Origin of the sequence: Amycolatopsis alba DSM 44262, assembly GCF_000384215.1 — a bacterium.
GTDB lineage: Bacteria > Actinomycetota > Actinomycetes > Mycobacteriales > Pseudonocardiaceae > Amycolatopsis > Amycolatopsis alba.
Genome location: NZ_KB913032.1, coordinates 9235336 through 9291791, shown reverse-complemented (window position 1 = coordinate 9291791; position 56456 = coordinate 9235336). Strand labels below are relative to the sequence as shown.

Genomic DNA, 56456 nt, shown 5'->3' with positions numbered 1-56456 from the left:
TCGTCAACAACTGGACCGTGCCGTCCAAAGGGTACGGCGTCCCCGGTTCGCCGGACCCCCTCGTCATCACCGGTTCGACGGCGTTGCGGAAAGCCGACATCGAACGTTTCGAGGTCCACAAGCAGGACGGCACGGTGCTGGCCGTCGTGCGCCGATAGCGCTTTCTCGATCTTTTTTTGAACCGCTCGCGGTTCGGAACCGTATCTACCGTTAGCCGGACCGGAATTCGGAAAGGCGCGGAAGCAAGCACTGTCGACTGTGGACGATGAGCACCGGCGAACAGGAGGAAGATACTCCGGCCCGGCGGGTCCCCCCTACACCTCACCCACCCGCCGGGCCGGCCCTACCCGAACAGATCGACACAACTGAAGAACGCTCCGCAAGCGTCCACCCGCCCTGTCGGCGGCTTCCCGAGTGAAGCCCGCCGGCAGGGCTCTTTTCGGTAGGTTGGCGGCATGGGTGAGCAAAAGGACCGCATGCTGAGCGGCGAGCTGTACCGGGACAACGACCCCGAACTGGTCGCGGACCGCAGGCGCGCACAGGCCCTTGTGGACCGCTTCAACGGCACAGGCGCCGAGGAGACCGGTGAGCGGGACACGGTTTTGCGCGAGCTGCTGGGAAACCTCGGTGAAGGTTCCTGGATCATGCCGCGGTTCCAGTGCGACTACGGCTATCTGATCGAGATCGGTGCCAACAGTTTCCTCAACTACGACGCGATCCTCCTCGACTGCGCCCCGATCAAGATCGGCTCGGACTGCTCGATCGGCCCGCGCTGTCAGCTGCTGACCGCGCTGCATCCCATGGAGGACCACGAGCTGCGGCGGCAGCGCTGGGAGTCGGCCGCGCCGATCACCATCGGGGACAACGTCTGGTTCGGCGGCGGCGTCATCGTCTGTGCCGGGGTGACCATCGGGGACGACACCGTGGTGGGCGCGGGCAGCGTCGTCACCCGCGATCTGCCGTCGAAGGTGTTCGCCGCGGGCAATCCGGCCCGCGTCATCCGGGAACTCTAGCGGTCCACCGGCGTGATCTTGGTGCGCCTGCTGTGCTCGAACACCATGGAGGTGCGCACGTCGGCGACCTCCGCGCGTTCGGTCAGCTTGTCGATCACGAAGGCGTAGAGGGCGTCGTTGTCGGGGACCGCGACATGCAGGATGAAGTCCTCGGTCCCGGTGGTCACGTAGAGCCCGACGAGGTCGGGCAGCGCGTTGACCCAGTTCCGGAAGCCTTCGATGTTCCGCCGCGAGGGCGGGCGCACCCGCACCGCGATGAGCGCCTGCACCCCGCGGCCGATCGACGGCAGATCCACGTCCAGCAGCGCGCCGCGGATCACGCCGCGTTCCCGCAGGGCGCGGGTGCGGTCCAGCGCGGTGGTCGGCGAAACCCCCACCGCGGCGGCCACCTCACGGTTGGTCTTCCGTGCGTCCGACTGCAATTGCGCCAGGATCGCCTTATCAAGTTCGTCCAACCGTGCCATCTCAGACCTCTTGCCGTATTAAGTACGAACACAGTGGACTCTACTCGTATGTCCTCTTAGCTTGGCGTTGTTCATCCGTTGATGTGAGCAGGAGACCAGCTGAATGTCCGAGTACGGTACGGCCATCGGGTTCGCGCCCGACGAGATCGACTTCACCGCGTCCACCCGATCGGCCAGGCTGAAGTGGGTCATCGTGGTCAACAGCGAGCTGCCGCCGGGGCGCGCGGTCAACGCGGCGGTCTGCACCGCCGTCGCCACCACGAAGGCCGTGACCGGTCTTCTCGGTGACGAGGCTGTCGACGCCGGCGGCGAGCACTACACGGGCTTGCCGTGGGTCGGTTGCTCGATCCTGTCGGCCGACGCCGGGAAGCTGCGGGCCATCCGCGCCAAGGCCGCCGCCTCGCCGGGATGCCATGTCGCCGACATGCCCGCGGTCGCCCAGCAGATCCGGGTCTACACCGATTTCCTCGCGACGATGAAGGAGATCCCGACCGGGGAGATGGACTTCTGCGCGATCGGCATCGTCGGGCCGCGCAACCGGATCGACAAGCTGGTCGGGAAACTGCCCCTGATGGCGTGACCCTCAGCCTTCGAGGAGGTCCCGCAGCGCTTCGGTGAACTGGGCCGGGTTCCGCTGCGGCGCCAGATGCGCCCCCGGTACCTCCGTGAACGGCAATCCCAGCTCCAGCGCGAGGATCTTCGCGGGCTGGTAGTGGTAGTGCCCGCGGCTGCCGACGCCTGCGACGGGAAAGATCTCGGTACTGGCCCTCCGAAGCGCCCGCAGATCGGGAAGGTAGTCGAGAATCTCGGCCAGCTCGCGGGCGAACAGCCGCTTCCACTCCTCCTCGTTCGGCAGCCGGATCGCGCGCAGTTCGGGCAGCGCGGCGCCGGCGATCCCGTCGGTGAACCGCTTGAACGCCCCCATCAGGTCACCCGCCTGCGCGAGCCGGACCTGTGCGTTGGCCTCGTCGAGCCAGCCGAGCGCGTCCGGGAGCAGCTGGATGGCGGGCGGTTCGTGCGCGACCAGGACACTCGCCGCGTCCGGGTAGCGGGCGACGAGGTCGAGGCCGATCAGGGCGCCCGCGCTGGTCCCGAACACGCTCGCGGGCCCGCCGCCGACGTGCTGGAGGACGGCGTGGGCGTCGTCGGCCTGCTTCGGCACGCTGACCGGGCCGGTGCTGGTGTCGGTACTGCGGAAGTGCCCGCGCCGGTCGTAGGTGACGACGGTGTAGTCGACGGCGAGCAGCTTCGTCATCGCCCGGAAGGTGTCCGCCGAGCCCAGCCCACCGGCGATCAGGAGCAGAAGCGGCCCTTCGCCGGTACTGCGGACGTACAGCTCGCCGTCCTCGACCGGACAACGACTCTCCGAGATCATGGCCGAAGTCAAGCACAGCTCGCCCGGTCCCTCACTCGGAGGCCAGCCGCCGCAGGATCCCGGTGGCGTCGGCCACGATCGTCTCGATCAGCTCGCCGACCGCGGGCAGGTCGTCCAGCAGGCCGACGACCTGCCCGGACGCCAGCACCCCGGCGCTCCGATCGCCCTCGACCAGCCCGGCGCGCAGCAGCATCGGCGTGTTGGCGGCCATCAGCACCTGCGACCACGTCCGGTCGCCGCTCCGTCGCATCCGCAGCCCCTCGGTGGCCAGCGAGCGCCACGACAGTCCGCTCAGCTTCCGGAACTTCGCGGCGTTGCGGACCGACCTGGCGAGCCCGCTCACCGGACCGGCGGACTCGAGCGCGTCGACGAGCTCCGTCCGCAGGACGCGATGCGGCATCCCGTCCACCTTGCGGGTGACGACGGTGCCGTTGAGGTCGCGGGCGAGGTAGGCCTGCTTGATCTCCTCGGGGACGGTGCTTTCCTTCGTCAGGAGGAATCGGGTGCCCATCGCGACACCGGCCGCCCCGTAGGCGAGCGCGGCGGCCAGCCCCCGGCCGTCGAAGAAGCCGCCCGCCGCGACCACCGGGATGTCGACGGCGTCCAGCACCGACGGCAGCAGCAGTGTCGTCGCGACCCCGCCGGTGTGCCCGCCGCCCTCGCCGCCCTGCACGATGACGGCGTCGGCACCCCAGCCCGCGACCTTCTCCGCGTGCCTGGCCGCGCCGACCGAGGGGACGACGAGGACGCCGTTGTCCTTCAGCCGCGCGATCATGTCCTTCTTCGGCGCGAGCGCGAAGGAAGCGACCTTGACTTCCTCGGCGATGAGCAGCTCGACCCGGCGCGCGGCGTCTTCGGCGTCCGCGCGGAGATTGACCCCGAACGGCCGCGACGTGCGGCTCTTGACCTCCTTGATCGCCGCCGCCAGCTCGTCGTAGGTCATCGTCGCGGACGCGAGGATGCCGAGACCGCCCGCTTCCGCCGTCGCCGACACCAGCCGCGGCCCGGCGACCCAGCCCATGCCGGTCTGCACGACCGGATACCGGATGCCCGCCAGTTCGGTCAGCGCGGTCCTCACGACGGGACTTCCTTGTCCCGCAAGGACTTTGGATCCAGGCTGGTCCGGATCAGGAGTAGTTCGGATTCGGTCGGCAGCCGGGATTCCGTGACGCCGTCGGTGATCAGCGGGAACGACGTCGCCTCGACGACCTCGTCCACGGAAACCCCCGGATGCACGGAAAGCAGCCGCGGCGCGTGGTCTTCGCCGCCGAAGTCCAGGACACCGAGGTTGGTGACGACACGGTGGACGTCGTGATGCCGCAGGCCGGCCTCGCGCGCCCTGGCGTAGCCGACGCCGGACACGATGTCGACCTGCTCGACGAAGACCCGCTTGCCGTGCCGCGGCACCCAGTAGCTCGTGCGGTGGTTGGCCGTGTTGCCCGGCCCGCCGCGCACTCCGAGAAGTTGTTTCTTGGGGCGGGAATGCCCGCCGATCGCCGAGATGTTCTGGTTGCCCTCACCGTCGATCTGGTTGGCGCCCATCACCACGTGGCGTTTCCCGCGCGGCACCACGGTGTCGAGGACCTTGCGGAACGGCTGCCAGCCTTCGATGACGGCGTCGGAGGTCATCAGGTACGCCTCGCCGTCGGACAGCACGAGGTCCGGTTCGAAGGTCAGCCTGGCGAGCCGGGCGCCCAGCGACGGGATGAAACCCATGGGGCTGACCACGATCTCGCCGTCACCGCGGAACAACTCGGCGCAGGCGACGACCGCCACTTCGGCACGACTGATGTCACTCACGCTGACTCCCCGAATTCGGCGACGGCCTTCTGGTACTGCGCTTCGTCCCCGGACAGGAACCTGTCGACGAATCCAGGCCACGCGTCGAGATCCTTGGCGGACTCGGCGTAGTGCCGCTGAAAACGTTCGTCGCGCCCGTAGTCCGGGACGGCGGTGGTGAAATGCGCGCCGTTCGGCGTTTCGGCGACCCCGGTGACGAGCATCCGGCTCAGCAGCAGGCTCTGCACCGGCCCCGCTTCGGCGAGTTCCGCCGTCTCCACGATCTTTTCCGTTGACACGTAACACTTGTCGGCGGCGAGCGCGAACAGTTCGTCGAAGTACGGATCCGGGCCGAGGTACTGCGCGTTGCCCCGCGCGTCGGCGCGGTTGAGGTGGACGAAGGCCGCGTCGAGCTTGAGCGCGGGCACCGCCAGCAACTCCTCGGCGTCGTCATACGGCGATCGGACGATCCGCAGCGACGAGTTCAGGTCCATGACGCCCGAGCCGAGGCCCGCGCGCGTCGGCAGGAACGGAAGTCGTTGCGCGGCGGCGGAAAGGCCGGTCCCGAAAACGCCTTCGTCGTACTCCGTGACGGTGATCGACCCGGATTCCCGCGCACGGGAGAACCACGGGTCGAACGGGATCGTGTCCAGGGTGACGAAGCCGAAGACGAGGTGCTTGATCTTGCCCGCCGACGCCAGCAGCCCGACGTCCGGACCGCCGTAGGAGACCACGGTGAGATCCTTGACCGGCGAGCGCAGGATCGCGCGCACCAGCGCCATGGGCTTGCGCCGGGAGCCCCAGCCGCCGATCCCGATGGTCATGCCGTCCCTGAGTTCGCCGACTATCTCGTCCGGCGTCATCCGCTTGTCGGCCATCACTTCCCCTTACCGTCCAGGAACTCCTGGCGCGCGCCGTCCGAGACGCCCGCCAGGTTGAGTTCGAAGGTGAATCCCTGTTCGAAGCGGTAGCTGCGGTGCACGGGCTGGACGTCGATGCCGTTGATGGCCTGTTTCGCGGCGCGGATCACGCGGGTGTCCTTGGCCGCGATCTGCCGGGCGACGCCGAGCGCGGTCTCGTCGAGTTCGTCCCGCGGGACCACGGCGTAGACCGAACCGTGGTGGTGCAGCTGAGCCGCGGTGATCGTCGAAGCCGTGTAGTACAGGGCCCGCATCAGATGCTGGGGGACCAGCCGCGCGAGATGGGTCGCCGCGCCCAGTGCGCCGCGATCGACCTCGGGCAGCCCGAAGGTCGCGTCCTCGCTGGCGACCACGACGTCCGCGTTGCCGACCAGGCCGACCCCACCACCGAGGCAGAAGCCCTGCACCGCGGCGATCACCGGGACCGCGCAGTCGTAAACGGCGGAGAACGCCGCCGCGCAGCCCTCGTTCGCGCCGATCAGCGCGCCGTACCCCGGATCGCGCTGGATCTCCTTGATGTCGACCCCGGCGTTGAACCCCCGGCCCTCCGCGCGCAGCACCACGACATGCGTCGCGGGATCCCGCCCGGCGTCGGTGACGGCGGACGCGAGGGCGAACCATCCCTTCACGCTCAGCGCGTTCACCGGGGGCGCGTCGACCGTGACCACGGCGATGCCGGGCTCCGGTGAGTGGGTGGAAACGGTCATCGGGCACCCTCCACAGCTACCAAACCTAGCACTTGCTTGGTACGTTAGCAGGACGTCCGGCTCGGGTACAGCGACCGTGAAGGAGGACCGGCATGACACTCGAACTCCGGCTCGACGGTGCCGTGGTGCTGGTGACCGGTGGGGTACGCGGCGTCGGGGCCGGTGTCACCAGGGCGTTTCTGCGCGCCGGCGCCGAAGTCGTCACCTGCGCCCGCACCGAACCCGAGCGTCCCGTGTGCGCCGAAGGCAGGGCGTCGACGTTCATCTCCTGCGACGTCCGCGACGCCGGAGAGGTCGACGCGCTCTTCGAGGAGATCGTCCGGCGGCACGGCAGGCTCGACGTCGTGGTGAACAACGCGGGCGGCGCGCCGTACGCCGAGGTGGCGGACGCGTCGCCGCGGTTCCACGAAAAGATCGTCGCGCTGAACCTGCTGGCCCCGCTGACCGTCGCCCGCGCGGCGAACGCGCTCATGCAGCGTCAGGACGGTGGCGGGGTCATCGTGAACATCAGCAGTGTCAGCGCGACGAGACCGTCGCCGGGGACGGCGTCCTACGGCGCGGCGAAAGCGGGCCTGGACAACCTGACCGCGACGCTCGCCGTCGAGTGGGCGCCGAAGGTGCGGGTCAACGCGCTCGATGTCGGCATGGTGCGGACCGAACACTCGCATCTGCACTACGGCGACGAGGCGGGGATCGCGGCCGTGGGCGCGACAGTCCCGTTAGGACGGTTGGCCGAACCGGACGAGATCGGCTCCTGCGCGGTGTTCCTGGCGTCTCCTCTGGCCTCCTATGTCAGTGGTGCCTGCCTGACCGTGCACGGCGGGGGAGAGCTGCCTGCTTTCCTCGCCGCCTCCAATTCCCAGCCAAAAGAACGAAAGGAGCCGGTGTGAGCGGGATCGCCGACGGCCGGATCGTGGTGGTGACCGGTGCCGGTCGAGGCATCGGGCGGGCGCACGCGCTCGCGTTCGCGGCCGAGGGCGCGCGGGTGGTGGTGAACGACCTCGGCGCCGGGATCGACGGCAGCGGCGGATCGGCGGGCCCGGCGCAGGACGTCGTCGACGAGATCGAGGCGCTCGGCGGCAAGGCGGTGGCGAACACCGACGACATCGCGTCCTGGGACGGCGCCGCGGCGCTGGTGCGGACCGCCGTCGAAACCTTCGGCGGGCTGGACGTCCTGGTGAACAACGCCGGATTCCTGCGCGACCGGATGCTGGTCAACCTCGGCGAGGACGAATGGGACGCCGTCATCCGCGTCCACCTGAAGGGACACTTCGCGCCGACACGGCACGCCGCCGAATACTGGCGAACCGAGGCGAAGGCGGGCCGGAAGCGGGCCGCACGGGTGATCAACACGAGCTCCGGCGCTGGCCTGCTCGGCAGCGTCGGGCAGGGGAACTACGCGGCCGCGAAGTCCGGGATCCTCGGGCTCACGCTGGTCGCGGCGACCGAATTCGCGCGCTACGGCGTCACCGTGAACGCGATCGCCCCGGCCGCCCGCACCCGGATGACCGAAGAGGCGTTCGCCGACGACATGGCCGCCCCGGAGGCCGGTTTCGACGCCATGGCCCCGGAAAACGTGTCGCCGCTGGTGGTGTGGCTCGGCAGCGAGGAGTCGTCCGGGGTGACCGGGCGGGTGTTCGAGGTCGACGGCGGGCGCGTGTCGATCGCGCAGGGCTGGCGGCACGGCGCGGTGCGGGACAAAGGTTCCCGGTGGGCCCCCGCCGAACTCGGCCCGGTGGTGGCCGACTTGCTGGCGGAGGCCCCGGTACCTGAAAGTGTTTACGGGGCTTAGGTTTTACGACTAGCCTCGAGGGCTCAGGCGTCCCGCGTCAGGTCCAGGATCTCGGCCCACGGCTGGAACCCGCCCGACTTGTAGGTCGTCACAGCGGCGACGTTGGAGCTGGGCGTGTTCACGATCGCGCTCGACGAGCCGAGCTCCTGGAGCGCGGCCTCCGCGGCGACGGTGATCGCCCGGCCGTAGCCGTGGCCACGCTGGTCCCGGTGCACGCCCATCGGTTCGAGCAACCCCGGCTTGCCGGGACCGGCCGACCACACGGCCACCGCCGCGACGGCGGCACCTCGGTCGTCATAGCCGAGCAGGCACCGGGCATCGGCGTAAGCCGCCCCGGTCGCCATCGTCCGCCACTTCTCGGCGGTGAACGTCGAGCCGGTGAACGACGCCCCGATGACTTCGGCCCACACGGCCGCCAGATCTGCGCCGACCGCCTCGATCCGCAGGTCCGGGGCCTTCACCGGCTCGGCGAGGTCGAGGCTCAACGGCGTCCACGGCTCCTCGTCGTCGATACGCCAGCCATGTCCAGGCAGCACGTCTCGGAGCAGCGCGTCCATCGGAGCCTCGACGGAGACACTCCCCTCGGGCAGGACACCGCGGTCCGGCGTGGCCACGTCTTCGGCCACTCGCCGCGCCAGTTCCTCGTCCCGGCGGACGTCCGGCGCGGTCGTGAACCGCAGGAGGTCGGCTCCGTCCAGGAACCCGACGGCGAGGATCCGGCCGTCCCGGCGCCAGATCCGGACGGCCGCGGCCGTCTCCTCCGCTCCCTTGCGCCAGAACCAGCCGAGGTCACCGGGATGCAGTTGCCACGCCACTCCGTCGGACTGCCAGTCCCGCAGCGCGGCCACAGCCTCGCGCAGCCCATCGATTCCCGGCTTCTCCACGATGATCGCCATGCCCGTGATCACACACCACCCGGCGCGGAGTCGCATCCGGTTTTCGGCGAGACCAGGATGGGGGACGTGACGTCACTTCAGCGCCGCCTCTGGGAGGCGGTCGAGCCACTGCACGCCGTCGTCTACTTCGCGCCGGAAACGGCGGCCGCGGCGAAGGCGGTGGGCCTGCCGAGCTGGTGGATGGGGTATTTCGCCGGACGGGTCGCGCCGCTCGGGCCGCTGCCGGAACCACCGGTGACCGCGATGCTCTTCGGATTCGCCCCGCGGATGGTCGCGCGATCCCTGCCCGATGCGTGGAAATACGCCCAGCCCGCCGTCGTGCTCCAGAGCCGGATGGAGGCCGTCGAGGCGGCTCTGAAGCGGATCCTGCCCGAGGAAGCACCTTTCGGCGAGCTGGCCGACCTGCTCGAACAGGCCGTCACCGGTTGCGATCACGCGGCCAGGCCCCTCGCCGCCGCCTGGTCCACGGTCACCCGGCCCGCCTCGCCGATCGGCCGGATCTGGCTCGCGGCGACGGTGCTGCGCGAGCATCGCGGGGACGGGCACGTCCTCTCCGCCGTCGCCGCCGGGCTGCGCGGGCTCGACACGACGCTGACCCACATCGGCAGCGGGGCGGTGACGCGCGAGGTCGTCCAGATCAACCGCGGCTGGTCCGACGATGACTGGGACGAGAGCGTCGCACGGCTGACCGAACGGGGCATCCTCGACGGCGACCTGACCCTCACCGACGCGGGAATCGTTCTGCGCCAACGGATCGAGGACGACACCGATCGTCTCGCCACCGGCCCCCTCGAAGCACTCGGCGAGGACGGCGTCGCCGAGATCCGGCGGATCGCCGTCTCGGTGAGCCGCCGGATCTTCGACGCCGGGGCGATCCCGCTGCCGAATCCGATGGGTGCACCACGCCCCTGACAGCCCTGACCCCTCCAAACTGTCGGACCCCGGTGGGACGCTGTCTCCATGGCGACGTGGCGGCAGTTCAGTGAAGAGGCACCCGCGCTGGCGGGGAAGATCAAGGAGCGGTTCACCGCGGCGAAGTCGCATGTGCTGGCGACGGTCCGGCGGGACGGCTCGCCCCGTGTCAGTGGCAGTGAGGTCGATTTCCGTGAACAGGACCTGCTGATCGGTTCGATGATCAACGCGATGAAGGCGAAAGACCTGCAACGTGACGGCAGATTCGCGATCCACGCCGCCTCGGCGATCGACGAGGGCGGCGCGGACGCGAAGGTGTCGGGAAAGGCCGTCGAGATCACAGATCCGGCGGAGATCGCCCGCCTGCAGGGCGACGACGGGGAGGCTCACGTCTTCCGGCTCGACCTCACCGAGGTGGTGCTGACCTGGGTCGAGGGCAACACGATCTATTTCGACTTCTGGAAGGAGGGGCAGGGGAGCAAACGGCTCGCGAGACCGGACAACGGTCCGGTGGTCGAGGTCGCCTTGGGTGGGTGAGTGGCGATTCGGGTTCTTGAGCCGAAGGTGTCTGGCCGGGCTGCCGGCGAGGACTGTTCGGGTGATCGCTACCCACTGCCGGGCGGGTGGCCCTGTCGGGAAGCGTTGTGAAAGCCACTTTCGCAACGCTGAAGGTTGCGAAAGTGGCTTTCATGACACCGGGTCCGCGTCGGTACAGGTGGTCGTCCCAACGGCCACCTCGTGCCCATGTCGCGAAAGCCACTTTCGAGACGTCAGACGTCCCGAAAGTGGCTTTCACAACACCTCAGCCACCCGACCCACCCACGCCACCTCTCGGTTACCCGGCCCCTCAAGCGATCCGTTCGATGATGGTGCCGGTGGAAAGCGCGCCGCCGGCGCACATCGTCACCAGCGCGGTGCTCGCGTCGCGGCGTTCCAGTTCGTGCAGCGCCGTGGTCAGCAGGCGGGCGCCGGTGCTGCCGACGGGATGCCCGAGCGCGATCGCGCCACCGTTCACGTTGACCTTGTCCTCGTCGGGCCGGTGCACCCGTTGCCACGACAGCACGACCGAAGCGAACGCCTCGTTGACTTCGAACAGGTCGAGGTCGCCGATCGTCATGCCCGCCTTGGCCAGGACACGTTCGGTCGCCTGCACGGGGCCGTCGAGGTGGTAGTACGGCTCCGCGCCGACCAAGGCCTGCGAGACGATCCGCGCCCGCGGCTTGAGGCCCAGTGCCTTGGCCCGGTCCGAGTCCATCAGGAGGAGCGCGGCCGCGCCGTCGGAGATCTGCGAGGACGTCCCCGCGGTGTGCACGCCGCCTTCGAGGACGGGCTTGAGCTTGGCGAGGCCTTCGACGGTCGTCTCGCGCAGGCCCTGGTCGCGGGTCACCAGTCGCGTCTCGCCGGTCGGCTTGCCGTCCTCGCCGAGGACGGGAGCCTTCACCGCGACGACCTCGCGGTCGAAGTGCCCCGCCGCCCACGCGGCGGCGGCCTTGGCCTGCGACGCCGTCCCGAACCGGTCGACGTCGTCGCGGGTGATCCCGCGGCGTTCGGCGATCCGTTCGGCCGCGCCGTACTGGTTCGGCATGTCGATCGACCACGATTCCGGCCGTGGCGTGCCGATGCTCTCACCGCGGTTCGCGCCGAGCGGGACCCGGCTCATCGCCTCGACGCCGCAGGAGATGCCCGCGTCGATCGCGCCTGCCGCGATGAGCCCGGCGATCAGGTGCGTCGCCTGCTGCGCGGAGCCGCATTGGGCGTCGATTGTGGTCGCGCCCGTGGTCTCGGGGAGCCCGGCGTGCAGCCACGCCGTCCGCGTGACGTTGCCCGCCTGCTCACCAGCCTGGGTCACGGCGCCGCCGATCGCCTGTTCGACCAGCGCGGGAGCCAGCCCCGCGCGTTCGAGCAGGGCGCGCTGCGCCGCGCCGAGGATCTCGGCGGCGTGCAGGCCTGCCAAGTGGCCCTTGCGCTTGCCGACAGGGGTGCGGACCGCCTCGACGATCACCGGACTACCCACGTTCGCCTCCTGGGAAACACTGTTCACTGCCTGAAAAAGTAGAACACGTTCTTGATTTGGGCAAGTAGCCCCAGGAGCGACCTCATTTTGATCACTGGTCGCGGTTGCCGCTTCTTGCTGGGATTCCCTGATCCGACTCGGTTCAGTTAACAGGTTTCACTAAAACTCTTCACGTGACGGACGCCATATGCTTCAATCTGGCCTAGAACGTGTTTCATTGGCGAACCGCGTAGGAGGTAGCCCGTGGCCGCTCCCCTGATCCCCGCCGGTTTCGATTTCACCGATCCGGATCTTTACGCCACCAGACTGCCTCTGGCGGAGTTCGCGGAACTCCGCCGTACGGCACCGGTCTGGTGGAACCCGCAGCCGCACAACACCGCGGGCTTCCGCGATGACGGTTACTGGGTGGTCAGCCGGCTCGAGGATGTCAAGGCGGTGTCGAGGGACAGCGAGCTGTTCTCCTCGCGGGAGAAGACCGCGATCATCCGGTTCGACGAGCACATGACCGACGACAGCCTCGAAGCCAACCGGCTGGTCCTGCTCAACATGGACGCCCCGCAGCACACGAAGCTGCGGCGGATCGTTTCGAAGGGCTTCACGCCGAGGTCGATCGCGAAGCTCGAAGACACCCTGCGCGACCGCGCGGAGCGGATCGTCAGCGAGGCCAAGAAAAAGGGCTCCGGCGACTTCGTTGTCGACGTCGCGTGCGAACTTCCCTTGCAGGCCATCGCCGAACTGCTCGGCATCCCGCAGGAAGACCGGCTGAAGATCTTCGACTGGTCCAACCAGATGGTCTCCTACGACGACCCCGAGTACGAGGTCGAGCCGCTCGCCGCGTCCGCGGAGATCGTCGGCTACGCCTGGAACATGGCCGAAGAACGGCGCAAGTGCCCGATGGACGACATCGTCACGAAGCTGGTGCAGGCCGACGTCGACGGCGAATCGCTGGCGTCCGACGAGTTCGGGTTCTTCGTCATCCTGCTCGCCGTCGCGGGCAACGAGACGACGCGCAACGCGATCACCCACGGCATGAAGGCCTTCCTGGACCACCCCGACCAGTGGGAGCTGTACAAGAAGGAGCGGCCGAAGACCGCGCCGGACGAGATCGTCCGCTGGGCCACCCCGGTGGTCGCCTTCCAGCGCACCGCGACCAGGGACACCGAACTCGGCGGGCAGCAGATCCGCAAGGGCGACCGGGTCGGGATGTTCTACAGCTCCGCGAACTTCGACCCGGATCACTTCGACCAGCCGGAGAAGTTCGACATCCTCCGCGAGGACAACCCGCACGTCGGCTTCGGCGGCACGGGCTCGCACTACTGCATCGGCGCCAACCTCGCGCGGCTGGAGATCGACCTGATCTTCAACGCCATCGCCGACGTCATGCCGAACATCAGCGAGGTCTCCGCGCCGGACCGGCTCCGGTCGAGCTGGCTCAACGGGATCAAGCACTACCAGGTCAACTACGGCTGATTGATCACGAACAGCGTGGGGCACCATGGGGCCATGGGTCCCCACGTGCAGGTCGACGTCGAAATGTCCTTCCGGGTCACGAAACCCGGCCCCGCCGCGTTCGTGGTCGCGTTCGCAGGCGGGGCCGGCCAGGAGGAGTTCGCCTATCCCGCGCCGCCGCGCCAGGTGGCGTTCGAACACCGGACCCGCGCCCAGGTCCTCGACCTTCCGGAAGGCGAGCACGTCGTGCGGTACCGGGCCGAGCGCGCGCTCGGGCCCGTCGAAGGCGAGCCGGTCACCCTCGACGATCTGATCCGCTACACCCGGCCCAGCCGGTACTGCCCCTCGGACCGGATGGGCGGGCTCGCGCTGTCGCGATTCGGTCACCTGCCCGGTGCGCGCAGCCAGGTCGAGGCGATCGTCCGGCATGTGCGCGAGCACCTGTCCTATGTGGTCGGTGCCGGTTCCCCGGCCGACGACGCCGTGGACACCTACCTCGCCGGGGAAGGGGTTTGCCGCGATTACGCGCACGTCTGCATCGCGCTGTGCCGGGTGATCGACATCCCCGCCCGGTTCGCCGCGGTCTACGCGCCCGGACTGTCCCCAATGGACTTCCACGCCGTGTTCGAGGCCGCGATCGACGGCCGCTGGTACGTGTTCGACGCGACTGGTCTCGCGCCGAGGCAGAGCCTGTGCCGGATCGCGACCGGGCGGGACGCCGCCGACACCGCGTTCCTCTCCACCCTCGGCTGTGAACTGGACTTTCTCGGCAACACCGTGCTGGCGACGGCGGGCCCGTCGCTGCCGGAGGACGACGGATCGGAGCTGATCGCGCTCGCGTGATCGCGTGTTGCCCCCGAGCCGTGACCTGCCTGAGGTAGACATTGGCGTGTGAGGGAGAAGGAAGCACCGACGAAATGGAAGCGGCTGCGCGCCCGCTACCGCTGGCTGGACCACGTGGCGCGGGCGGTGAACCGCTATATCGAGTACGGCGGGTACCACTACGTCGCGTCGATCACCTACTTCAGCCTGTTCTCCTTGGTGCCCATTCTCATGGTCGCGGTGTCGGTGGCGGGCTTCGTGCTGGCGAGCCAGCCGCAGCTGATCGAATCGATGCTGAACGCGATCACCGGCACGCTGCCCGGCGGCCTTGGCGACAAAGCGGGTGACCTGCTCACCGGATTCGTCGAGCAGCGCACCAGCGTCGGGCTCATCGGTCTGATCATCGGGTTGTATTCCGGCTGGAACTGGATGAACGCGTTGCGGGACGCGCTCACCGCGCTGTGGGGCCAGAACCGGTCGGATCTCCCGTTGCTGCGCACGATCGCCGCGGACCTGCTCGCGCTGCTCGGCCTCGCGAGCGCGCTGCTGGTCTCCTTCGCGATCACCATCTCCGGGTCCGCGCTCGGCCGCTATCTGCTGGGCCTGGCGGGGGTGGACGACACCGCCTGGGGGCACAACGTGCTGTCGGCGATCTCGATCCCGCTGGCCCTGCTGGCGAACTGGCTCGTGTTCCTCTGGGTGCTCACCCGGCTGCCGCGGAAACCGGTCGGGGTCCGCAGCGCGATGCGCGGCGCGGTCGCGCTCGCCGTGGGTTTCGAACTGCTGAAGCAGGCCGGTGGGATCTACCTGCGGTTGATCGGGAACTCGCCGACCGGGGTCGCGTTCGGTTCCATCATCGGCCTGATCTTCTTCATCTCACTGGTGGCGCGGATGCTGGTGTTCGTCACGGCATGGACGGCGACGGCGCGCGACGCCCCGCCGGATCCGGTCAAGCCGCCGCCTCCCGTGGTGGTCCGGCCGGTCGTGGAGCAGCCCGACCGGCACGGTCTCAAGCCGGTGCTGGTCGGCGCGGTGACCGGAGTGGTCGCGACGCTGGCCGCGCAACGCCTCCGGCCCCGCCGCCGTCCCTAGCTCGGCTTGGCCGAACCCACCACCCACATCGAGAAGAACTGCGAACCGCCGCCGTAGGCGTGCCCGAGCGCGATCCGCGCGCCGTCGACCTGGTAGTCCCCGGCCCGGCCCATCACCTGCTTGGCCGCTTCGGAGAACCGGAGCATCCCGGACGCGCCGATCGGGTTCGACGACAGCACGCCGCCCGACGGGTTGACCGGAAGCCGTCCGCCGAGCGCGGTCTCACCCGCCTCGGTGAGTTTCCAGCCCTGGCCCTCGTCGGTGAAGCCCAGGTTCTCCAGCCACATCGGCTCGAACCACGAGAACGGCACGTAGATCTCGGCTGCGTCCACTTCGGACAGTGGGTCGGTGATGCCCGCGTCGCGCCACAACGCGGCGGCCGCGTCGCGTCCCGCCTGCGGGTTGACCTGGTCGCGGCCGGCGAACGTGGTCGGCTCGGTGCGCATCGCGGTCGCGTGGATCCACGCCGCGCCACCGTCGACGGCGTCGCCCGCCGCCTCGTCGCCGATCACCATCGCGCACGCGCCGTCCGAGGAAGGGCACGTTTCGTCGTAGCGGATCGGGTCCCACAGCATCTGCGACGCCTGCACCGACTCCACCGTGATGTCGGACTGCCGCAGATGCGCGTACGGGTTGAGGGCGCCGTTGCGCCGGTCCTTGGCCGCGACGATCGCGCCGATGTGATCGGGCGCGCCGGACCGCCGGATGTAGGAGCGCACGTGCGGCGCGAAATAGCCACCCGCGCCCGCGCCCACCGGCATCTGGAACGGCGGCAGGATCGACAGGCCCCACATCGCGTTCGACTCGGACTGCTTCTCGAAGGCCACCGTGAGGACGCGTTTGTGCACCCCGGACTGGACCAGCGAAGCCGCCACGAGCGCCGTCGATCCGCCGACCGAACCCGCGGTGTGCACGCGCAGCAACGGTTTCCCGTTCGCGCCGAGCGAGTCGGCGAGGAACAGTTCGGGCATCATCACGCCCTCGAACAGGTCCGGCGCCTTGCCGAGGACGACGGCGTCGATGTCGTCCCAGCCGGTCTGCGCGTCGAGCATCGCCCGGTCGATGGCCTCCCGGAGCAGGCCCGGCATGGACACGTCGGTGCGTTTGGCCTTGTGGTGGGTCTGGCCGGTTCCCAGTACGGCCGCGAGGTGCTTCACGAGAGGACCTCCAAGGTCGCGACCAGGTTCTGCTGGAGGACGGGGCCGCTGGTCGCGTGGGCGAGGGTCTTGCGCGCGCTGCCGTCGAGGATGCGGTTCGCCGCCTCGCCGATCCGCGCCAGCCCCGCCGAGAACATCGGATTGCCGGTCAGGACCCCGCCGGAGGGGTTGATCCGCACCTGGTCGCCGAGGCCCAGCGCGTCGCGCAGGATCAGTTCCTGATGTGTGAACGGGGCGTGCAGTTCGGCGACCTCGACGCCGTCGAGGTCCAGTGCGCGGCCGGCGGCCACCGTGGACGGTGACCGGGTGAGATCCCGCACGCCGAGCGCGGGGGAGTCGACCCGGTGCTCGATCCCGGTGATCACGGCGGGACTGTCGACGAGGTCCGCCGCCCGCTCGGCCGAGGCGAGCACGAGGACGGCGGCGCCGTCGGTGACGGGCGCGATGTCGTGGGCCCGCAAGGGATCCGCGAAGTACGGCGCGTCGAGGAGCTCGGCGACCTCGACCGTTCCGGAGAACTGGGCGGCGGGATTCCCGGCGGCGTCGGCACGGCTGCGCGCGGCGACCTCGGCGAGGTCCTTTTCCGACCACAGCCCCGCTTCGAGCCCCAGCCTCGCCTGGATCCCGGCGACGCTCACCGAATCCGGCCACAGCGGCGCGACGACGTACGGGTCCATCTGCAGGGCCAGCACGCGCCGCAGCTGCCCGGCGGAGGACTTGCCGAAGCCGTAGACGAGCGCGGTCTCGACCTCGCCCATCCGTATCTTGAGCCAGGCCTCGTAGAGCGCCCAGGCGGCGTCCATCTCGACGTGCGACTCGTGGATCGGCGGGAAGGCGCCGATGGCGTCGACCGCGGCGATGAACGAGAACGCGCGGCCGGCGAGGTAGTCCGAGGAACCCGAGCACCAGAACCCGATGTCCTCTTTGGACAGACCGGTTCGCTCGAAGACCTCGGCGAAGATCGGCACCAGCATTTCCACGCCGTTGGTGGTGCCCGGAGTACTGCGGACGTTGGGGGCCTGCGCGAAGCCCACGACTGCTACATCTGGCACGGTGTCCTCACAGATGGTGGGCGAAGGATTCGTACGGCGCGTCGGGCTCGCCGGTCGGTTCGAAATGGCCGATGTTCTCCAGCGACGTCCACCATTCGTCCCGCGGCCTCCAGGCGGCGCGCACGCGCATGCCCATCCGGACGTCGGCGGCGTCGCAGCCGAGGACGAGGTGCAGGAACGCGATGTCCGCGCCGTCGAGCAGGATGTACGCGGCCACGTACGGCGGTTTGATCTTCTGGCCGAGGAACGGCACGTTCACGATGCAGAACGTGGTGACGATGCCGGTGTCGGGCAGCTCGACCTCGTCGGTGGTCGGCACGCCGTCGGTCGGGCAGGCGCCGCGCGGCGGGATGTAGACCTTCTCGCACGACGGGCAGCGCTGGCCGATCAGCTTCCCCTCGGCGAGCCCGCGCAGGTACCGGCTTTCCTCCGGTGACGCGGAATGCTCGTAGCGCAGGTGGATCGGCGTGATCACCACGCTGACGGGCGCGTCCTCCTCGCGTTTCGCGATCGGGGGAGGCGCCTCGGTGGGTTCGGTGTCGGGGCCGTCGGCGGGGACGAAGTAGGCGATGTCCCGGATGTGACCGACGGTCTCCTCCGCCCACCGGATGCGCACGCGCTGTCCGGTGTGGACCTTCGAAGGGTCGCCGGCGTCGACGGCGTGCAGGATCGAGGTGTCGGCGCCGTCGAGTTTGACCAGCGCCCACGTGAACGGCCGCGACAACGGCTGGCCGTCGACCGGTTCGGCGATCCAGGACCAGGAGACGATCTCGCCCTCGGAGGCCACCGGGACGAATTCCGACAGCGCCTCGGCGGTCACGGGATCGTATTCCAGCGGTGGCACGTGGACGCGGCCGTCGCTGCCCCGGACGCCTTCGACACGGCGCTCGCGCAGGGCGTTGACGAACCGGCCGAGTACCGGGCCGACCGAACGCGTGTAGTCGAAGCCCACGTTGAGCGGGGCCGACAGCGGGAGTTCAGGTGCGCTCACCGCTTGAGTGAAACACGTTCTCGATTTGACGGCAAGATCGGTCATCTGGGCCCGCCTGGTGGTTGCCCTTGAGTGGAACGCGTTCTAGATTCGCGGGTATGTCGACTGCCACCGGGACCCTTGGGGTCTGGAACATCGCCGCGCAGGAACCGGAGCGGGTCGCGCTCGTCGATCCGGACGGCCGCTCGATCGGCTACGGGGACCTCGCCGCGAAAGCGAACGCGTACGCCCGAGGACTGCGGGCCCTCGGGCTGGAGGCCGGGGACGTGGTCGTCGTCCTGCAGCCCAACGGCGACGAACTCGTGGCGGCCTACTTCGCCGCCATCCAGACCGGTCTGTACATCGTCGTCGTCAACTGGCACCTGGTCGGACCGGAGGTCGCCTACATCCTGTCCGACAGCGGCGCCAAGGCGTTCCTCGCGCACGAACGGTTCGCCGACGTCGCGATCGCCGCCGCCGACGAGGCCGGGATCCCCGAACGCGGGCGGTTCGCCGTCGGTGACGTCGAGGGGTTCCGCCGGATCGAGGAACTCGGTTCCGGTGAGGGCGACGGCCGTCCGGAGGGGCGCACGGCGGGCTCGCCGATGCTCTACACCTCGGGGACCACGGGGCGGCCCAAGGGCGTCCGCCGTCCGCTGACCGGCGCCGACCCCGACGCGGTTCCGGCCGCGTCCACGTGGTTCTTCGGCGTCTTCGGGCTGGCGCCGCACGACGATCACGTGCACCTGTGCGGGTCGCCGCTCTATCACACGGCCGTGCTCAACTTCGTCGCGATTTCCCTGCAACTGGGGCATACGGCGGTGCTGATGGACCGCTGGGACGCCGAGGACATGCTGAGGCTGATCGACCGGCACCGCGTCACGCACAGCCACATGGTCCCGACGCAGTTCCGGCGGCTGCTCGGGCTGCCGGACGACGTCCGCGCGGCCTACGACATGAGCTCCCTGCGCGTGATGATCCACGGCGCCGCGCCGTGCCCGCTGGAGGTCAAACGCCGGATGCTGGACTGGTGGGGCCCGGTCGTCACCGAGTACTACGCGGCCACCGAAGGCGGCGGCACGGCGATCTCGGGGGAGGACTGGCTGAAGAAACCGGGTTCGGTGGGGCTGCCGTGGCCGGGTTCGACGATCAAGATCCTCGACGACGAGGGCGCGGAACTGCCCGCAGGCGAGACCGGCACGGTGTACATGAAGATGGGCGACTCGAAGTTCGAGTACCACAAGGACCGGGTCAAGACGGACAAAGCGCGGGTCGGGGACCTGTTCACCCTCGGCGACGTCGGGCATCTCGACGAGGACGGCTACCTCTTCCTGCACGACCGCAAGGCGGATCTGATCATCTCGGGCGGGGTCAACGTCTACCCGGCGGAGATCGAGGGTGAGCTGGTGATGCACCCGAAGATCGCCGACATCGCGGTGTTCGGCGTCCCCCACGAGGACTGGGGCGAGGCGATCAAGGCCGTGGTCCAGCCCGCGGACGGGGTCGAGCCCTCCGACGAGCTGACCGCGGAGATCCTCGAGTACGCGGCGTCCAGGCTGGCGAAGTTCAAGCTCCCGCGTTCCGTCGACTACTTGCCCGAACTCCCGCGCGACCCGAACGGGAAGCTCTACAAGCGCAAGCTCCGCGACCCCTACTGGGAGGGCCACCGCGTCCCGTAACCCGGAATTCGCGTGATCAGACCCGTGACTCGCGTGCTTGAACCCGGAACACGTGAGTTCCGGGTTCAAGCACGCGAGTCACGGCCTCAAGCACGCGAGTTCGGGGTCAGTGGCCCCGGAAGACGGGCTTGCGCTTCTCGGCGAAGGCGCGAGGGCCCTCCTTCGCGTCTTCGCTCGCGAAGACCTCGATGCCGTACTGGGCATCGAGCTTGAAGGCTTCTTCCTCGTGCATGCTTTCGGTGTCGCGCATCGTCTTGAGGATCGCGCGGACGGCGAGGGGCCCGTTCGCGGCGATCAGGCCTGCCAGTTCCAGCGCCTTGTCCAGCGCCGTCCCGTCCGGGACGACGTGCCCGATCAGGCCGATCTCCAGCGCCTCGGCCGCCTTGATGTGCCGTCCGGTCAGCAGCAGGTCGGCGGCGACGGTGTACGGGATCTGGCGGGGGAGCCGCACGGCCGAACCGCCCATCGGGAAGAGGCTCCACCGGGCCTCGGACACCCCGAACTTCGCGCTCTCGCCCGCGACGCGGATGTCCGTGCCTTGCAGGATCTCCGTCCCGCCCGCGATCGCCGGGCCTTCGACGGCCGCGATCAACGGCTTCGTCAGCCGCCGCCCCTTCAGCAGGCCCTCGATCTTGCTCGGATCGAACGTGCCCTTCTCGAACGAGTCGGACGGTGAGTTCTTCGACATCGACTTCAGGTCCGCGCCCGCGCAGAACGCGCCGCCCGCGCCGGTGAGCACGCAGCACCGGATGTCGTCGTCCTCGTCGACCCGGTTCCACGCCTCGACCATGATCCCGAGCATCTCGCCGCTGAGCGCGTTGCGGGCCTCGGGCCGGTTCATCGTGACCACGAGGGTGTGTTCGATCTTTTCCACCAGCGCGTGCGGTTCGCCCACCAGAGCCTCCGTCGAAAGAGCGGCCATTGCCCGGAACGATAACATGTTCTAATTTGGGGGCGTGGCACTCAACATCGCGGATCTACTCGAGCACGCCGTCGACGCCGTGCCGGAGCGCATCGCGGTCGTCTGCGGCGATCGGCGGGTCACCTTCGCCGAACTGGAAGAGCGCGCCAACCGGCTGGCGCACCACCTCTCCGCACACGGCGTGGGACCTGGCTCCCACATCGGTGTCTATTCCCGGAACTCGATCGAGGCCCTGGAATCGATGATCGCCGCGTACAAGCTGCGCGCGATCGCGGTCAACGTCAACTACCGGTACGTCCACGGCGAACTGCGGTACCTGTTCGACAACGCCGACCTCGTGGCGCTGGTCCACGAACGCGCGTATGCGGACAAGGTGGCCGCCGTCCTCCCGGAGGCGCCGAAACTGAAACACGTTGTCGTTGTCGAAGACGGAAGCGACGGCGACTACTCGTCTTATGGCGGCGTGGACTACGAAGCCGCGCTCGCCGAAGGCTCGCCCGAGCGTGACTTCGCCGAGCGCAGCGCCGACGATCTCTACATCCTCTACACCGGCGGGACCACCGGGTACCCCAAGGGCGTCCTGTGGCGCCACGAGGACATCTGGCGCGCGCTCGGCGGCGGCATCAACTTCGTCACCGGCGAGTACGTCCCGGACGAATGGGCGCTCGCCGAACAGGGCAAGTCCGGCAGCCTGGTCCGGCTCCCCGCCGCGCCGCTGATCCACGGCGCCGCGCAGTGGGCCGCGTTCGGCGCGCTGTTCACCGGCAGCCCGGTGGTGTTCGTGCCGCGGTTCGACGCGCACGAGGTCTGGAAAGCCGTACAGGACAACAAGGTCCAGGTGCTCACCATCGTCGGCGACGCGATGGCGCGGCCGCTGATCGACGCCTACCGCGAGGGCGACTACGACGCGTCGTCGATCGTCGCGGTGTCGAGTCACGCCGCCCTGTTCTCCCAGTCGGTGAAGCAGGAATTCCTGGCGCTGCTCCCGCACGTGGTGATCACCGACGCGATCGGATCGTCCGAAAGCGGGTTCACCGGCATCGGCATGGTCAGCAAGGACAGCGATCATTCGGCCGGGCCGCGGGTCAACTTCGGCAAGGACGCGATCCTGGTGGACGACGACGGCGCGCTCGTCGAGCCGAAACCGGGCGCGATCGGGCTGATCGCGCGACGCGGGCACGTCCCGCTCGGGTACTACAAGGATCCCGCGAAGACCGAGAAGATCTTCGTCGAGATCGACGGCAAGCGGTACGTCGTCCCCGGCGACTACGCGCGCTACGAAGAAGACCTCACGGTGACGCTGCTCGGCCGGGGATCGCAGTGTGTGAACACCGGCGGCGAAAAGGTGTACCCGGAAGAAGTCGAGGGCGCGCTGAAATCGCATCCGGACGTCTTCGACGCGCTCGTCATCGGCATCCCCGACGACCGGCTCGGCCAGCGCGTGGCCGCGGTGATCCAGCCGAGGGCAGGCAAGGAACTGGACTTCACCGCGCTCGAAGCGCATGTGCGGACCGAGATCGCCGGGTACAAGGTGCCGCGCAGCCTCTGGCTCGCCGAGGAGATCGGCCGGTCGCCCAGCGGGAAACCGGACTATCCCTGGGCACAGCGCTACGCCGCCGAGCACGAGCCCGTCACCATCCAACCGGCGTAAAAGGAGTTTCATGCGGACGTCTCTGTGTGACCGGCTCGGGATCGACCTGCCGATCGTCGGGTTCACCCCGTCCGAACACGTCGCCGCGGCGATCAGCCGGGCGGGCGGAATGGGCGTGCTCGGTTGCGTGCGGTTCAACGACGCCGCCGAACTCGACTCCGTCCTGTCCTGGATGGACGAGAACACCGACGGCAAACCGTACGGCGTCGACATCGTGATGCCCGCGAAGATCCCGGCCGAAGGGACGTCGATCGATCTCGCGAAGTACATCCCGCAGGGGCATCGCGACTTCGTGGAGCGGACGCTGCGCGATCTCGCGGTGCCGCCGCTGCCGGATGACACCGACGAGCGCGCGGGCGTGCTGGGCTGGCTGCATTCGGTGGCCCGGTCGCATGTCGAGGTCGCGCTGAAGCACCCCATCCGGTTGATCGCCAACGCCCTGGGGTCACCGCCGGTGGACGTCATCGAACAGTGTCACGCGAAAGGCGTGCCGGTCGCGGCACTGGCAGGCAAGGCCGAGCACGCCGTCCGGCATGTCGACAACGGCGTCGACATCGTTGTGGCGCAAGGGTATGAGGCGGGCGGGCACACCGGCGAGATCGCGTCGATGGTCCTGCTGCCCGAGGTGGCCGACGCCGTCGGCGACCGTGTTCCGGTGCTCGCCGCCGGCGGGATCGGCTCGGGAAGGCAGGTCGCGGCGGCGCTCGCGCTGGGCGCGTCCGGGGTGTGGATGGGCTCTTTCTGGCTCGCCACCGAGGAATACCTCCAGACCATGGGGGAATCCGAGGCGATGCAACGCGCGCTGGTCGCGGCGGGCTCGTCCGACACCGTCCGTACCCGGATCTACACCGGCAAACCGGCGCGGCTGCTCAAAACGCGGTGGACCGAGGCGTGGGCCGCGCCCGACGCGCCCGAACCGCTGCCGATGCCGCTGCAGAACCTGCTGGTTTCCCACGCGCACAACCGGATCCACCACGCGGCGGACCCGAGTGTCGTCTCGATGCCGGTGGGGCAGATCGTCGGGCGGATGGACCGGGTGCGTCCGGTCGCCGACGTGATCGCGGAACTCGTCTCGGGATACGAAGAGGCACTGTCGCGTTTGGACAAGACCCGCTGACGCGGGCCGGGCGGGTGAAAGTCCCTTTCACCTCTGCTCTGCCGGGTCGTGTCGCCTGAGAGGTGATGTGAAAGCCACTTTCGCAACCTTGAACGTTGCTAAAGTGGCTTTCGCGACACCTTCCAGCACGCTCGCAGGTGAGCCGAAGGGGACTTTCCCAGCGTGCGATGCGAAAGAAGAAGGTCCCCTTCACCACGTCGTTGTGGTGAAGGGGACCTTCAGCGCATGCCGTGCGACGAAAACTACAACCCGGCGGCCGCGTTCTTGATCGCGGTCGCGAAGGTGCTCACCTCGGCGTAGACGCCGGGAGCGTGCGCCCGCGCGCAGCCTTCGCCCCAGCTGACGATGCCGACCTGGATCCAGGCGTTGGCGCTGTCGCGACGGAACATCGGGCCGCCCGAGTCACCCTGGCAGGTGTCGACACCGCCGGAGTTGACGTTGCCCGCGCAGATCTCGGCGTTGTCGATCAGGTCGGCGTAGCTGCCGCCCTGCGCCTTGCAGGTCGCGTCGGAGACGAACGGGACGCTGGCCTTGAGCAGGTAGCGCTGCTGCGCCCCGCCTTCGGACGCGGCGCCCCAGCCCGCGACGGTGAACGTGCCGCTGTTGTAGGCCGCCGTGGTGGCGATCGGCAGCGTCGCGATCCCGGTGACCGGGCTCGCGAGCTTGATCAGGGCCCAGTCACCGCCGGTGGCGGTGGGGTAGGTCGGCGACCGGTGCACGTAGGTCGACTTGACCTTCTTGGCCGAGCCGCTCTGCAGGTCCACCACGCCGAGGGTGGCGGTGATGCTCGTGTTGGCCCCGGTGCGCGACACACAGTGCGCGGCCGTCAGCACGATCTGCGAGGTGTAGAGCGCACCACCGCAGCCCATGGAAAGCCTGACCATCCAAGGGAATTCGCCCTGAGCGGCGCGAGTTCCACCGACCACGTCGGTGGACGGCGGCTGCGCGGCGGCGGCGGGCGGGGCCGTGGCGAGGGCCGCCAGGGTTCCGGCCGCCGCGACGGCGATCAGGGTCTTTTTGAGCAGGCTGAACCGACGCTTGATGTCCAAGGGTTCATTCCTTCCGGCTGTCCACAGTGGAGGCAGGGAGACTGACTGCGGCTATCTGACTACAGCAGGTGCGCATACGCCCGGACAACCGACTTTCTTCGGATCTTTCGGTCGATGGTGGTGATTAACGGACGTTCGCGGTGAATTGCCGACGAATGGCGTAGCCCAGAGCGCCTAGCGCCAATACTCCGCAACCGGTGAGCACCGAAACCGCCGGAAGGCTGAATGCGAGCACGCCGCACCCGAGCAGGCCGAGAGCAGGGATCACCCGACCTTTGGGGAGGGTGAGCGCGCTGGCGTTCGCCACGGCGTAATAGGCGAGCACAGCGAAGGACGAGAAGCCGATCGCGCCGCGGAGATCGAGAGTGCTCGCGAGCAGGGCGACGACGACGCCGACGGCCACCTCTGCCCGGTGCGGCACGCCGAAGCGAGGATGCACCGCGCTCAGGGCGCGGGGAAGGTGCCCGTCGCGCGCCATGGCCAGCGTGGTCCGTGAGACACCCAGCACGAGCGCGAGCAGTGAGCCCAGCGCGGCGAGCACGGCGCCCGCCCGCACCGCGGGAGTGAGCCACGACCAGGACGACCGCTCGACCCCCTCCGCGATCGGGTCCGGGCTGCGGCCCAGCAGCTCCGGCCCGAGCTGGTACAGCAGGACGAAGGCGAGCACGGCGTAGACGACCAGCGCCAGCCCGAGCGCGATCGGCACCGCGCGGGGGATGGTGCGCGCCGGATCGCGGACCTCCTCGCCCAGCGTCGCGATCCGCGCGTAGCCCGCGAACGCGAAGAACAGCAGACCGGCTGCCTCGAGCACCCCGCCGACACCGGGGGTGATCACCGTGCCCGCGGTCGGCCGCGAGGTGCCGCCGAGGAGCATCGCGGCCACCGCGAGCGCCAGGATCGTCAGCGTGACGGACACGATCACCCTGGTCGCGAACGCCGAGCGCTGGACACCGCGATAGGTCAGCCCGGTCAGCGCCGCCACGACGGCCACCGCGAACACGCTCCGCCACGGCTGCCCGAGACCGGGAGCGGCGTAGGTGACGACGGTCAGGGTCATCGCCGCGCAGCTGGCCGTCTTCCCGACCACGAACCCCCAGCCCGCCAGGTGACCCCAGAACTCGCCGAGCCGTTCGCGGCCGTAGACGTAGGTCCCGCCGGAAGCGGGGTACAGCGCGGCCAGCCGGGCCGAGGACGTCGCGTTGCAGTAGGCGATCACGGCCGCGACGGCGAGCCCGGCCGGGAGCCACGCCCCCGCGGCGCGGGCGGCCGGGGCGAACGCGACGAAGACGCCCGCCCCGATCATCGAGCCGAGTCCGATGAAGACCGCGTCGCGGGTGCCGATCCGCCGAATGAGGGTGCCCTTTTCGTCCACGAGTGTGAGCGTGGCATGAACACTTCGTTCGGGTCAGTACAGGCGCGGTGGAATCGGCCTAGGATCTCGGATTGTGAAAGCGCGTTCGCCCAGAGTTCATCCGCCCGCCGAAGGCCCGGTCCGGGACGGAATTCCCGAGCACGGCCGTATTCCACGCTATTACGCGGTCAAAGTCGATCTGCTCGACGTGATCTCCGAATTAGGGCAGGGAGCGGTACTTCCCACCGAAAGGGAACTGTCCGAACGATTCGAGGTTTCCCGCGCGACGGTCCGCCAGGCCGTCGGCGAACTCGTGCTCGAAGGGCGGCTCAGCAGGAGGCAGGGGAGCGGCACGTACGTCGCGGGCCCCAAGCTCGTCCAGCCGCTCGCCTTGGTGAGTTACACCGAAGGACTCAGGAGGCAGGGCATTCAGCCGGGCCGGAATCTGATCTCGCTGGAACGGCGGGACGCGGGTCCGTCGCTGGCTTCGGAACTGGAAATAGATCCCGACGACGACGTCATCCACATCGAGCGGGTCCTGCTCGCCGACGACGAGCGGGTCGGGCTGGAATCGACCTATCTCACCGCCGCGCGTTTCCCGACCCTCATGGATGTGTTCGATCCCACACAGTCGCTCTACGCCTGTTTGCGGGAAAGGCTCGGCGTGGTCTTCGACGGCGCGGAGGAGCGGGTCGAGACCGTGCTCGCCACGCCGCGGGAGGCGCTGCTGATCGGCACGAACCCGGCGCTGCCGATGCTGTTGATGCACCGGACGTCCTGGGGCCCGGACGGGATTCCGTTCGAGCGCGTCCGGTCGCTGTTCCGGGGCGACAGGCTCTCCTTCGAAACCCGCCTCGGCCGGGTGGAGTGATCCCTTACCGCATTTAGTCCTCTGGATGCGGTGGTTGCAGGTTCAACGACCGCAAGCAGAGGGCGAAACGCGGGGCTTAATGTAACGCAAAGATAACAGGTCTGGTCCACATTTCGGAGGTCCTTCACCTGGGGTTAGCGCGACGGTCACGGAGCGTTGGTGCGCGCAGGCGAGCGTCTGCGGTGTGCGAATCCTCATCATCGGCGGCGGAGTGCTCGGCACTCAGCACGCCTGGCAGGCCGTCGAACGCGGCCACGACGTCGTCCAGATCGAACGCGAACCCGAGGCCCGTGGCGCGTCCGTGCGCAACTTCGGGCTGGTCTGGGTCGGTGGCCGCGCCAGTGGCCCCGAACTGGAGACGGCCGCGCGGGCACGGGTCCTGTGGGAGCGCATCGGCGAACGCGTCGAGGGGATCGGCTTCCGGCCGAACGGCTCTCTCACCGTCGTCCGCACGGAGGCCGAACTCGCCGTCGCCGAGGCCGCGGCCGCGACCACGGAGGACCGCGGCTTCAAGCTGCTCACCGCCGCCGAGACCCGTGAGCTGAACCCGGCCCTGCGCGGCGACTTCCTCGGCGCGCTCTGGTGCGATCGCGACGCCGCCGTCGAACCGCGCGTCGCCCAGCCCGCCCTGCGTGCCGAACTGGCGAAATCGGGTCGCTACACCTGGGTGCCCGGCCGCGAGATCCGCGACCTGACCGATCGCGGCGTCGTCGACGACACGGGCGAAACCCACGAAGGCGACGTCGTCGTGCTGTGCACCGGTGCCTGGACCGGCGGCCTGGTCAAGGAACTCGCCGGACCGACCCCGGTCCGCCGGGTGCGGCTGCAGATGGCCCAGACCGAGCCGCTCGGCGAAACCCTCACCACCACGGTCGCCGACGCGGACAGCTTCCGCTACTACCCGGCGTACCGCGGCGAGGCGCTCGACGGCCTCAACGCGGGCCAGCCGCAGGGCGAGATCGCCGCGGTCAACAAGATGCAGCTGCTCATGGTCCAGCGCCTCGACGGCTCGCTGACCATCGGCGACACCCACGAGTACGACGAGCCGTTCTCCTTCGACACCACCGAAGACCCGTACGACCACCTGGCCGAGGTCGCCGGGGCGCTGCTCGGACGGCCGCTCCCGCGCATCGCCCGCCGCTGGGCCGGGGTCTACGCCCAGACCACCGACACCTCCCTGATCGTCCACCGCGCCCGCGTCGCGGACAACGCCTGGCTCGTCACCGGGCCGGGCGGCCGGGGCATGACCTGTTCCCCCGCCATCGCCGAAGACACCGCCGAGGAGCTTTCATGGTGAACACCGAACTCGTCGTCCTGGACATGGCCGGCACCACCGTCGCCGACGACGGCCTGGTGATCCGCGCCTTCACCGCCGCGATCGCCGCCGTCGGAGTGTCCGAAGAGGACAACCGGTACGCCGGAATGGTCGACTACGTCGTCGAAACCATGGGCCAGTCCAAGATCGTCGTCTTCCGCGCCTTGCTCGACGGGGACGAGGAACGAGCCCAGCGCGCGAACACCGCCTTCCAGGACGCCTACGGAAAACTCGTCGCCGACGGCCACTGCGAACCGATCCCCGGTGCCGAGGAAACGATCCAGCAGCTGCGCGCCCAAGGGGTGAAGGTCGCCCTCACCACCGGTTTCGCCGCGAGCACCCAGAACGCGATCCTGGACGCGCTGGGCTGGCACGGCCTCGCCGACACCGTGCTGGCGCCGGGCGAGGGTGTCCGCGGCCGCCCGTTCCCCGACCTCGTCCTCACCGCCGCGCTGCGGCTCGAAATCACCGACGTCCGACGGATCGCCGTCGCCGGTGACACCCCTTCCGACGTCCAGACCGGGCTCTCCGCAGGGGCGTCGATCGTCGCCGGGGTGCTCACCGGATCGGCGAAGAAGCCGGAACTCGACGCCGCCGGCGCCACCCACGTCCTCGAATCCGTCCGCGACCTCCCCGCCCTGCTGTCCTAAAAGGAGCTTTGACGACATGAAGAAACTCGCGGCCGCCGCCCTCGCCGGGCTGCTCACTCTCACCCTGGCCGCCTGTGGCGGTACCGCCGGCGGCGCGTCCGGCGACCAGACCGTCACGCTGTACACAGTGGACGGTCTCGAAGACTGGTACGCCCAGCGTATCGAGGAGTTCAAGGCCAAGACCGGCATCACCGTCCAGGCCGTGACCGCGGGCTCTGGCGAGGTCGCTTCGCGGGTGGAGAAGGAGAAGGCCAACACCCAGGCCGACATCCTGGTCACCCTCCCGCCGTTCATCCAGCGGGCCGCGTCGCAGGGCCTGCTCGCCACCACGGCACCGGCCGGGATCGACCAGGTCCCCGCCGGGCAGAAGGACGGCCAGGGCCGCTACTTCGCCGTCATGAACAACTACCTCAGCTTCATCCGCAACCCGCAGGCCACGCCCAAGACCTGGGACGACCTCCTCGCCCCGGCGCTCAAGGGCAAGCTCCAGTACTCCACCCCCGGCGAGGCGGGCGACGGCACCGCGGTCCTGCTGCAGCTCCAGCACGTCCTCGGCGACCAGGGCGCGCTCGACTACCTCGCGAAGCTCGAAGCCAACAACGTCGGCCCGTCGTCCTCCACCGGCAAGCTCCAGCCGAAGGTGGCCAAAGCCGAGATCCTGGTGGCCAACGGCGACGTGCAGATGAACCTCGCCTCGATCGAGAAGAGCGGTGGCTTCGAAATCTTCTTCCCGGCCGACGCGCAGGGCAAGCGGTCCACCTTCGCCCTCCCGTACTACGCGGGTCTCGTGAACAACGCCCCGCACGCCGAGAACGCCAAGAAGTTCCTGGACTTCCTGCTCTCGCCCGAGGTGCAGGGCAAGGCCGTCGACGCCTTCGGTGCCCCGTCGCGGACCGACGTCACCCCGTCCGGCCCGCGCGCGGACAAGGTGAAGGCCGCCCTCGACGGCGTCGAGATCTGGCAGCCCGACTGGAACGCCGTCCTCGCGAAGCTCGACGCCGACCTCGTCGCGTACAAGAAGGCCGTGGGCCGATGACCCCGGCGGTCGAGTTCCGCGGGGTGTCCGTCCGCTTCGGCCGGACGACCGCCCTCTCGCCACTGGATCTCACCGTGGCGAGAGGGGAGACCCTGGCCATGCTCGGGCCGTCCGGTTCCGGCAAGTCGACGGCCCTGAAGGCGCTCGCGGGCTTCGTCGTGCCGAGCACCGGCCGGGTCTTGCTCGACGGCGAGGACGTCACCGAGTTGCCGCCGCACCGCCGCGGGCTCGGCGTGGTCGTCCAGAGCTACGCGCTGTTCCCGCACATGCGGGTCGAGGCCAACGTCGCTTTCGGCCTCAAAGCAAGGAAAACGCCGCGAGCGGAGACGGCGAGCCGGGTCACCGAAGCGCTGGAGCTGGTCGGGATGGGCAAGTACGCCCGTCGCTACCCGCGTGAACTCTCCGGTGGCCAGCAGCAGCGCGTCGCGCTCGCACGGGCACTGGCGATCCGGCCGCGCGTGCTGCTGCTGGACGAGCCACTGTCCGCTTTGGACGCCGCCCTGCGCGAGGACATGGTCGCGGAACTGCTGCGGCTGCGCGCCGAACTTCCCGACACCACACTGATCTACGTCACCCACGACCAGGGCGAGGCGCTCGCGCTGGCCGACCGGATCGCCGTCATGCGTGACTCGAAACTGGTCGAACTCGGGCCGAGCCGCGAGCTCTACCAGCGTCCCTCGACGGAGTTCACCGCGAGCTTCCTCGGCGCGTCCAACCTCATCCCGGTGGAACTGATCCAGCCCGACGGCACCAGGGTCCGGCTCGGTGACCGTGAACTGGCCGCCGACCCGTCCGGGACGTTCCGGGCGGGGCAGTCCGTGGCACTCGGTGTCCGGCCGCACCGGGTCGGGGTCACCGCGGTGGACGCCCCCGGCGCGCTGCCCGCCGTGCTGCGCGGTGTCCAGTGGCGCGGAACGGGTTTCCGGCTCGACCTGGAGCTGGCGCACGACGGCGGCGAGGTCCGCGCCGAGGTGCCGGACGTCGAAGGGCTGCCCGGCGTGGGGGAGCGGGTCGGAGTGTCCATTCCGGACGGTTGCCCGCTGGTGGGTGTCGGATGACCGGCCTCGCCTTGGCCGCGGCGACGGCACCGGCGCGGCGGCGGGAGAAACAGCCCGGCCGTGGCTGGCTCCTGCTGCCGCCGGTGCTCGTCCTGCTCGGCTTCTTCGGCTACCCGCTCGTGCTGGTCGTCCTGCAGTCCCTGGAGTCGAAGACCGGCGAATTCGGTCTTTCGGTGTGGCTGGACGTCCTGGGCTCGGCGGAATTCCGGGACGCGGCTTGGAAGACCGTCGCACTCGCGCTCGGCGCCACCGCGGGCTGCGTCGTGCTCGGGACGTTCCTCGCGCTCGTGATCGCTTTCGTGCCGTTCCCCGGCGCGCGGACGCTTTCGCGGCTGGTGGACACCGTGCTCGCGTTCCCGTCGTTCCTCATCGCGCTCGCGTTCACCTTCATCTACGGCAGCGCGGGCATCCTGGGCGCGGGCGGATTCCTGTACTCGCCGTTTGGGATCCTCCTGGCGGAGATCACCTTCTACACGCCGTTCGTGCTGCGGCCGGCGCTCGCCGCGTTCGGTCAGGTGTCGTCGGCGCAGATGGAGGTCGCGGCCAGCCTCGGCGCGAAACCCGGCCGGGTGCTGCGTCAGGTGATCCTGCCGGAGGCCTTGCCGTCGCTGGCTTCCGGTGCCTGCCTGACCATGCTGCTGGCGATGAACGAGTTCGGCATCGTGCTGTTCCTCGGTGCCAAGGACGTCACGACACTGCCGATGCTGGTCTACGGCAAGGGAATCGTCACGTTCGACTTCCCGCAGGCGTGTGTCATCGCGGTGGTCAACGTCGTGTTCTCCCTCGCCCTGTACGGAATCTACCGGCGACTGACGAACGGAGGCCGTCGTGCTGCTGTGGACGAAACGTAGCCGTTTCCTGCTGTGGGCGGTGTTCGCGGTGCTGTTCACCGCGATCGTGCTGGCGCCGCTGCTGATGATCGTGCTGGCCTCGGTCGCCGGGAACTGGACGGGGTTGCTGCCCGGCGCGCTCACCGGCTCGCATTTCGCGCAGGCGTTCTCCGGTGAGACGTTCGCGAGTCTTTCGGTGAGCATCCAGACCGGGGTCATCGCGTCGATGGTCTCGGTGCTGCTGGGAACCTGGGCCGCGCTCGCCGCGCCCGCCGCCGGGCCGCGCGTGCGGAAGGCCGTCGACACCCTGTTCCACCTGCCGATCGCGGTGCCGTCGGTGGTGCTGGGACTGGCGCTGCTGGTCGCGTTCAGCCGTCCGCCGCTGGCCTTCAACGGCACACGCTGGATCGTGCTGCTGGGACACGTGATGATCCTGCTGCCGTTCTCCTTCAGCACCGTCTCCGCCGCGATCGCGCGGATGGACCCGCTGCTGGCGCAGGCCGCGGCGAGCCTCGGCGCGGGGCCGGTCCGGGTGCTGCTGCGGGTGCGGCTGCCGGTCCTGCTGCCGTCGATCTCGGCGTCGGCGAGTCTCGCGCTGGCGATGTCGATGGGCGAACTGGGCGCGACGATGATGCTGTACCCGCCGGACTGGCGCACCCTTCCCGCGAGCATCTTCGCGCTCACGGACCGGGGTCAGGTGTTCCTGGCGTCGGCGAGCACGGTGCTGCTGCTGGCCGTCACCCTCGCCGGGGTGGTGATCCTCGGACTGGCCCGCGGGCGGGCCGCCCAGCGTTGAACGACACAGCGTTGATGCAACCGTTCACCGGGCTCGTTCCGTCTTGCCGCCATGAAGAACGCAGCGAAGACGCTGGGCGCGGGGCTCGTGCTCGCCGCCCTGGCCGCCTGCGGCGCGGGCGGCCAGGGCGCACCGGCGAACACGAGCACCCCACCGGTCGTCACCACACCCTCGGATCTGCCCACCTCGCTCCCGGCCAGCCCGCCGGTCGCGAAACCGCCGATGTCGCGGCCGACCGTCGGCCCGCCGCCGATGGACAAGATGCTGCCGCCGGGCCAGGTCGACGCGAAAGTGCCCGCGCAGGTCAGCGCGGAGAACGGCGGCCTGAACGTGCACATCGAACTGAGCGGCTGCGACGAGGCGACGGCGAACCTCGCCGATCAGAACCCGCGACAGGTCGTGGTCAAGGTGAAGATCGACCACGGCAAACCGGGCCAGATGTGCCCGCAGGTCATCCGCTACGCCGTCCTGCCGGTGAAACTCGCCGAGCCGCTCGGCTCGCGGACCGTCGTCCTGGAAGCGGGTTGAGATCATGTGCAACCCCACGGCCGTCCCGTTCCGTCCTAGCCGCATGAGGTACTTAACGAATGTCATCGGCCTTGGCCTGATCGTCGTTGCGGTATCCGCTTGCGGGGCGCAGAACCAGGCAGCGGAACCCGCGGCCGGACCCGGTAGCGGCACCCTGAGTACCGTGCCGCCGTCGCCGACCGTGCCGCCGTCTTCTTCGGCGCCGTCCGTGCCGGGCAGCCTGCCAGGGCAGCCGGGCGCGCCGCGGCAGGAGGTCCCGGAGGGCAGCGCCAAGCTGCCGGACAAGCAGCTCGACGCGTCGGCGCTGCCGGCGGACTACCCGCGCGAGGTGTACACCAGCAACGGCGGGACGATCCTGAACGTCCGCGGCCAGGAAGGTGGCTGCGGGCACGCGACGGCGGAGGCCGCGCAGCAGGACGGGACCAGGGTCACCGTCAACCTGACCGAACTGAAGGGCCAGACGGGCCAGATGTGCACCATGGACATCCGGCATCCGGTGATCTCGGTGGCGCTTTCGGCGCCGCTGGGTGAGCGGACCGTCGTGCTGAAGCAGATGCGGTAACGGCAGAAGTCCGTGAAGGCCTCCTTGAGGGACTCAGAGTCCCTCAAGGAGGCCTTCGCGGACCAAGGAACTAGCGGAAGCTGATCTGCAGCACCGGTTCCGAAGTGGCCTCGAAGAAGTCGTTGCCCTTGTCGTCGATGACGATGAACGCGGGGAAGTCCTCGACCTCGATCTTCCAGACCGCTTCCATCCCCAGTTCGGCGTACTCGAGCACGTCGACCTTCTTGATGCAGTCCTGCGCGAGCCGCGCGGCCGGGCCGCCGATCGAGCCGAGGTAGAACCCGCCGTGCTCGTTGCACGCGGCGGTCACCTTCTTGGACCGGTTGCCCTTCGCCAGCATCACCAGCGAGCCGCCGGCGGCCTGGAACTGCTCGACGTAGGAGTCCATGCGGCCCGCGGTGGTCGGCCCGAAGGAACCCGACGCGTAGCCCTCGGGCGTCTTCGCGGGGCCCGCGTAGTACACGGGGTGGTCGCGAAGGTACTGAGGCATCTCTTCACCGGCGTCGAGCCGCTCGGCGATCTTCGCGTGCGCGATATCGCGGGCGACGACGAGCGGGCCGGTCAGCGACAGGCGCGTCTTCACCGGAAGCTGCGAGAGCTGGGCGCGGATTTCGGTCATCGGGCGGTTCAGGTCGACGGTCACCACCTCGTCGGACAGGTCGTCTTCGGTGACGTCCGGCAGGAACCGGGCCGGGTCGCGTTCCAGTTGCTCCAGGAACACGCCGTCGGCGGTGATCTTCGCCTTCGCCTGGCGGTCGGCCGAGCACGAGACGGCCACCCCGACCGGGCAGGACGCGCCGTGCCGCGGCAGGCGGATCACGCGGACGTCGTGGCAGAAGTACTTGCCGCCGAACTGCGCGCCGATGCCGAACTGGCGCGTCATCTCCAGCACCTGCTGTTCGAGATCGACGTCGCGGAAACCGTGACCCAGTTCGGATCCCTCGGTCGGGAGGTCGTCGAGATAGCGGGCGGAGGCCAGCTTCGCGACCTTCAGGTTGAACTCCGCCGACGTGCCGCCGACGACGATCGCGAGGTGGTACGGCGGGCACGCGGCGGTGCCGAGGCTGCGCAGCTTCTCGTCGAGGAACTTCGCGAGCCGCTTCGGGTTCAGGACCGCTTTCGTTTCCTGATAGAGGAAAGTCTTGTTCGCGCTGCCGCCGCCCTTGGCCATGAACAGGAATTCGTAGCTGGGGTCGCCTTGACCGTCTTTGTGATAAAGCTCGATCTGCGCGGGCAGGTTGGTCCCGGTATTCCGCTCATCCCAGAAATTCACCGGCGCCATCTGCGAATAGCGCAGATTCAGCTCCTGATAGGCGTCGAAAACACCTCGCGACAGCGCGCGCTCGTCGTCAGCGCCGGTGAGCACGCCTTCGCCGCGTTTGCCGATCACGATCGCTGTGCCGGTGTCCTGGCACATCGGGAGGACGCCGCCGGCGGAGATCGCCGCGTTGCGCAGCAGGTCCATCGCGACGAACCGGTCGTTGCCGCTGGCCTCGGGGTCGTCGACGATCGCCCGCAGCTGAGCGAGGTGTGACGTGCGCAACAGGTGCTGGATGTCGGTGATCGCGGTCTTGGCGAGCTTGGTCAGCGCCTCGGGCTCGACCTTGAGGAACTTCCGGCCCGCGGCCTTTACGACCTCGACACCTTCGGTGCCGAGAAGCCGGTATTCGGTGCGGGTGTCCTTGGCGAGCGGAAGGACTTCGGTGTGCTGGAACGTGGTGGGCGCCACTTCGCGGGCTCCTTTGCCGGCATCGGGAACCTGCTCACGGTACCGACAAAGAATTCGGGAGGCCGGGCCCACCCCGACGGACCCGACCTCCCGTGGAAAGCGATCCGGGCGCGAACGCCCGACCGCGAAGACTTTCGACCTGCTCGACGGTCTCGTGACGCAGGTCATAAGTCAACGCTGCCGAACGGGTGTTGCTTTTTCCGCGCCGAAAGGCTCAGTGAGGATTACGAAGCGTAGGCGCGCAGGCGGTCTGCCCGCTCACCCTGACGAAGCTTCGACATGACCTCTCGCTCGATCTGCCGAACGCGCTCACGCGACAGCCCGAAGTGCTTGCCGATCTGGTCGAGCGTGCGCGGCTGGCCGTCGTCGAGGCCGTAGCGCAGGCGGATCACCTGGGACTCCCTGTCGTCCAGCGTCGCGAGCACGCGGCGCAGATCGTCCTGGAGCAGACCGGAGATCACGGCGCTCTCGGCGTCGGTCGCCTCGGAGTCCTCGATGAAGTCACCGAGCGGGGCGTCCTCCTCGGTGCCGACCGGCATGTCGAGGCTCACCGGGTCACGCGAGTGGTCGAGCAGATCGGAGATCTTGTGCGCCGGAATGCCCGATTCCGCGGACAGTTCCTCGTGGGTGGCGTCCCGGCCGAGCTGCTGGTGCAGGTCCCGCTTGATGCGGGCCAGCTTGTTCACCTGTTCCACCAGGTGGACCGGCAGCCGGATGGTGCGTCCCTGGTCGGCCATCCCCCTGGTGATGGCCTGGCGGATCCACCAGGTGGCGTAGGTCGAGAACTTGAACCCCTTGGAGTAATCGAACTTCTCCACCGCGCGGATCAGACCCAGGTTCCCCTCCTGGATCAGGTCGAGCAGCGGCATCCCCCGGCCGGTGTAGCGCTTCGCGAGCGAGACCACGAGGCGGAGGTTGGCCTCCAGCAGGTGGTTCTTCGCGACGTGGCCGTCACGCACGAGCGCGGACATCTCCGAGCGCCGCTTCGGCGTGAGGCTTTCGGCCGTGTCCAGCATGTGCTGGGCGAACACGCCGGCTTCGATGCGCTTGGCCAGCTCGACCTCGTCGGCGGCGGACAGCAGCGCCGTCTTGCCGATTCCGTTGAGGTACACGCGAACGAGGTCCGCGGCGGGGCTCTGTGCGTCGAGGTCGGCATCGGTGAGCACCCCCGTGCTCACCGTGCTCACCGGCTCCTGGGTGGATTGCGCCGGGATACGGCGCTCGCGAATCCCGCGCGCTTCGCGTTCGAGAGTCTGGACTGACATTCTGCCTCCCCGGTCACGGGCTGAACGTGCTGCGGTTGTCCGCCGGATCCGCCTCGGCGTAGCAAGCCCTGTGGAAAACCCGCTACTCCTCGTCGGCCCAGCTTGGCTGGACACTCTGCTCAACGCCGGGAGGTCCGAAAACGTTCCCGGCCGCTATAGGAGAGACGGGCGGCTGACCTGGGACGTTGCTCGACCAACCCTGAGCTTTTCCTGAGAATGACCGCGCGCGGGAGAAACCGGGTGGTCTAGACCTCTATCAGGAGGGTGAACGGACCGTCGTTCACGCTCCGGACCGCCATCATGGCCCCGAACCGGCCGGTCTCGACCCGCGCGCCGCGTTCGCGCAAGGCGTCGACGACGGCGGTCACGAGCGGTTCGGCGATTTCCGGGCGCGCGGCCGCCGTCCACGACGGACGGCGGCCTTTGCGGGTGTCCCCGTAGAGGGTGAACTGGCTGACGACGAGCAGGGGGGCACCGGTGGTGGCGCAGGACTCTTCGTCGCGAAGTATGCGAGCTTCGTGCAGTTTGCGTGCCATCGTGACTGCCTTCGACACGTCGTCGTCGACGTGGATTCCCAGCAGTACCAGCAAACCCGGCTCGTCGATGGCGCCCGTCACCTCGTCGCCGACGGTCACGCTCGCTTCCATGACCCGCGCCACCACCGCCCGCATCAGGCGGCGGGGAGGAGCATGCCGTGCCGGACCAGTTCCCGCACGACGGGCAGCGCGGCTTCGGCCAGTTCCTCCGGTTCGAGGCCCTGAGCGGCCGCCAGGAGCACGATCAGGTCCTCCAGCGGCAGCGCGCCCCGGCAGCCCGCGAGCAGCCGGGTGGCGAGTTCGTCGACCTCGTGCGACCAGCCCGGCCCGTCGGTGCGGTGCAGCCGCTGGACGGTCGTGGCCCAGCCCTCCTCGCCCGGTTCGGCGACGCTCTCGAGAAGGACACTTTCCGGGACCCGGAACCGGACATCGAGGAGGGATTCGCCGTTGGCGCGCAGCCATTCCACCCGATCCAGCCAGTTCGCCGCCTCGGCGCCCAGCGGGTCGTCGTAGGCCTGACGCAGGTCCTCGCACACGATCGTCGGTGTCGCGCCGTCCGCCCGGCGGAGGGTGACGAAGCCGAAACCGATGCCCTGGACGTTGTTTTCGGCGAACCAGTCGAGCCAGTCGCCGGATTTCGCGCGGCCTTCGGGGGAGCGGGGGTCGATGCCCGCGTCGCGCAGCCACGTGCCGACGTACAGGCCCGGATCCGCGATGTCCCGCTGGACGAACCACGCGTCGGTCTCCGCGGGCAGCCAGCGGGTCACCCGATCGCCCCAGTCCTCGCCCTCGACGTGCAGCCAGGACGCCAGGAGCTGGCCGCTGCCGCCTTCGTTGAGGAAGCCGGGAAGCTGCCGCACGACGAGCGCGCTGGCGTCGTCACCGGCGAGACCGGAGTCGCGGTAGGTGTAGTCGACCCGCGGCGGGCCGACCACGAACGGCGGATTGCAGACGATCCGGTCGAACCGGCGCCGCGCGACCGGCGCGAACCATTCGCCCCGCACGAGTTCGACGTCCAGCTCGTTGAGCCGGAAGGTGGCCGCGGCCAGCGCCAGCGCCCGCGCCGAGACGTCGGTCGCGGTGACCTTCTTCGCGTGCCGGGTGGCGTGCAGCGCCTGGACGCCGTTGCCGGTGCCGACGTCGAGCAGGGTGCCGACCTCGCGGCGGCTGGTGGCCCGGATCAGGCTGAGCGAGGCGTGCCCGACGCCGAGCACGTGGTCCTCGGGCACGGTCGTGCCCAGGATGTCGGCGTCGAGGTCGGCGACGACCCACCACGAGCCTTCGTCGTCTCCGTGCGGACGGACGTCGAGGCCCGCCCGGTAGCCGTCGGCGGCGGGCACGAGCAGCGTGGCGGCGACAGCGTCGTCAAGGGACAGCGGCGCGAAAGCGGCCTCGACATCCTTCTCCGCTTCGGTCGAGCCAAGGAGGAACAACCGGATCAGCGTGCCGAGGTCGCCGGAGTCGCGGGTCGCGCGATAAGCGAGTTCGGGTTCGCCGCGCCCGAGGGCGGAGTGCGCCGATCCGAGAGTGTCGACCACGCCGTCGGCGTCGTAACCCGTCCGGCGGAAGGCGTCCCGCAGCCTCGCGCAGACGTCGTCGGACAGGTCGGGGAGGGCGGCTGATGTGCTCACGGTGGGTAATACTGCCAGGATGTGGTCGTGAGCCTCGAAAGTGTCCTGGCACCGCTGAAGGCGGCGCTGCCCGGATTGGAAGACCTGTACATCGACCTCCACCGGCACCCGGAGCTGTCGTTCGCCGAAACCCGCACCGCCGCCGAACTGGCGCGGCGCCTGGAGGCCGACGGTTATGAGGTGCACACCGGCATCGGGCGCACCGGTGTCCTCGGCGTGCTGCGCAACGGGCCCGGCCCGAAGGTGATGCTGCGCGCCGACATCGACGCGCTTCCGGTCGAGGAGAAGACCGGCCTGCCGTACGCGAGCACCGCGCGCGGGGTCGACGCCGACGGCCGTGACGTCCCGGTCATGCACGCCTGCGGCCACGACATGCACGCCACCTGGCTCTCCGGCGCCGCCTCGCTGCTCGCGTCCGGACGTGCGCACTGGTCCGGCACGCTGATGGTCGTGTTCCAGCCGGGCGAGGAGGCGGGCGACGGCGCCGTCGGCATGGTCCGGGACGGGGTCTTCGGGCCCGCCGGCCAACCCGACGTCGTCCTCGGCCAGCACGTCGTCCCCGGTCCCGCGGGCTGGGTGCTGACCAGGCCCGGCGTGATCATGGCGGCCACCGACGCGCTGCGCATCACCCTGCACGGCCGGGGCGGGCACGGCTCGCGCCCCGAGACGACGGTGGATCCCGCCGTGCTCGCCGCGTCCGTCGTGCTCAAGCTGCAGACCATCGTGTCGCGGGAGATCTCGGCGACCGAATCCGCGGTGGTGACCGTCGGCTCGCTGCACGTCGGCTCCGCGCACAACATCATCGCCGACCACGCCGTCCTCGAGGTCAACATCCGGTCGTTCGACCAGGCCGTGCGGGAGAAGGTCGTCGCGGCCGTCGAACGGATCGTCCACGGCGAGGCCGCCACCGCGGGCGCGCCGAAACCGCCGGAGATCGAGCGGATCGGCACGTTCCCGGTCACCGAGAACGACGATGCGGCCACCGAAGACCTCACCGCCGCCTTCCTCGGCCACTTCGGCGAGGGCCGCGTCATGCCCGCGCCGCTGGTCACCGGCAGCGAGGACTTCAGCGAGTTCGGCCGCGCGGCCGGGGTGCCGTCGGTGTTCTGGCTGGTCGGCGGGCTGGACGCGGACAAGGTGATCGCCGCGATGACCGCCGGGCGGTTCGAGCAGGACATCCCTTCGAACCACTCGCCGCTCTTCGCGCCGATCCCGCATCCGACGCTCTCGGCCGGCGTCGAGACACTCGTGGTCGCGGCCCTGCACCGGTTCACCCACCCAGGTATCGGATGAGCGCGGGGAGTGGGAGCATGGAAGCCGGAGGTGGTGCTGTGAACGCGCCCGCCCACGGTCCCGAACCGAGGGAACCCGCTCCGGTGCTGATCACCGAAGCCGCCCCGTCCTACGAAGAGCAGCTCGCCAAACGCAAGCGGAAGTACATCATCATGATGTCGTTCCGCATCCCGTGCCTCATCCTCGCCGGGATCTTCTACCAGACCTGGTGGCTCGCGCTGGCGCTGATCGCGATCTCGATCCCGTTGCCCTGGATCGCCGTCCTGGTGGCCAACGACCGGCCGCCGCGCAAGAGCGAGACGGTCAACCGCTACCAGGCCGAGCCGACCCGCATCGAAGGCACCACGCATCGCGTCATCGACGGTGGCTGACGCGTTTCGCGCGTGCACCACGCGAGTCCGTGAAGGACTCCTTGAGGGACTCAGAGTCCCTCAAGGAGTCCTTCACGGACTTAAGCCATGGGGCTAAGGCTGCGGGGTTAAGGCTGCGGGCCGACCTTCGCGACCGCGCGGGCGCCGAGGCGGGTACCGGCCCGAAGGACCTCCACGGTGGACTCGCCGCGCAGCCACGCCGCCAGCACCCCGGCGTCGAAGGCGTCCCCCGCGCCGGTGGAGTCGACGCAGTCCGCGGGCTGCGCTGGCACCGAGGTGATGGTGCCGCTCGCGTCCACCCAGCTGGCGCCGTCGAGTCCGGCGGTGACCACGACCTCGCCGACGTAGTCCAGCAGTTCCTTCGCCGCCTCGGGATCGCTCGACCCGGTCAGCGCGACCAGTTCGCTCGTGTTCGGCATCAGCAGGTCGACGCCGCGCACGTCGTCGAGGAAGGCTGCCGGATCGGTCATCAGCGTCGCCGCCTGCGGGTCGACCGACGTCGTCAGCCCTGCCTTCTTCGCCGCCGCCAGCGAGGCGAGCGCCGCGGGCCGCGAAGACGGGTACAGCAGGACGTAGCCCGAGAGGTGCAGGTGACTCGCTCCGCTCAGCGCCTGCTCGGTGATGTCCTCGGGAGCGAACTTCGCGTTCGCGCCGCGGTCGGCGAGCATGCTCCGCTCACCGGCGCCGTCGACGAGCACCACGACGCAGAACGTCGGGTCCTCGGGGTCCACGGCGAACTCGCAGCGCACCCCGGCCGCCTCCAGTTCGCTCTTCACCATGCGGCCGCCGGAATCGTCGCCGATCCGCGCGATCAGCGTGGTCTCCGCCTCCTCGGCCCGCAGCCACAGCGCGGTGTTCGCGCCCGCGCCACCACTGGTGAAGTGGACCTTCGCGCGGATGTCACCGCCGTGCGGGATGGGGCCTTCGTGCCGCGCGACCACGTCGAGGCCGACGTCACCGACGACGACAATGCCACCGCTGCCACCGCCGCTCATGCCGCGTTCCCGGCGAGCGCGACGGCCACCTCGGTGGCCAGTTCCGCGTTGGACAGCACCAGCGCCTCGTTCGCGTCGAGGCTCACGCCGCCGCTCGCGGTGTGGAAATGCTCCAGCAGCACCGGTGTGACGTCCTTGCCGTGCACCCCTTGCGATTTCAAGAGTTCCAGTCCTTCGGCGAGTAGCCGGTCGTGCAGTTCTTTGTCCATTTCGGACGCTTCGGGGATCGGGTTCGCCAGTAGCACCCCGGACTCCGCGTGCGCGCGGTGCGCCGCGATGACGGCGGCGGCCTGCGCGGCGTCGTCGACCCGCCACGGCACCTCGAACCCGGACGAGCGGAGGTAGAACGCGGGGAACTCGCCGGTGCGGTAGCCCAGCACAGGCACCGAGTTGGTCTCCAGCAGCTCCAGCGTCGCGGCGATGTCGAGCACCGACTTCACCCCGGAGCAGACGACCGTGGTCGGCACCTTCGCGAGTACGCCCAGATCCGCCGAGACGTCCCAGCTCAGCGCCGCGCCCTGATGCACGCCGCCCAGCCCGCCGGTGGCGAACATGCCGATCCCGGCCGCGGCGGCCAGTGCCGCGGTGCTCGCGACCGTCGTCGCCCCGGAGCGGCCGAGGCCGACGGCCGGGCCGATGTCGCGCAGGGAGAGCTTGTCCAGGTCCGCGCCGGGCGCGCAGACACGTTCCAGCTGCTCGCCGGTGAGGCCGATCAGCGGGACGCCGTCGAGCACGGCGATGGTCGCGGGGACGGCGCCGCCGTCGCGCACGACCTTCTCCAGCCGTCGCGCGACGTCGAGGTTGCGGCCGGGCGGGAGACCGTGGGAGAGGATGGTGCTCTCCAGCGCGACGACGGGATCACCGGCGGCGAGGGCGGAGGCGACCTCTTCGTGAAGGGACAGTTGCGGAGTCACGGACGAACATCATCGGTGATGTGGGTCCGCGTCACGCCAGCGGGTCAGTTCGTTCGCCAGGTTCTCGCGTGCCTTGCTCTCCCAGCGTGCCCGCGCGATGTCGCTGCGATACAGCCGAGGCCGGGCCAGCAGGTTCTCCAGCACGCTCGCACGGCCCGTGCGCCAGTCTTCGTCGGAGTAGATCGAGTACTCCTCCCGGACACCGTTCGCGTACTCGGCGTAGCTCGACGGCGGGGAGCCGAGGATCGCGAGATCGGCGTCGAGCAAGGCGGTGGCGAGGAGGTCGTCGTCCGGGGCTGAGTGGTGGATGGTGCTCAGGACCAGGTCCTCCGCGCGGGTGACTTCGGCCGCCGGGACCCGTGCGTTGGTGAGCTCCTCGCGGGTCCAGGCCGCGCTGGCCTGCTCGTCCTCGCCGGGGCGGGCGTCGTAGACGACGTCGTGCGTCCAGGCGGCGATGGCGACGAGGGCACGCTCCCGTGAGCTCAGGCCGAAGGCGACGGCGAGGGCCCCGCTGTCGCGGGCGACGGCCGTGACGTGCCGCAGATCGTGATAGCGGCGATGCGGCTCGGCGTAGCGGGTCTGGAGGTCGTTCCACGCGACGGCGGCGATCCGGTGGTCGCCACCGAGCCGGGTGATCGCGGTCGGCCAGTCCATCAGTCGAAGATCCCGCGCGACTTGGCGACCTCGTGCAGCCAGCCTTCGAGCTGCGGCTCCCAGCCGACCCGGTCCAGCGCGGCGTGGTCGACCTTGAACAGGCCGAGGAACTCCTGGCCGCGTCCGCCGAAGCCGCCGCTCTTGGACACGCGGACCCGCTTGGTCACCTCCAGCACGACCTGCGTCTCCGACGACGAGGACAGGAAGGTCACCGCCACGGAGGTGAAGGCGGGCGCGAACCGCGGCGAGGGGGTGAAGCGGATCTCCTGGAAGAACGGGAGCTGCTGCGTCGCACCGTTGATCCGGCCGCGTTCCAGTACGGCCTCCCGGAAGACGAAGCCGATCCGGCTGAAGGCGTCCAGTATCCGTTTCTGCGCGGGCAGCGGCTCGATCGCGGCGCCGTCGACGTCGACCGGGTCGGTGACGGAGTTCGCGATGTCGAGGCTGGTCTGCAGGCCGACGGCCATCCCGTGCAGCGGCTTGCCGAAGACGCTGGAGATCGGCGTCTCCCACGGCAGGGCGACCTCGAACGGGATCCGGACCTGCTGGCCCGGTCCGATCCGCTCGCTGCCCGCCAGCTGCTGGGTGCCGAATTCGAGGTCCTCGACGCCGGGTTCGCGCTCGTCCGGCGTCTGGACACGGGCGAGCAGCTTCACCGAGAGACCGTTGATCTCTTGATCGACTTCACCGCCGAGCAGCAGGACCTCGCCGCGCAGGGGTCTGCCGGGGAACACCGTGCGGTCGAGCAGCCGGGCGTCGATCTTCGCCCCGCCCGAACCGAATGTCGCGAGCACCTTCTGGAACATGGGCGAGATCCTGCCAGGTCGCCGGTGTGCGCAGGAGGATTTGGGGCATTATGGAGGGGTGAGTACACAGACCCTTCCGAAGCCGGATACCCGTCCCGAGGGCACCGACGGCACCGATGACGACGCGCCGAAGATGTTCCACTACGTGCGCAAGAACAAGATCGCCGAAAGCGCGGTCATGGGCACGCACGTGGTGGCGCTGTGCGGCGAGGTCTTCCCGGTGACGAAGTCGGCGAAGCCCGGTTCGCCGGTCTGCCCGGACTGCAAGAAGATCTACGACGGTCTCAAGCCCGGCGACTGACACCTGACCGTCCGGTGTCCGAAACCGGACAAAATCTGAAAATCCTTCACATGGTGGCTGCCCGTCCCGGTCTTCGCTGGTAATCAGTACCCGCCAGCGAAACCCCGCCGGGACGGAGCCTTCATGCGTAGAACCGGGATCGTGCTCGCCATCGCCGCGTTGGTCGCGGTGTTCTCACCCGCCGCCGCCCAAGCCGTCACAGGCTGGACCACGGTCGGTTCGGACAACGCCCGCCCGCTCGACGAGGGCCAGGGCCTGGCCACCATCGAACGGCCTTCCGGGACGATCTACCGCTACACCGGGATCACCACCGTTCCCGTGGACCTCTCCTCGAAGGGCTGGAGCCACGTCGGCGACCCTGGCTCGGCCCAGGGCTGGTACGTCGAGCCGTACCAGCGTGACGACAGGGGAGAGAAACTCTTCCGCGTCGAGTCGCCCGACGGGAAATGGGCGAACTACAAACACGCGCTGGAGTCGTGGGAAGCGAACAACAACTCGTTCGCCGCCGTGACGCCCGACGCACGCTGGATGGTGGCGGGCGAGTGGGGCACCATGGACCGGCTCCTCGTGCACCCGATGCCCGGCGTCGCGCACACGGACCCGTCGGCGAACCTGCCGTACTCGTCCGCGATCCGGCTCGACAAGCCGGTGCGGGACATCCAGGGCTGCGACTTCGTCACCGCGACGCGCCTGCTGTGCTCGTCCGACGACCCCGAAGGCTCGCTGTTCGGGACCACCAAGCCGCTGCTGCAGGTGGATCTCTCCGGCGCGCTGTCCGGTTCGGACGTGACCGGGCGGGTGACCTCGCTGGGGCAGCTGCCGCTGAAGAGCACCTGCAGCGGGAACTTCGAGACCGAGGGCATCGACGTCGCCGCCGACGGGACGCTGCGGGTCGTCGTGCTGTCGCCTTCGTGGTGCGTGGCCTTCGACAGCAAGACCTGGCGGTTCCGGAAAGCGTGAGCCGCGCTGGTTCTCGTGAGTAGTGCGCGGCCTCCCGGTACCGGATCTTGGTCAGCGTCGAGAGCGCATGTCTCAAGGGGCCCCTTCAGGACGTTGAGCGTCCTGAAGGGGCCCCTTGAGACACCCTGGACCCCGTCCGGCGATGAGCATGCTGAAGGGGACTTTCCGCTCAACACACGAGCGGAAAGTCCCCTTCACCTCAGGTCTTGCGGTCTTCGGTGGCGACAGAGCCTCGGAAACGTCGCGAAAGCCACTTTCGGGACATCAGACGTCCCGAAAGTGGCTTTCGCGACACCCGAAGTCGGCAGGTGGGTGAGCGAAGCAGCACGCCACACTTGCCTTACCCCTCAATAGAACCGTCCCTCACCACTCGCCCGCCGGGCTAAACGCGAAGCGGCGAAAGGCACGCCGGGCGTCCCACCGGCCCGGCGTGCCTTCCTTCCCCGCCTCCAGGTCTACGCGGTCGGCTCCGGCGTCAGCGTCTCGGAGGCCGGCGCTTCCGAAGGAGACCGGCGGGCCGCCTTCTTCGCGCGACGCTTCTCTTTCCGCGTCTCGACGATCGTGTACAGCGTCGGCACCAGGATCAGCGTCAGCAGGGTCGAGCTGACCAGCCCGCCGACGACCACGATCGCCAGCGGCTGCCCGATGAACCCGCCCTGGCCGGTCAGGCCGAGCGCCATCGGGATCAGCGCGAAGATGGTCGCCGCCGCGGTCATCAGGATCGGCCGCAGCCGTCGCCTGCCGCCTTCGACGACGGCGTCGGTGATGCTCATCCCCGAGGCCCGGTACTGGTTGATCAGGTCGATCAGCACGATCGCGTTGGTCACCACGATGCCGACGAGCATCAGCATCCCGATCAGCGCGGGCAGGCCCAGCGCGGTCCCGGTGGCCAGCAGCAGCCCGATCGCGCCGGTCGCCGCGAACGGGATCGACACCAGCAGGATCAGCGGCTGGATCAGGCTGCGGAACGTCGCCACCATGATCAGGTACACGATCGCGACCGCGGCCAGCAGCGCGAGGAACAGGTTCCCGAAGGCCTCCTGCTGGTCCTCGCTGACGCCGCCGAGCTTGTACGCCGCACCGCCGGTGAGGGTCAGGCCGTCCAATTTGGACTGGATGGCCTTCGTGGTGGCGGCCAGGTCCGCGCCGGTGTTCTTGGCGGTGACCGTGGTGCTCAGCTCGCCCGAGGTGCGGTGCACCGCGGCCGGTCCGTCCACTGTGGACACGTTTGCGACCGAGTCCAGCCGGACGACGCCGGTCGCGCTCGGGATCGGCAGCGCCTTGACCGCGTCCACCGACACCGGGGCCGAACCCGCCCGCAGCACGATGTCCGTGCGCTGACCGTCCACCGGCAGCTGGGTCACCGTGCGGCCGGCGATGGCCTGGTTCGCGATCTGGCCGATTGTGGTCGCCGACAGCCCGCTCGCGGCGGCCTTGGCGGCGTCGACCTCGACCTGCACGCGCGGTGAACCCTGCGCGAGGTCACTGGTCACCTCGGTCAGGCCCGGCACCCCGGACAGGGCCTGGCGGATCTGCTCGGCGGCCGGTTTCAGCGCACCCTCGTTCGGTGCGGTGACGGTGATCGAGACCTGGTCCGAGTTGAACCCGCCCGCTTCCGCGCCGATCTTGACCTCGCCGAGTTCCGGTTTGGCCAGCTTGCCCCGCAGCCGATCCGAGAGCGCGTCGAGGTCGGTGTCCTTGGCGACGGTGACCTGGATGCTGGTCGCCGTCCCGCCACCGCCGAAGAAGCTGCCCCCGCCGATGCTGACCTGGTAGGTCTCGACGGCCGGTTCGGCGGCGAGCGCCTGCTCCACCGCGCCGGCGGCCTTCTCCTTGGCCTCCGGACTGGTGCCGGGCGGGAGCTTCTGCGACAGGCTCAGCGTCGTCGAGCCGGACTGGTCGAGGAAGTTCGTGTTCAGCTGCGACGCCAGCCCGACCGTGCCGCCGAAGATGATCAGCGCCAGCAGCACCACGGTGACGCGGCGCCGGGTGGCGAACCGGATCACCGGCACGTACCCGCGCTGCAGCGGCCCGCGGCGCTCCTTGTCCTCGGCCGCCTGCCGCGTGAGCTCGGCCTCGTGCTCGTTCGCCGGGGTCTTGGGCGGCTTGAGGAACCAGTACGCCATCACCGGCACGATCGTCAGTGAGACCAGCAGCGACGCCAGCAGCGCCACGGTGACCGTGATCGCGAACGGCGAGAACAACTCGCCGACGAACCCGCCCACGAAGGCGATCGGCAGGAACACCGCGACGGTGGTGAGGGTGGACGAGGTCACGGCTCCCGCCACCTCGCGCACCCCGTCGAGGACGGCGCGCTGCTTCTCCTCGCCGTACGCCAGATGCCGTTTGATGTTCTCCAGCACCACGATCGAGTCGTCGACCACCCGCCCGATGGCGATGGTGAGCGCGCCGAGGGTGAGCAGGTTCAGCGACAGGTCGCCGGTCCACAGCGCCAGCAGCGCCACGACCACCGAGAGCGGGATCGACACCGCCGTCACGAGCGTGGACCGCAGCGACATCAGGAACAGCAGGATCACGATGACCGCGAACGCCAGCCCCAGCAGTCCTTCGGTGGTCAGGCCGCTGATCGCGTCCTTGACCGGGGTGCCCTGGTCGAACACGACGCTCATCTCGGCGCCGATCTTCTTCGACAGCTCCGGCAGCTTGTCCCGCACCGATTCCGAGATCGCGACCGCGTTCCCGTTCTCCACCATGGTGATCGACAGGCCGAGGCTCGGTTTGCCGTTGGTGCGCGTGATCGACGTCGGCGGCGCGAACCCGGCCTGGACGTCCGCGACGTCGCCGAGCTGCACCGGCTTGGGTGCGCCGGAGCGCGATCCAGGGGTGGCCGACGGCGTCAGGTAGAGGTTCTTGATCGTGTCCACTGTGGTCGGTCCGCCGCCGACCTGGACGGTGAGCGTCTTGTCGCCCTCGGTCAGCGTCCCGGCGGGGACCGCGGCACCGGCGGTCTGCAGCGTGGTGGCGATCGACGACGGGTCGACGCCCGCCGCGGCCAGCTTCGCGTAGTCCAGCGCGATGGTGACCCGCGGCTGCCGCGCGCCGGTCACGTCGACGTCGCGGACACCGTCGATCTTGCGCAGCTCCGGCGCGACCTCCCCGGTCAGCGCGGGCGCGAGCGCCTGCGGGTCACCGGTGGTCCCGGCGGCGAGCAGCACGACCGGGAGGTCGTCGGTGGAGCCCGCCGAAACCGACGGTTCGCTGTTCTGCGGCAGCCGCGCCTTGAGCCCGTCGACGACGCGCTGGATCTGCCCGACGGCCGCGTCGATGTCGGTGCCGAACTCGAACTGCGCGGTGATCCGCGAAAGCCCCTCGGCCGACGTCGAGTTCAGCTCTTCGAGCCCCTTCAGGCCCTGAAGGCCGCCTTCGAGCGGCTCGGTGACCTGGCGGTCGACCGCGTCCGGTGACGCGCCCGCGTACGGCGTGATGATCTGCGCCTGCGGGAATTGCAGTGACGGGAACAGCTGCTGCTTCAGCTGCGGCAGGGCGAAGGCGCCGAAGCCGATCACCACCAGGGCGAGCAGCCCGATGAGACTTCGGTTGCGCAGGCTCAGTCTGGCCAGCGTGGACATGACGGGATCCCCCAGAAAGACAACTCGGGAACGTGCGGATTACCGCGAGCTTTTCATGGTGGGGGGTGGACTGGATTCACACCACGGGTGGAATCGGAGTACGACTTCGGGATGAGTCGGTGCTCCGACCGGCCTCAATTTCGCCGTTCTGTCACCTGATCGGTTTCGCTCTGCGTTTCTTCGTTCACCGATTGTTCCGACGCGTGTTCGGCGTCACTTTCGGGAGAATCGCCGTTCTGGCGGGGACGGCGGAGCGGGACGGTGGTCCGTTCCCACAGTTTGCGGCCCTCTTCGGCGCGGATCCGCTCGCCCGCGCGTTCCATTTCCAGCCGCCGCCATTTCCGGCGCTGGCGTTTCGTCGCCTTGGCGGGCCACAGTTCCTGGATCGCGCTGTTGAAGTAGGCGCCGCCGACCACCGCGAGCCCGATGAAGAACATCAACAGCAGGAACGCGATCGGCGCGGCGAGCGCGCCGTAGGTGTAGCCGGTCTTGGTGATCCAGTTCAGGTAGATCCGCAGCCCGATGCTGGAGAGCAGGAAGACGACCATGGCGAGCATCGCGCCCGGCAGCCCGCGATGCCACGGCAGCCTGCGCGGCAGGGCCAGCTTGTACAGCGTCGTCAGCGCCCACACGATCATCACGGCCAGCACCGGGTAGTACAGCGTGCCGACCCAGTACGACACCGTGTCGCGCCAGTTGGCCGGGAAGAACTGGGGGAGCAGATCCGGCCCGATCGCCAGCAGCGGCAGCCCGACCACCAGGATGACCAGCCCGGCCAGGTACAGCAGCAGCGCGAAGATCCGCTGCCAGACGTCGTTGCGGACGCCGTACTGGTCGTGCGCCACGGTGATCGCGTCGACGAACGACGACATCGCCGACGAACCCGCCCACAGTGAGATCAGGAAGCCGACGGAGACGATCTCGCCCTTGCCGACGAACAGGATGCTGTTGACCGTCGGCTCGATGATGTCGTGGACGGCGTTGTCGCTGAAGATCGTCTTGCTGAAGGTGATGATCCGGTCGTGGACCGCGGTCACGACCTCCTGGCCGAACCAGTCGCCGACGAAGCCGAGACAGCCGAGGAGACCCAGCAGCAGCGGCGGCAGCGACAGCGTCTGCCAGAACGCGGCCTCGGCGGCCTCGGAGAAGATGTTGCCTTCCCACGCCTTGTTGAGCGTGCGGCTGAGCAGGCGCAACGGGCCCTTGCGGACCTTCACGGCCTCGGCGGCCGGTTCGTTCCGGCCGTTCTCCTCGCTCATGCAGCTCCTCCGCCGGCGCCGGGCGCCCTTGACGGTGTCCAGCATGGTCCATGCTGCGGCATTCGGCTCGCCACCCCTGGGTTTTCGGGTGAGTAACCCGACAACGGGGGTGGCGCTTCCGGCGTTCCACGAGACCGGCAGGTAGGCTCTTCGGAGTGCCCTCACCTCAGGCGCCGGCGTCGCGGCCGGATACCCAAGTGGGGGTTTTCGCTTGTGACAGGGCGATTGACCAGGGGTTTCGGTGAGGGAGGAGGGGAACCGCATGGCGGAAACGGTTGAACGCGATCGAGGCGAGCTGGGCGCGCCTCCCGCGGCGAAGGACAGCACCGCCCGCCCGCTGCGTGCCTGGCAGCGCCGCGCGCTGACGAAGTACCTGACGAAGAAACCGCAGGACTTCCTGGCCGTCGCGACGCCGGGCGCGGGCAAGACGGTGTTCGGGCTCCGGATCGCCGCCGAGCTGCTGAGCGACCGGACCATCGAGAAGATCACCATCGTCGCGCCGACGGAGCACCTGAAGCACCAGTGGGCCGCCTCGGCGGCGGCCGCGGGGATCGCGATCGACTCGAACTTCCGCAACGGCGCCGGCGCGACCTCCCGCGACTACCAAGGTGTCGCGGTGACCTATGCGCAGGTCGCGGCGCATCCGACGCTGCACCGCGTGCGCACCGAGAACCGCAAGACCCTGGTTATCCTCGACGAGATCCACCACGGCGGTGACGCGAAGTCCTGGGGCGACGCGATCCGCGAGGCGTTCACGCCCGCCGTCCGCCGTCTCGCGCTGACCGGGACGCCGTTCCGCAGCGACGACTCGCAGATCCCGTTCGTCACCTACGAGCCCGACGGTTCGGGCTTCCAGCGCAGCAAGTCCGACCATTCCTACGGTTACGCCGACGCGCTCGCCGACGGCGTGGTCCGGCCGGTCGTCTTCCTCGCCTACTCCGGTGAGGCCTCCTGGCGCACGAGCGCGGGGGAGGAGTTCACCGCGAGGCTCGGCGAGCCGCTGACGGCCGAGCAGAACGCGCGGGCCTGGCGCACCGCGCTCGACCCGGCGGGCGAGTGGGTCCCGGCGGTGCTGCAGGCCGCGGACACGCGCCTCGCGCAGCTTCGCGCGAACGGCATCCCGGACGCCGGCGGCCTGGTGATCGCCACCGACCAGGACTCCGCGCGCGCCTACGCCAAGATCCTGGAGCGGCTCTCCGGCCAGACCCCGACGGTCGTCCTCTCCGACGATCCCAAGGCGTCCGGGCGGATCAAGGAGTTCTCCGATTCGACCGACCGCTGGCTGGTCGCGGTCCGGATGGTGTCCGAGGGCGTCGACGTCCCGCGCCTGGCCGTCGGCGTCTACGCCACGAGCGCGTCGACGCCGCTGTTCTTCGCGCAGGCCATCGGCCGCTACGTGCGTTCGCGCAAACCCGGCGAGACGGCTTCGGTCTTCCTGCCGAGCGTGCCGGTGCTGCTGGAACTGGCCAGCGAGCTGGAAGCGCAGCGTGACCACGTCCTCGGCAAACCGCACCGCGAGAAGGACGGCTGGGAGGACGAACTCCTCGCCCAGGCCAACCGCACCGAGGACGAGCCGGGCGAGGAGGAGAAGGCGTTCACCTCGCTGGGCGCCTCCGCCGAGCTCGACCAGGTCATCTACGACGGCAACTCCTTCGGCACCGCGGTGTTCTCCGGTTCCGACGAGGAGCAGGAGTACCTCGGCCTGCCGGGGCTGCTCGAACCGGACCAGGTCCGCGCCCTGCTGCGGAAGCGGCAGGAGGAGCAGCTCTCCGACGAGAAGCGGCGCAAGCCCAAGGCCGAAGAGGCGGCGCCGGTCGTACGGTCGCAGTCGGTCAGCGAGCGGCTCGGCGCCCTGCGCAAGGAGCTGAACGCGCTGGTGGGCGTGATCCATCACCGGACGAGGAAACCGCACGGCGCGATCCACAACGAGCTGCGCCGGATCTGCGGCGGGCCGCCGACCGCGATGGCGACGGTGGAACAGCTCGAAGAGCGCATCGTCACCCTCCGCACCTGGTAACCGCCCCGTACCGAACGCTATGAACGGCCCGTTCATTGCATGGGCGCGGTGAGAGTCGGGGGCGTGAGTGTCTTGAGTGCGGACTGCTGGACCCGGACGACACACGTGTATGGATGGACGACACGCGTGACTGGATGGACGACACACGTGTTCAGGCGGACGACTCGCGGCGGACCCGGCCGCACACCGTGTCGTCCGTCCAAGCACGCGTGTCGTCCGTCGGATCACGCGTGTCGTCCATCCAGCCACGCGTGACCGTCAGTTCGGTTCAGAAGTCGTCGACGAACGCCCGGTCACCCTCCGCACCTGGTGACCGTGCGTCTCGCCTTCGCGCCCGTGCAAGGAACGGACCGTTCATTGCGGTCCCGGACCGAGAAGCCGAGCTGCACCGATCACGCTGAGTGAGTGGTGGCGGTCACACCGTCAGCGGACCTAGACTTCATACGCCTTGCTACGGCCACGTTGCCAAACCGTGTCCATTTGATGAGGCTTAATCGATTCAGCTGTCTTCCGTGAAACACGTTCGGCGGCATATGTTGTCGCCCACAACATATGCGCGATGGTGCGACCGGTCCCTCAGGATCGCCGCCCGCGAGCAAGATCCGGAAGGAACGAGGATGCGCAGCAGAACCCTTACCCTCCTCGCCGCGACGGTGGGCGCCGGCCTGGTGCTCTCCGCCTGCGGCGCCAACACCGCCGACTCGAGCGGCAGCGGCAACTCCTCGCAGTCCGCGCCCGCCCCCGGCGGTGCCGCCGCCGGTGGCAAGGTCGGTGTCATCCTGCCGGAGACCGCCACCTCCGCGCGCTGGGAGTCCTTCGACAAGCCGTTCCTGACCAAGGCGCTCAAGGACGCGGGCTTCGACGCCGACGTCCAGAACGCGCAGGGCGACGTCCAGAAGTTCACCACGCTGGCCGACGGCATGATCGCGCAGAACGTCAAGGTCCTGATCATCGCCGCCATCAACGGCGAGGTCGGCGCGGCGGTCGCCCGCAAGGCGCAGGCCGCGGGCATCCCGACGATCGACTACGACCGCCTGAACCTCGGCGGCAGCTCCGACTACTACGTCTCGTTCGACAACGAGAAGGTCGGCCAGCTGCAGGGCCAGGGCCTCGCCGACGCGCTGAAGGACAAGAAGGGCGCCGAGGTCGTCATGATCGAGGGTGCCCCGACCGACAACAACGCGACCCTGTTCGCCAACGGCCAGAAGTCCGTCCTGCAGCCGAAGTTCGCCAGCAACGACCTCAAGCTCGTGCGCGAACAGGCCATCGACAACTGGGACAACCAGAAGGGCGGTCAGACCTTCGAGCAGATCCTGACCGACAACAAGGGCAAGGTCGACGGCGTCGTCGCCGCGAACGACGGTCTCGCCGGCGCGGTCATCACCGTGCTGAAGAAGAACGGCCTCAACGGCAAGGTCCCGGTCACCGGCCAGGACGCCACCGCGGACGGCCTCATGGCGATCCTGCGCGGCGACCAGTACATGACGGTCTTCAAGCCCATCAAGGAAGAGGCCGAGGCCGCGGCGAAGCTCGCCGTCCTGCTGGCCAAGGGCGACAAGGCGGGCGCCGACGCGCTGGCCACCGGCAAGGCGAAGGACCCGAAGGGCAACCGCGAGGTCAAGTCCGTGCTCCTCGAGCCGAAGCTGACCACCAAGGACGGTGTCAAGGAGGTCGTGACGCAGGGCTACGTCAAGGCCGCCGAGATCTGCGGCGGCGACCTGGCCGCGGCGTGCACGCAGCTCGGTATCTCCTGACCCGTCAAACCCAGACCACCGGGCCGGGGCGCACTCGGACACAGCGCGCTCCGGCCCGGTACCCAGCCGGGAGAACCCCATGAGTGAACCCATCCTCGAACTGAAGCAGCTGAACAAGAGCTTCGGGCCGGTCCACGTCCTCCACGACGTGGACTTCAACGTGCGCGCCGGCGAGGTCACCGCGCTGGTCGGCGACAACGGTGCCGGCAAGTCCACTTTGGTCAAGTCGATCGCCGGCATCCACGGCTACGACTCGGGCACGGTGACGTTCCAGGGCAAGCCGGTGAACATCCACGGCCCGCGCGACGCCGCGGACCTGGGCATCGAGGTCGTCTACCAGGACCTCGCGCTGGCCGAGAACCTCGACATCGTGCAGAACATGTTCCTCGGCCGGGAACGCGGCAGCAAATGGCTGCTCGACGAGGCCAGCATGGAGAAGGCCGCCCGCGAGACGCTCGCCTCGCTCTCGGTCCGCACCGTGAAGTCCGTCCGCACGCCCGTTTCGGCCCTCTCCGGCGGGCAGCGGCAGACCGTCGCGATCGCCAAATCCGTGCTGTGGGACTCGAAGGTCGTCCTGCTCGACGAGCCGACCGCCGCGCTCGGTGTCGCGCAGACCCGTCAGGTGCTCGACCTCGTCCGCCGCCTCGCGGAGCAGGGCCTCGGTGTGGTGCTGATCAGCCACAACATGGCCGACGTCTTCGAGGTCGCCGACCGCATCGCGGTGCTCTACCTCGGCCGTCTCGTCGCCGAGGTGCACACCAAGGACGTCACCCACGGCCAGGTCGTGGAACTGATCACCGCGGGCCGCTCCGGCGACCTCGGCCTTGCCCGCCCCGAAGCCGCCGTCCTCTAGTACGAGGCGAGAAAGAACCGGAAATGACTGAGACACCTGCAAAGCCCGCTTCGCCGGAAGGGGGCAAGTCCGCGGCCGCCGCGCTGAACCCGTCGGCGGCCATCACGGACTTCGGCATCGACACGACATCGATGTCAACGCGCGAAGCCGTCGGTGACTACTTCTCCCGGCTCAAAGCGGGACAGCTGGGCTCGCTCCCGGCGCTGCTCGGCCTGCTCGTGCTGGTGATCGTGTTCGCCTCGCTGTCGGACACTTTCCTGACGATGAACAACATCGCGAACCTGATGGCGCAGGGCGCCGGCAAGGCGATCATCGCGATGGGCATCGTGTTCGTGCTGCTGCTCGGCGAGATCGACCTGTCCGCGGGTACCGCGTCCGGGGTCACCGCCGCGGTGCTGGCGATGCATTACGTCCGCAACGGGAACCTGCTGGGCGGTATGGGGAACGGCGTGTTCATCACGTTCCTCGTGGTGCTCGCGATCGCCGGTCTGCTCGGCGTGATCCTGCGGATCTGGGCGGGTGTCGGGTTCGCCGTGCTCGCGATCGCGCTCGTGCTCTCGGGAACCGCGGCCAACCCGTGGATCGAGATCCTGCTCGCGATCAGCGTCGGTGGCGCGATCGGTGTCCTGACCGGGTTCCTCGTCTCCAAGATCGGCATGCCCTCGTTCGTCGTGACGCTGGCGCTCTTCCTTGCCTGGCAAGGGGTCATCCTCCAGTTCATCGGTGAGGGCGGCACGCTCGGCATCAGCACCTCGGACGTGCTGTTCAAGGTCGCCAACGGCAATCTGTCCACTTTGGGCAGCTGGATCCTCTTCCTGGTCTTCGCGGGCGGTTTCGCCGCGGTGTCACTGGGCCAGCATTTCTCGCGGCTCAAGCGCGGACTGGTCACCCAGCCGACGCCGATGGTGCTGTTCAAGGTCGGCGCGATCGGCGTGGTCGCCGCGATCGCGACGTACCTGCTGACGCTGAACCGCGCGCCCAACCCGAACATCGTGATCTCGGGTGTCCCGTACGTCGTGCCGATCGTGCTCGCGCTGCTGGTGCTCGGTACCTACGTGCTCAACCGCACGCAGTACGGCCGCCACATCTACGCCGTCGGTGGCAACCGCGAGGCGGCCCGCCGCGCCGGTATCAACGTCGAGAAGATCCGTGCGTCGGTGTTCGTCATCTGCTCGGCGGTGGCGGCGGTCGGCGCGATCGTCTACTCGTCGAAGGTCGGTTCGGTCGACCCGCAGGCCGGTGGCCTCAACACGCTGCTGTTCGCGGTCGGTGCCGCCGTCATCGGTGGTACGTCGCTGTTCGGCGGCAAGGGGCGGGTCGTCGACGCGGTGATCGGTGGTCTCGTGCTCGCGGTCGTCGAGAACGCGCTGGGCCTGCTCAAGCAGTCGGCGGCGGTGGTCAACATCGTCACCGGTCTGGTGCTGCTGCTCGCGGCAACGGTGGACGCGCTGTCCCGGCGCCGCGCGGCTGCGTCGCCGCGCTGAGTCCGCATGGAATGATGAAGTCCGTGACCAGCACACCCGTTGCACGACCAGACGAGGTGCGCAGGCACAACCGCACGACCCTGCTCCGGTTGCTGCACGTCAGCGGCCCGAGCACCAGGGCGACCCTGGCCACCTCGCTGGGGCTCAACCGCAGCACCATCAAGACCCTCGTCGACGGCCTCGCGGAAGCGGGGGTCGTCGAGGAGCGGGTCCCG

The 56456-nt window shown here is 69.2% G+C and carries 55 protein-coding genes (2 of these 55 only partly in view); 31 read left to right on the top strand and 24 right to left on the bottom strand.

Features of this window, described 5'->3' with window-relative positions; all coding sequences use genetic code 11:
- Together AMYAL_RS0142775 and AMYAL_RS0142770 are read left to right on the top strand one after the other, a co-directional pair.
- Positions 1-158: the 3' portion of an anti-sigma factor family protein gene (locus tag AMYAL_RS0142775; protein WP_020637460.1), read on the top strand. The gene continues 592 nt to the left of window position 1, outside the view; the window shows 158 of its 750 coding nt (coding positions 593-750); the start codon falls outside the window, past its left edge; the stop codon is at positions 156-158.
- Positions 159-455: 297 nt separating this feature from the next.
- Positions 456-1013, top strand: a complete 558-nt coding sequence (locus AMYAL_RS0142770; protein ID WP_020637459.1) for a sugar O-acetyltransferase — start codon at positions 456-458, stop codon at positions 1011-1013.
- On the opposite strand, the gene AMYAL_RS0142765 is transcribed toward AMYAL_RS0142770, so the two are convergent.
- Positions 1010-1477 carry an Lrp/AsnC family transcriptional regulator gene (locus AMYAL_RS0142765; protein WP_026467921.1) on the bottom strand — a complete coding sequence of 156 codons (468 nt, stop codon included), beginning with the start codon at positions 1475-1477 and terminating at the stop codon, positions 1010-1012. The genes AMYAL_RS0142770 and AMYAL_RS0142765 overlap by 4 nt on opposite strands.
- A gap of 103 nt (positions 1478-1580) precedes the next feature.
- Between AMYAL_RS0142765 and AMYAL_RS0142760 the strand changes: the two genes are divergently transcribed.
- On the top strand, positions 1581-2057 hold the full coding sequence (locus AMYAL_RS0142760; protein WP_020637457.1) for a DUF2000 domain-containing protein: 477 nt from the start codon (positions 1581-1583) through the stop codon (positions 2055-2057).
- A gap of 3 nt (positions 2058-2060) precedes the next feature.
- Here AMYAL_RS0142760 and AMYAL_RS0142755 read toward each other — a convergent pair whose 3' ends face one another.
- From AMYAL_RS0142755 to AMYAL_RS0142735, 5 genes are read right to left on the bottom strand one after another with little or no spacing between them, the layout of a single operon-like run.
- Positions 2061-2852 (bottom strand): alpha/beta fold hydrolase, encoded by a 792-nt coding sequence (locus AMYAL_RS0142755; RefSeq protein WP_020637456.1) that lies wholly within the window; start codon positions 2850-2852, stop codon positions 2061-2063.
- Positions 2853-2883: 31 nt separating this feature from the next.
- Positions 2884-3930, bottom strand: a complete 1047-nt coding sequence (locus AMYAL_RS0142750; RefSeq protein WP_020637455.1) for an NAD(P)H-dependent flavin oxidoreductase — start codon at positions 3928-3930, stop codon at positions 2884-2886.
- Complete coding sequence (locus AMYAL_RS0142745) at positions 3927-4652, bottom strand: CoA-transferase subunit beta (protein WP_020637454.1); 726 nt, start codon at positions 4650-4652, stop codon at positions 3927-3929. Before AMYAL_RS0142745 ends, AMYAL_RS0142750 begins: the two co-directional genes overlap by 4 nt.
- Positions 4649-5509, bottom strand: a complete 861-nt coding sequence (locus AMYAL_RS0142740; protein WP_020637453.1) for a CoA transferase subunit A — start codon at positions 5507-5509, stop codon at positions 4649-4651. The genes AMYAL_RS0142745 and AMYAL_RS0142740 overlap by 4 nt, the downstream gene beginning before the upstream one ends.
- Positions 5509-6258: an enoyl-CoA hydratase family protein gene (locus AMYAL_RS0142735; protein WP_020637452.1), complete on the bottom strand. Its 750-nt coding sequence runs from the start codon at positions 6256-6258 to the stop codon at positions 5509-5511. The genes AMYAL_RS0142740 and AMYAL_RS0142735 overlap by 1 nt, the downstream gene beginning before the upstream one ends.
- A gap of 92 nt (positions 6259-6350) precedes the next feature.
- Between AMYAL_RS0142735 and AMYAL_RS0142730 the strand changes: the two genes are divergently transcribed.
- A complete protein-coding gene (locus tag AMYAL_RS0142730; RefSeq protein WP_020637451.1) occupies positions 6351-7148 on the top strand; it encodes an SDR family oxidoreductase in 798 nt (265 codons plus the stop codon).
- Positions 7145-8050, top strand: a complete 906-nt coding sequence (locus AMYAL_RS0142725; protein ID WP_020637450.1) for an SDR family oxidoreductase — start codon at positions 7145-7147, stop codon at positions 8048-8050. The genes AMYAL_RS0142730 and AMYAL_RS0142725 overlap by 4 nt, the downstream gene beginning before the upstream one ends.
- 23 nt (positions 8051-8073) lie before the next feature.
- Here AMYAL_RS0142725 and AMYAL_RS0142720 read toward each other — a convergent pair whose 3' ends face one another.
- Positions 8074-8946: a GNAT family N-acetyltransferase gene (locus tag AMYAL_RS0142720; protein ID WP_026467920.1), complete on the bottom strand. Its 873-nt coding sequence runs from the start codon at positions 8944-8946 to the stop codon at positions 8074-8076.
- A gap of 57 nt (positions 8947-9003) precedes the next feature.
- Here AMYAL_RS0142720 and AMYAL_RS0142715 point away from each other — a divergent pair, with 57 nt between their 5' ends.
- Together AMYAL_RS0142715 and AMYAL_RS0142710 are read left to right on the top strand one after the other, a co-directional pair.
- Positions 9004-9858: an SCO6745 family protein gene (locus AMYAL_RS0142715; protein WP_020637448.1), complete on the top strand. Its 855-nt coding sequence runs from the start codon at positions 9004-9006 to the stop codon at positions 9856-9858.
- A gap of 48 nt (positions 9859-9906) precedes the next feature.
- Complete coding sequence (locus AMYAL_RS0142710; RefSeq protein ID WP_020637447.1) at positions 9907-10395, top strand: pyridoxamine 5'-phosphate oxidase family protein; 489 nt, start codon at positions 9907-9909, stop codon at positions 10393-10395.
- 310 nt (positions 10396-10705) lie between these two features.
- Here AMYAL_RS0142710 and AMYAL_RS0142705 read toward each other — a convergent pair whose 3' ends face one another.
- Positions 10706-11872: a steroid 3-ketoacyl-CoA thiolase gene (locus AMYAL_RS0142705; protein ID WP_026467918.1), complete on the bottom strand. Its 1167-nt coding sequence runs from the start codon at positions 11870-11872 to the stop codon at positions 10706-10708.
- Positions 11873-12115: 243 nt separating this feature from the next.
- Between AMYAL_RS0142705 and AMYAL_RS0142700 the strand changes: the two genes are divergently transcribed.
- Genes AMYAL_RS0142700 through AMYAL_RS0142690 form a run of 3 tightly spaced genes read left to right on the top strand, consistent with a single transcriptional unit; the run spans position 12116 to position 15235 of the window.
- Complete coding sequence (locus tag AMYAL_RS0142700) at positions 12116-13342, top strand: cytochrome P450 (protein ID WP_020637445.1); 1227 nt, start codon at positions 12116-12118, stop codon at positions 13340-13342.
- Between the two features lie 33 nt (positions 13343-13375).
- The gene (locus tag AMYAL_RS0142695) at positions 13376-14164 is read left to right on the top strand and encodes a transglutaminase-like domain-containing protein (RefSeq protein WP_020637444.1); all 789 of its coding nucleotides are present in this window, start codon (positions 13376-13378) and stop codon (positions 14162-14164) included.
- Between the two features lie 48 nt (positions 14165-14212).
- Positions 14213-15235 (top strand): YhjD/YihY/BrkB family envelope integrity protein, encoded by a 1023-nt coding sequence (locus AMYAL_RS0142690; RefSeq protein WP_020637443.1) that lies wholly within the window; start codon positions 14213-14215, stop codon positions 15233-15235.
- Here the strand turns inward: AMYAL_RS0142690 and AMYAL_RS0142685 are convergent.
- The 3 genes from AMYAL_RS0142685 to AMYAL_RS0142675 are packed head-to-tail and all read right to left on the bottom strand — an operon-like array spanning position 15232 to position 18480.
- Positions 15232-16392, bottom strand: a complete 1161-nt coding sequence (locus AMYAL_RS0142685; protein ID WP_020637442.1) for a thiolase domain-containing protein — start codon at positions 16390-16392, stop codon at positions 15232-15234. The two genes, AMYAL_RS0142690 and AMYAL_RS0142685, sit on opposite strands and share 4 nt — an antisense overlap.
- Positions 16389-17444 (bottom strand): thiolase domain-containing protein, encoded by a 1056-nt coding sequence (locus AMYAL_RS0142680; protein WP_026467917.1) that lies wholly within the window; start codon positions 17442-17444, stop codon positions 16389-16391. Before AMYAL_RS0142680 ends, AMYAL_RS0142685 begins: the two co-directional genes overlap by 4 nt.
- 7 nt (positions 17445-17451) lie before the next feature.
- Entirely contained in the window at positions 17452-18480 is a 1029-nt protein-coding gene (locus AMYAL_RS0142675) for a Zn-ribbon domain-containing OB-fold protein (RefSeq protein ID WP_051137614.1), read from the bottom strand.
- 53 nt (positions 18481-18533) lie between these two features.
- On the opposite strand from AMYAL_RS0142675, the gene AMYAL_RS0142670 reads away from it, so the two are divergent.
- Positions 18534-20093 (top strand): acyl-CoA synthetase, encoded by a 1560-nt coding sequence (locus AMYAL_RS0142670; protein ID WP_020637439.1) that lies wholly within the window; start codon positions 18534-18536, stop codon positions 20091-20093.
- A 106-nt stretch (positions 20094-20199) separates the two neighbouring features.
- Here the strand turns inward: AMYAL_RS0142670 and AMYAL_RS0142665 are convergent, their stop codons facing one another.
- Positions 20200-20988 carry a crotonase/enoyl-CoA hydratase family protein gene (locus AMYAL_RS0142665; RefSeq protein ID WP_020637438.1) on the bottom strand — a complete coding sequence of 263 codons (789 nt, stop codon included), beginning with the start codon at positions 20986-20988 and terminating at the stop codon, positions 20200-20202.
- A 61-nt stretch (positions 20989-21049) separates the two neighbouring features.
- Between AMYAL_RS0142665 and AMYAL_RS0142660 the strand changes: the two genes are divergently transcribed.
- Both AMYAL_RS0142660 and AMYAL_RS0142655 read left to right on the top strand, forming a co-directional pair.
- Positions 21050-22666, top strand: a complete 1617-nt coding sequence (locus AMYAL_RS0142660; protein ID WP_020637437.1) for an acyl-CoA synthetase — start codon at positions 21050-21052, stop codon at positions 22664-22666.
- 10 nt (positions 22667-22676) lie between these two features.
- On the top strand, positions 22677-23783 hold the full coding sequence (locus AMYAL_RS0142655) for an NAD(P)H-dependent flavin oxidoreductase (protein ID WP_020637436.1): 1107 nt from the start codon (positions 22677-22679) through the stop codon (positions 23781-23783).
- Positions 23784-24025: 242 nt separating this feature from the next.
- Here the strand turns inward: AMYAL_RS0142655 and AMYAL_RS0142650 are convergent, their stop codons facing one another.
- Together AMYAL_RS0142650 and AMYAL_RS0142645 are read right to left on the bottom strand one after the other, a co-directional pair.
- On the bottom strand, positions 24026-24832 hold the full coding sequence (locus AMYAL_RS0142650; RefSeq protein ID WP_020637435.1) for a S1 family peptidase: 807 nt from the start codon (positions 24830-24832) through the stop codon (positions 24026-24028).
- A gap of 124 nt (positions 24833-24956) precedes the next feature.
- Positions 24957-26204: an APC family permease gene (locus tag AMYAL_RS0142645; RefSeq protein ID WP_020637434.1), complete on the bottom strand. Its 1248-nt coding sequence runs from the start codon at positions 26202-26204 to the stop codon at positions 24957-24959.
- A gap of 73 nt (positions 26205-26277) precedes the next feature.
- Here AMYAL_RS0142645 and AMYAL_RS0142640 point away from each other — a divergent pair, with 73 nt between their 5' ends.
- From AMYAL_RS0142640 to AMYAL_RS0142600, 9 genes are all read left to right on the top strand, one after another.
- On the top strand, positions 26278-27054 hold the full coding sequence (locus tag AMYAL_RS0142640) for a GntR family transcriptional regulator (RefSeq protein ID WP_020637433.1): 777 nt from the start codon (positions 26278-26280) through the stop codon (positions 27052-27054).
- A gap of 184 nt (positions 27055-27238) precedes the next feature.
- Positions 27239-28351, top strand: a complete 1113-nt coding sequence (locus AMYAL_RS0142635; protein ID WP_020637432.1) for a TIGR03364 family FAD-dependent oxidoreductase — start codon at positions 27239-27241, stop codon at positions 28349-28351.
- Positions 28345-29019, top strand: a complete 675-nt coding sequence (locus tag AMYAL_RS0142630) for a phosphonatase-like hydrolase (protein WP_020637431.1) — start codon at positions 28345-28347, stop codon at positions 29017-29019. The genes AMYAL_RS0142635 and AMYAL_RS0142630 overlap by 7 nt, the downstream gene beginning before the upstream one ends.
- A 16-nt stretch (positions 29020-29035) precedes the next feature.
- Entirely contained in the window at positions 29036-30055 is a 1020-nt protein-coding gene (locus AMYAL_RS0142625; protein ID WP_020637430.1) for a 2-aminoethylphosphonate ABC transporter substrate-binding protein, read from the top strand.
- Positions 30052-31113, top strand: a complete 1062-nt coding sequence (locus AMYAL_RS0142620; protein WP_020637429.1) for an ABC transporter ATP-binding protein — start codon at positions 30052-30054, stop codon at positions 31111-31113. The genes AMYAL_RS0142625 and AMYAL_RS0142620 overlap by 4 nt, the downstream gene beginning before the upstream one ends.
- The gene (locus AMYAL_RS0142615) at positions 31110-31964 is read left to right on the top strand and encodes a 2-aminoethylphosphonate ABC transporter permease subunit (RefSeq protein WP_020637428.1); all 855 of its coding nucleotides are present in this window, start codon (positions 31110-31112) and stop codon (positions 31962-31964) included. Before AMYAL_RS0142620 ends, AMYAL_RS0142615 begins: the two co-directional genes overlap by 4 nt.
- Positions 31942-32739, top strand: coding sequence for an ABC transporter permease (locus AMYAL_RS0142610; RefSeq protein ID WP_020637427.1), 798 nt, complete (start codon positions 31942-31944; stop codon positions 32737-32739). The genes AMYAL_RS0142615 and AMYAL_RS0142610 overlap by 23 nt, the downstream gene beginning before the upstream one ends.
- Before the next feature lie 51 nt (positions 32740-32790).
- The gene (locus AMYAL_RS0142605; RefSeq protein ID WP_020637426.1) at positions 32791-33267 is read left to right on the top strand and encodes a hypothetical protein; all 477 of its coding nucleotides are present in this window, start codon (positions 32791-32793) and stop codon (positions 33265-33267) included.
- Between the two features lie 163 nt (positions 33268-33430).
- The gene (locus tag AMYAL_RS0142600) at positions 33431-33829 is read left to right on the top strand and encodes a hypothetical protein (protein ID WP_020637425.1); all 399 of its coding nucleotides are present in this window, start codon (positions 33431-33433) and stop codon (positions 33827-33829) included.
- A 70-nt stretch (positions 33830-33899) separates the two neighbouring features.
- On the opposite strand, the gene AMYAL_RS0142595 is transcribed toward AMYAL_RS0142600, so the two are convergent.
- The 4 genes from AMYAL_RS0142595 to AMYAL_RS0142580 all read right to left on the bottom strand — a co-directional run bounded on the left by AMYAL_RS0142595 (position 33900) and on the right by AMYAL_RS0142580 (position 38990).
- Positions 33900-35558 (bottom strand): fumarate hydratase, encoded by a 1659-nt coding sequence (locus AMYAL_RS0142595; RefSeq protein ID WP_020637424.1) that lies wholly within the window; start codon positions 35556-35558, stop codon positions 33900-33902.
- Positions 35559-35782: 224 nt separating this feature from the next.
- Positions 35783-36823, bottom strand: coding sequence for a sigma-70 family RNA polymerase sigma factor (locus AMYAL_RS0142590; RefSeq protein ID WP_020637423.1), 1041 nt, complete (start codon positions 36821-36823; stop codon positions 35783-35785).
- A gap of 245 nt (positions 36824-37068) precedes the next feature.
- Positions 37069-37494 carry a D-aminoacyl-tRNA deacylase gene (dtd, locus tag AMYAL_RS0142585; RefSeq protein WP_020637422.1) on the bottom strand — a complete coding sequence of 142 codons (426 nt, stop codon included), beginning with the start codon at positions 37492-37494 and terminating at the stop codon, positions 37069-37071.
- The gene (locus AMYAL_RS0142580; protein WP_020637421.1) at positions 37494-38990 is read right to left on the bottom strand and encodes a DUF7782 domain-containing protein; all 1497 of its coding nucleotides are present in this window, start codon (positions 38988-38990) and stop codon (positions 37494-37496) included. The genes dtd and AMYAL_RS0142580 overlap by 1 nt, the downstream gene beginning before the upstream one ends.
- A 27-nt stretch (positions 38991-39017) precedes the next feature.
- Here AMYAL_RS0142580 and AMYAL_RS0142575 point away from each other — a divergent pair, with 27 nt between their 5' ends.
- Together AMYAL_RS0142575 and AMYAL_RS0142570 are read left to right on the top strand one after the other, a co-directional pair.
- Positions 39018-40283: an amidohydrolase gene (locus AMYAL_RS0142575; protein ID WP_026467916.1), complete on the top strand. Its 1266-nt coding sequence runs from the start codon at positions 39018-39020 to the stop codon at positions 40281-40283.
- Between the two features lie 17 nt (positions 40284-40300).
- Positions 40301-40654, top strand: a complete 354-nt coding sequence (locus AMYAL_RS0142570; protein WP_020637419.1) for a DUF3099 domain-containing protein — start codon at positions 40301-40303, stop codon at positions 40652-40654.
- Between the two features lie 107 nt (positions 40655-40761).
- Here AMYAL_RS0142570 and AMYAL_RS0142565 read toward each other — a convergent pair whose 3' ends face one another.
- Genes AMYAL_RS0142565 through AMYAL_RS0142550 form a run of 4 tightly spaced genes read right to left on the bottom strand, consistent with a single transcriptional unit; the run spans position 40762 to position 44023 of the window.
- Positions 40762-41649, bottom strand: a complete 888-nt coding sequence (locus AMYAL_RS0142565) for a carbohydrate kinase family protein (RefSeq protein ID WP_020637418.1) — start codon at positions 41647-41649, stop codon at positions 40762-40764.
- Complete coding sequence (locus tag AMYAL_RS0142560; protein ID WP_020637417.1) at positions 41646-42563, bottom strand: pseudouridine-5'-phosphate glycosidase; 918 nt, start codon at positions 42561-42563, stop codon at positions 41646-41648. The genes AMYAL_RS0142565 and AMYAL_RS0142560 overlap by 4 nt, the downstream gene beginning before the upstream one ends.
- Before the next feature lie 9 nt (positions 42564-42572).
- Positions 42573-43217, bottom strand: a complete 645-nt coding sequence (locus AMYAL_RS0142555; RefSeq protein ID WP_020637416.1) for an HD domain-containing protein — start codon at positions 43215-43217, stop codon at positions 42573-42575.
- Entirely contained in the window at positions 43217-44023 is an 807-nt protein-coding gene (locus tag AMYAL_RS0142550) for a sporulation protein (RefSeq protein ID WP_020637415.1), read from the bottom strand. The genes AMYAL_RS0142555 and AMYAL_RS0142550 overlap by 1 nt, the downstream gene beginning before the upstream one ends.
- A 58-nt stretch (positions 44024-44081) precedes the next feature.
- Between AMYAL_RS0142550 and AMYAL_RS0142545 the strand changes: the two genes are divergently transcribed.
- Positions 44082-44324, top strand: coding sequence for a DUF3039 domain-containing protein (locus AMYAL_RS0142545; protein ID WP_005164469.1), 243 nt, complete (start codon positions 44082-44084; stop codon positions 44322-44324).
- Positions 44325-44447: 123 nt separating this feature from the next.
- The gene (locus AMYAL_RS0142540; RefSeq protein WP_026467915.1) at positions 44448-45284 is read left to right on the top strand and encodes a hypothetical protein; all 837 of its coding nucleotides are present in this window, start codon (positions 44448-44450) and stop codon (positions 45282-45284) included.
- A 455-nt stretch (positions 45285-45739) separates the two neighbouring features.
- Here AMYAL_RS0142540 and AMYAL_RS0142535 read toward each other — a convergent pair whose 3' ends face one another.
- The gene (locus AMYAL_RS0142535; protein WP_020637413.1) at positions 45740-48874 is read right to left on the bottom strand and encodes an efflux RND transporter permease subunit; all 3135 of its coding nucleotides are present in this window, start codon (positions 48872-48874) and stop codon (positions 45740-45742) included.
- A gap of 134 nt (positions 48875-49008) precedes the next feature.
- Positions 49009-50133: a YihY/virulence factor BrkB family protein gene (locus AMYAL_RS47475; protein ID WP_020637412.1), complete on the bottom strand. Its 1125-nt coding sequence runs from the start codon at positions 50131-50133 to the stop codon at positions 49009-49011.
- Between the two features lie 262 nt (positions 50134-50395).
- Here AMYAL_RS47475 and AMYAL_RS0142525 point away from each other — a divergent pair, with 262 nt between their 5' ends.
- From AMYAL_RS0142525 to AMYAL_RS0142505, 5 genes are all read left to right on the top strand, one after another.
- The gene (locus AMYAL_RS0142525; protein WP_020637411.1) at positions 50396-52150 is read left to right on the top strand and encodes a DEAD/DEAH box helicase; all 1755 of its coding nucleotides are present in this window, start codon (positions 50396-50398) and stop codon (positions 52148-52150) included.
- A gap of 617 nt (positions 52151-52767) precedes the next feature.
- On the top strand, positions 52768-53904 hold the full coding sequence (locus AMYAL_RS0142520) for a sugar ABC transporter substrate-binding protein (protein WP_020637410.1): 1137 nt from the start codon (positions 52768-52770) through the stop codon (positions 53902-53904).
- Between the two features lie 79 nt (positions 53905-53983).
- Positions 53984-54757 (top strand): ATP-binding cassette domain-containing protein, encoded by a 774-nt coding sequence (locus tag AMYAL_RS0142515; protein WP_020637409.1) that lies wholly within the window; start codon positions 53984-53986, stop codon positions 54755-54757.
- A 23-nt stretch (positions 54758-54780) separates the two neighbouring features.
- A complete protein-coding gene (locus AMYAL_RS0142510) occupies positions 54781-56241 on the top strand; it encodes a sugar ABC transporter permease (protein WP_020637408.1) in 1461 nt (486 codons plus the stop codon).
- Positions 56242-56252: 11 nt separating this feature from the next.
- Positions 56253-56456 carry the beginning of an ROK family transcriptional regulator gene (locus AMYAL_RS0142505; protein WP_051137613.1) on the top strand. Its footprint extends 978 nt past the window's final position, so 204 of the gene's 1182 nt are visible here — the first part of the coding sequence; the start codon lies at positions 56253-56255; its stop codon lies off the right edge, out of view.

Bases quoted from the DNA above. Each gene is read 5' to 3' on its own strand.
- AMYAL_RS0142770 (WP_020637459.1), top strand. From the start codon at position 456: ATGGGTGAGCAAAAGGACCGCATGCTGAGCGGCGAGCTGTACCGGGAC.
- AMYAL_RS0142765 (WP_026467921.1), bottom strand. From the start codon at position 1,477: ATGGCACGGTTGGACGAACTTGATAAGGCGATCCTGGCGCAATTGCAG.
- AMYAL_RS0142760 (WP_020637457.1), top strand. From the start codon at position 1,581: ATGTCCGAGTACGGTACGGCCATCGGGTTCGCGCCCGACGAGATCGAC.
- AMYAL_RS0142755 (WP_020637456.1), bottom strand. From the start codon at position 2,852: ATGATCTCGGAGAGTCGTTGTCCGGTCGAGGACGGCGAGCTGTACGTC.
- AMYAL_RS0142740 (WP_020637453.1), bottom strand. From the start codon at position 5,509: ATGGCCGACAAGCGGATGACGCCGGACGAGATAGTCGGCGAACTCAGG.
- AMYAL_RS0142735 (WP_020637452.1), bottom strand. From the start codon at position 6,258: ATGACCGTTTCCACCCACTCACCGGAGCCCGGCATCGCCGTGGTCACG.
- AMYAL_RS0142730 (WP_020637451.1), top strand. From the start codon at position 6,351: ATGACACTCGAACTCCGGCTCGACGGTGCCGTGGTGCTGGTGACCGGT.
- AMYAL_RS0142720 (WP_026467920.1), bottom strand. From the start codon at position 8,946: ATGGCGATCATCGTGGAGAAGCCGGGAATCGATGGGCTGCGCGAGGCT.
- AMYAL_RS0142715 (WP_020637448.1), top strand. From the start codon at position 9,004: ATGGGGGACGTGACGTCACTTCAGCGCCGCCTCTGGGAGGCGGTCGAG.
- AMYAL_RS0142710 (WP_020637447.1), top strand. From the start codon at position 9,907: ATGGCGACGTGGCGGCAGTTCAGTGAAGAGGCACCCGCGCTGGCGGGG.
- AMYAL_RS0142695 (WP_020637444.1), top strand. From the start codon at position 13,376: ATGGGTCCCCACGTGCAGGTCGACGTCGAAATGTCCTTCCGGGTCACG.
- AMYAL_RS0142675 (WP_051137614.1), bottom strand. From the start codon at position 18,480: ATGACCGATCTTGCCGTCAAATCGAGAACGTGTTTCACTCAAGCGGTG.
- AMYAL_RS0142670 (WP_020637439.1), top strand. From the start codon at position 18,534: ATGTCGACTGCCACCGGGACCCTTGGGGTCTGGAACATCGCCGCGCAG.
- AMYAL_RS0142655 (WP_020637436.1), top strand. From the start codon at position 22,677: ATGCGGACGTCTCTGTGTGACCGGCTCGGGATCGACCTGCCGATCGTC.
- AMYAL_RS0142630 (WP_020637431.1), top strand. From the start codon at position 28,345: ATGGTGAACACCGAACTCGTCGTCCTGGACATGGCCGGCACCACCGTC.
- AMYAL_RS0142625 (WP_020637430.1), top strand. From the start codon at position 29,036: ATGAAGAAACTCGCGGCCGCCGCCCTCGCCGGGCTGCTCACTCTCACC.
- AMYAL_RS0142620 (WP_020637429.1), top strand. From the start codon at position 30,052: ATGACCCCGGCGGTCGAGTTCCGCGGGGTGTCCGTCCGCTTCGGCCGG.
- AMYAL_RS0142615 (WP_020637428.1), top strand. From the start codon at position 31,110: ATGACCGGCCTCGCCTTGGCCGCGGCGACGGCACCGGCGCGGCGGCGG.
- AMYAL_RS0142605 (WP_020637426.1), top strand. From the start codon at position 32,791: ATGAAGAACGCAGCGAAGACGCTGGGCGCGGGGCTCGTGCTCGCCGCC.
- AMYAL_RS0142590 (WP_020637423.1), bottom strand. From the start codon at position 36,823: ATGTCAGTCCAGACTCTCGAACGCGAAGCGCGCGGGATTCGCGAGCGC.
- dtd (WP_020637422.1), bottom strand. From the start codon at position 37,494: ATGCGGGCGGTGGTGGCGCGGGTCATGGAAGCGAGCGTGACCGTCGGC.
- AMYAL_RS0142570 (WP_020637419.1), top strand. From the start codon at position 40,301: ATGGAAGCCGGAGGTGGTGCTGTGAACGCGCCCGCCCACGGTCCCGAA.
- AMYAL_RS0142565 (WP_020637418.1), bottom strand. From the start codon at position 41,649: ATGAGCGGCGGTGGCAGCGGTGGCATTGTCGTCGTCGGTGACGTCGGC.
- AMYAL_RS0142555 (WP_020637416.1), bottom strand. From the start codon at position 43,217: ATGGACTGGCCGACCGCGATCACCCGGCTCGGTGGCGACCACCGGATC.
- AMYAL_RS0142550 (WP_020637415.1), bottom strand. From the start codon at position 44,023: ATGTTCCAGAAGGTGCTCGCGACATTCGGTTCGGGCGGGGCGAAGATC.
- AMYAL_RS0142540 (WP_026467915.1), top strand. From the start codon at position 44,448: ATGCGTAGAACCGGGATCGTGCTCGCCATCGCCGCGTTGGTCGCGGTG.
- AMYAL_RS0142535 (WP_020637413.1), bottom strand. From the start codon at position 48,874: ATGTCCACGCTGGCCAGACTGAGCCTGCGCAACCGAAGTCTCATCGGG.
- AMYAL_RS47475 (WP_020637412.1), bottom strand. From the start codon at position 50,133: ATGAGCGAGGAGAACGGCCGGAACGAACCGGCCGCCGAGGCCGTGAAG.
- AMYAL_RS0142525 (WP_020637411.1), top strand. From the start codon at position 50,396: ATGGCGGAAACGGTTGAACGCGATCGAGGCGAGCTGGGCGCGCCTCCC.
- AMYAL_RS0142520 (WP_020637410.1), top strand. From the start codon at position 52,768: ATGCGCAGCAGAACCCTTACCCTCCTCGCCGCGACGGTGGGCGCCGGC.
- AMYAL_RS0142515 (WP_020637409.1), top strand. From the start codon at position 53,984: ATGAGTGAACCCATCCTCGAACTGAAGCAGCTGAACAAGAGCTTCGGG.
- AMYAL_RS0142510 (WP_020637408.1), top strand. From the start codon at position 54,781: ATGACTGAGACACCTGCAAAGCCCGCTTCGCCGGAAGGGGGCAAGTCC.